The sequence below is a fragment of the Bacteroides sp. CACC 737 genome (assembly GCF_013874375.1).
GTDB classification, from domain to species: domain Bacteria; phylum Bacteroidota; class Bacteroidia; order Bacteroidales; family Bacteroidaceae; genus Bacteroides; species Bacteroides uniformis.
Genome location: NZ_CP059408.1, coordinates 4,265,075 through 4,322,745 on the forward strand (window position 1 = coordinate 4,265,075; position 57,671 = coordinate 4,322,745).

General features: G+C 39.0%; 49 protein-coding genes and 2 pseudogenes (2 of these 51 running past the window's edge). 37 read left to right on the forward strand and 14 right to left on the reverse strand.

Features of this window, described 5'->3' with window-relative positions; translation table 11 throughout:
• Nucleotides 1-107 carry the 5' portion of an AAA family ATPase gene (locus H1A11_RS17665; protein WP_181757531.1) on the reverse strand. 1,126 nt of this gene lie to the left of the window's left edge, so only the first 107 of its 1,233 coding nucleotides appear in the window; its start codon is at nucleotides 105-107; the stop codon falls past the left edge of the window.
• A 411-nt stretch (nucleotides 108-518) separates the two neighbouring features.
• Between H1A11_RS17665 and H1A11_RS17670 the strand changes: the two genes are divergently transcribed.
• From H1A11_RS17670 to H1A11_RS17695, 7 genes are all read left to right on the forward strand, one after another.
• A complete protein-coding gene (locus tag H1A11_RS17670) occupies nucleotides 519-872 on the forward strand; it encodes a hypothetical protein (RefSeq protein WP_370528677.1) in 354 nt (117 codons plus the stop codon).
• Nucleotides 869-1,303 (forward strand): hypothetical protein, encoded by a 435-nt coding sequence (locus H1A11_RS17675; RefSeq protein WP_181757532.1) that lies wholly within the window; start codon nucleotides 869-871, stop codon nucleotides 1,301-1,303. The genes H1A11_RS17670 and H1A11_RS17675 overlap by 4 nt, the downstream gene beginning before the upstream one ends.
• Nucleotides 1,304-1,308: 5 nt before the next feature.
• Nucleotides 1,309-2,022 carry a hypothetical protein gene (locus H1A11_RS17680; RefSeq protein ID WP_181757533.1) on the forward strand — a complete coding sequence of 238 codons (714 nt, stop codon included), beginning with the start codon at nucleotides 1,309-1,311 and terminating at the stop codon, nucleotides 2,020-2,022.
• Between the two features lie 42 nt (nucleotides 2,023-2,064).
• The gene (locus H1A11_RS19800; RefSeq protein ID WP_181757534.1) at nucleotides 2,065-4,671 is read left to right on the forward strand and encodes a BACON domain-containing protein; all 2,607 of its coding nucleotides are present in this window, start codon (nucleotides 2,065-2,067) and stop codon (nucleotides 4,669-4,671) included.
• Between the two features lie 125 nt (nucleotides 4,672-4,796).
• A complete protein-coding gene (locus tag H1A11_RS17690) occupies nucleotides 4,797-5,201 on the forward strand; it encodes a hypothetical protein (RefSeq protein ID WP_227187394.1) in 405 nt (134 codons plus the stop codon).
• On the forward strand, nucleotides 5,140-5,376 hold the full coding sequence (locus tag H1A11_RS19325; RefSeq protein ID WP_227187393.1) for a hypothetical protein: 237 nt from the start codon (nucleotides 5,140-5,142) through the stop codon (nucleotides 5,374-5,376). The genes H1A11_RS17690 and H1A11_RS19325 overlap by 62 nt, the downstream gene beginning before the upstream one ends.
• 117 nt (nucleotides 5,377-5,493) lie before the next feature.
• Nucleotides 5,494-5,970 (forward strand): hypothetical protein, encoded by a 477-nt coding sequence (locus tag H1A11_RS17695; protein WP_181757535.1) that lies wholly within the window; start codon nucleotides 5,494-5,496, stop codon nucleotides 5,968-5,970.
• A 191-nt stretch (nucleotides 5,971-6,161) separates the two neighbouring features.
• Here H1A11_RS17695 and H1A11_RS17700 read toward each other — a convergent pair.
• Nucleotides 6,162-6,398, reverse strand: a pseudogene (locus tag H1A11_RS17700) (integrase); the annotation flags it as partial.
• Nucleotides 6,399-6,729: 331 nt separating this feature from the next.
• Here H1A11_RS17700 and H1A11_RS17705 point away from each other — a divergent pair.
• From H1A11_RS17705 to H1A11_RS17725, 5 genes are all read left to right on the forward strand, one after another.
• Nucleotides 6,730-9,885: a TonB-dependent receptor gene (locus H1A11_RS17705; RefSeq protein WP_181757536.1), complete on the forward strand. Its 3,156-nt coding sequence runs from the start codon at nucleotides 6,730-6,732 to the stop codon at nucleotides 9,883-9,885.
• A gap of 55 nt (nucleotides 9,886-9,940) precedes the next feature.
• Complete coding sequence (locus H1A11_RS17710) at nucleotides 9,941-11,902, forward strand: RagB/SusD family nutrient uptake outer membrane protein (RefSeq protein WP_181757537.1); 1,962 nt, start codon at nucleotides 9,941-9,943, stop codon at nucleotides 11,900-11,902.
• Between the two features lie 84 nt (nucleotides 11,903-11,986).
• Nucleotides 11,987-13,348, forward strand: coding sequence for a BT_3987 domain-containing protein (locus tag H1A11_RS17715; RefSeq protein ID WP_181757538.1), 1,362 nt, complete (start codon nucleotides 11,987-11,989; stop codon nucleotides 13,346-13,348).
• Between the two features lie 156 nt (nucleotides 13,349-13,504).
• Entirely contained in the window at nucleotides 13,505-14,566 is a 1,062-nt protein-coding gene (locus H1A11_RS17720; RefSeq protein WP_181757539.1) for a family 43 glycosylhydrolase, read from the forward strand.
• 15 nt (nucleotides 14,567-14,581) lie between these two features.
• The gene (locus H1A11_RS17725; protein ID WP_181757540.1) at nucleotides 14,582-15,586 is read left to right on the forward strand and encodes a family 43 glycosylhydrolase; all 1,005 of its coding nucleotides are present in this window, start codon (nucleotides 14,582-14,584) and stop codon (nucleotides 15,584-15,586) included.
• 1,132 nt (nucleotides 15,587-16,718) lie between these two features.
• Here H1A11_RS17725 and H1A11_RS17730 read toward each other — a convergent pair.
• Complete coding sequence (locus H1A11_RS17730) at nucleotides 16,719-20,666, reverse strand: hybrid sensor histidine kinase/response regulator transcription factor (RefSeq protein ID WP_181757541.1); 3,948 nt, start codon at nucleotides 20,664-20,666, stop codon at nucleotides 16,719-16,721.
• Between the two features lie 910 nt (nucleotides 20,667-21,576).
• A complete protein-coding gene (locus H1A11_RS17735; RefSeq protein ID WP_227187387.1) occupies nucleotides 21,577-22,212 on the reverse strand; it encodes a hypothetical protein in 636 nt (211 codons plus the stop codon).
• Nucleotides 22,213-24,697: 2,485 nt separating this feature from the next.
• Here H1A11_RS17735 and H1A11_RS19805 point away from each other — a divergent pair.
• From H1A11_RS19805 to H1A11_RS17845, 21 genes and pseudogenes are all read left to right on the forward strand, one after another.
• Nucleotides 24,698-24,919: a transposase gene (locus H1A11_RS19805; protein WP_227201756.1), complete on the forward strand. Its 222-nt coding sequence runs from the start codon at nucleotides 24,698-24,700 to the stop codon at nucleotides 24,917-24,919.
• A gap of 501 nt (nucleotides 24,920-25,420) precedes the next feature.
• The gene (locus H1A11_RS19335) at nucleotides 25,421-26,905 is read left to right on the forward strand and encodes an energy transducer TonB (RefSeq protein WP_255461479.1); all 1,485 of its coding nucleotides are present in this window, start codon (nucleotides 25,421-25,423) and stop codon (nucleotides 26,903-26,905) included.
• Nucleotides 26,906-26,922: 17 nt separating this feature from the next.
• Nucleotides 26,923-28,194: an energy transducer TonB gene (locus H1A11_RS17755; protein ID WP_131225480.1), complete on the forward strand. Its 1,272-nt coding sequence runs from the start codon at nucleotides 26,923-26,925 to the stop codon at nucleotides 28,192-28,194.
• 53 nt (nucleotides 28,195-28,247) lie between these two features.
• On the forward strand, nucleotides 28,248-29,603 hold the full coding sequence (locus H1A11_RS19340; RefSeq protein ID WP_255461480.1) for an immunoglobulin-like domain-containing protein: 1,356 nt from the start codon (nucleotides 28,248-28,250) through the stop codon (nucleotides 29,601-29,603).
• An 84-nt stretch (nucleotides 29,604-29,687) separates the two neighbouring features.
• Nucleotides 29,688-29,954, forward strand: a complete 267-nt coding sequence (locus H1A11_RS17765; RefSeq protein WP_131225478.1) for an HU family DNA-binding protein — start codon at nucleotides 29,688-29,690, stop codon at nucleotides 29,952-29,954.
• A 100-nt stretch (nucleotides 29,955-30,054) separates the two neighbouring features.
• Nucleotides 30,055-30,839 (forward strand): annotated as a pseudogene (locus H1A11_RS17770) (urea transporter).
• Nucleotides 30,840-31,319: 480 nt separating this feature from the next.
• Complete coding sequence (locus H1A11_RS17775) at nucleotides 31,320-31,841, forward strand: UpxY family transcription antiterminator (protein WP_181757542.1); 522 nt, start codon at nucleotides 31,320-31,322, stop codon at nucleotides 31,839-31,841.
• 27 nt (nucleotides 31,842-31,868) lie between these two features.
• Nucleotides 31,869-32,354 carry a UpxZ family transcription anti-terminator antagonist gene (locus H1A11_RS17780; RefSeq protein WP_181757543.1) on the forward strand — a complete coding sequence of 162 codons (486 nt, stop codon included), beginning with the start codon at nucleotides 31,869-31,871 and terminating at the stop codon, nucleotides 32,352-32,354.
• Between the two features lie 223 nt (nucleotides 32,355-32,577).
• Nucleotides 32,578-33,912 carry a lipopolysaccharide biosynthesis protein gene (locus H1A11_RS17785; protein WP_181757544.1) on the forward strand — a complete coding sequence of 445 codons (1,335 nt, stop codon included), beginning with the start codon at nucleotides 32,578-32,580 and terminating at the stop codon, nucleotides 33,910-33,912.
• Complete coding sequence (locus H1A11_RS17790) at nucleotides 33,912-35,090, forward strand: EpsG family protein (protein WP_255461481.1); 1,179 nt, start codon at nucleotides 33,912-33,914, stop codon at nucleotides 35,088-35,090. Before H1A11_RS17785 ends, H1A11_RS17790 begins: the two co-directional genes overlap by 1 nt.
• A gap of 21 nt (nucleotides 35,091-35,111) precedes the next feature.
• The gene (locus tag H1A11_RS17795; protein WP_181757546.1) at nucleotides 35,112-35,975 is read left to right on the forward strand and encodes a glycosyltransferase family 2 protein; all 864 of its coding nucleotides are present in this window, start codon (nucleotides 35,112-35,114) and stop codon (nucleotides 35,973-35,975) included.
• A 42-nt stretch (nucleotides 35,976-36,017) separates the two neighbouring features.
• On the forward strand, nucleotides 36,018-36,752 hold the full coding sequence (locus tag H1A11_RS17800; RefSeq protein ID WP_181757547.1) for a glycosyltransferase: 735 nt from the start codon (nucleotides 36,018-36,020) through the stop codon (nucleotides 36,750-36,752).
• Nucleotides 36,749-37,855 (forward strand): UDP-galactopyranose mutase, encoded by a 1,107-nt coding sequence (glf, locus tag H1A11_RS17805; RefSeq protein ID WP_181757548.1) that lies wholly within the window; start codon nucleotides 36,749-36,751, stop codon nucleotides 37,853-37,855. The genes H1A11_RS17800 and glf overlap by 4 nt, the downstream gene beginning before the upstream one ends.
• A 32-nt stretch (nucleotides 37,856-37,887) precedes the next feature.
• Entirely contained in the window at nucleotides 37,888-38,658 is a 771-nt protein-coding gene (locus H1A11_RS17810) for a glycosyltransferase family 2 protein (RefSeq protein WP_181757549.1), read from the forward strand.
• 8 nt (nucleotides 38,659-38,666) lie between these two features.
• The gene (locus H1A11_RS17815) at nucleotides 38,667-38,897 is read left to right on the forward strand and encodes an acyl carrier protein (protein ID WP_181757550.1); all 231 of its coding nucleotides are present in this window, start codon (nucleotides 38,667-38,669) and stop codon (nucleotides 38,895-38,897) included.
• Between the two features lie 2 nt (nucleotides 38,898-38,899).
• Nucleotides 38,900-39,958, forward strand: a complete 1,059-nt coding sequence (locus H1A11_RS17820) for a 3-oxoacyl-ACP synthase III family protein (protein ID WP_181757551.1) — start codon at nucleotides 38,900-38,902, stop codon at nucleotides 39,956-39,958.
• A gap of 2 nt (nucleotides 39,959-39,960) precedes the next feature.
• The gene (locus H1A11_RS17825) at nucleotides 39,961-40,722 is read left to right on the forward strand and encodes an SDR family NAD(P)-dependent oxidoreductase (protein ID WP_181757552.1); all 762 of its coding nucleotides are present in this window, start codon (nucleotides 39,961-39,963) and stop codon (nucleotides 40,720-40,722) included.
• A 21-nt stretch (nucleotides 40,723-40,743) separates the two neighbouring features.
• Nucleotides 40,744-41,700, forward strand: coding sequence for a GNAT family N-acetyltransferase (locus H1A11_RS17830; protein ID WP_181757553.1), 957 nt, complete (start codon nucleotides 40,744-40,746; stop codon nucleotides 41,698-41,700).
• Between the two features lie 5 nt (nucleotides 41,701-41,705).
• Entirely contained in the window at nucleotides 41,706-42,560 is an 855-nt protein-coding gene (locus H1A11_RS17835) for a polysaccharide deacetylase family protein (RefSeq protein ID WP_181757554.1), read from the forward strand.
• Nucleotides 42,561-42,567: 7 nt separating this feature from the next.
• Nucleotides 42,568-43,518 (forward strand): NAD-dependent epimerase/dehydratase family protein, encoded by a 951-nt coding sequence (locus H1A11_RS17840; RefSeq protein ID WP_181757555.1) that lies wholly within the window; start codon nucleotides 42,568-42,570, stop codon nucleotides 43,516-43,518.
• A 65-nt stretch (nucleotides 43,519-43,583) separates the two neighbouring features.
• Nucleotides 43,584-44,531, forward strand: a complete 948-nt coding sequence (locus H1A11_RS17845; RefSeq protein ID WP_181757556.1) for a glycosyltransferase family 4 protein — start codon at nucleotides 43,584-43,586, stop codon at nucleotides 44,529-44,531.
• A 98-nt stretch (nucleotides 44,532-44,629) separates the two neighbouring features.
• On the opposite strand, the gene H1A11_RS17850 is transcribed toward H1A11_RS17845, so the two are convergent.
• Complete coding sequence (locus H1A11_RS17850) at nucleotides 44,630-45,091, reverse strand: hypothetical protein (RefSeq protein WP_255461482.1); 462 nt, start codon at nucleotides 45,089-45,091, stop codon at nucleotides 44,630-44,632.
• Nucleotides 45,092-45,277: 186 nt separating this feature from the next.
• On the opposite strand from H1A11_RS17850, the gene H1A11_RS17855 reads away from it, so the two are divergent.
• Entirely contained in the window at nucleotides 45,278-46,417 is a 1,140-nt protein-coding gene (locus tag H1A11_RS17855; protein WP_094582489.1) for an IS481 family transposase, read from the forward strand.
• Nucleotides 46,418-46,447: 30 nt separating this feature from the next.
• On the opposite strand, the gene H1A11_RS17860 is transcribed toward H1A11_RS17855, so the two are convergent.
• A complete protein-coding gene (locus tag H1A11_RS17860; RefSeq protein ID WP_181757557.1) occupies nucleotides 46,448-48,736 on the reverse strand; it encodes a BT4734/BF3469 family protein in 2,289 nt (762 codons plus the stop codon).
• A gap of 593 nt (nucleotides 48,737-49,329) precedes the next feature.
• Between H1A11_RS17860 and H1A11_RS17865 the strand changes: the two genes are divergently transcribed.
• Complete coding sequence (locus H1A11_RS17865) at nucleotides 49,330-49,584, forward strand: hypothetical protein (RefSeq protein WP_181758111.1); 255 nt, start codon at nucleotides 49,330-49,332, stop codon at nucleotides 49,582-49,584.
• A 155-nt stretch (nucleotides 49,585-49,739) separates the two neighbouring features.
• On the forward strand, nucleotides 49,740-50,108 hold the full coding sequence (locus tag H1A11_RS17870; RefSeq protein ID WP_181757558.1) for a hypothetical protein: 369 nt from the start codon (nucleotides 49,740-49,742) through the stop codon (nucleotides 50,106-50,108).
• 196 nt (nucleotides 50,109-50,304) lie between these two features.
• Here the strand turns inward: H1A11_RS17870 and H1A11_RS17875 are convergent, their stop codons facing one another.
• The 8 genes from H1A11_RS17875 to H1A11_RS17910 form a co-directional block, all read right to left on the reverse strand.
• Nucleotides 50,305-50,538: a hypothetical protein gene (locus H1A11_RS17875; RefSeq protein ID WP_181757559.1), complete on the reverse strand. Its 234-nt coding sequence runs from the start codon at nucleotides 50,536-50,538 to the stop codon at nucleotides 50,305-50,307.
• The gene (locus tag H1A11_RS17880) at nucleotides 50,528-51,229 is read right to left on the reverse strand and encodes a recombinase family protein (RefSeq protein ID WP_181757560.1); all 702 of its coding nucleotides are present in this window, start codon (nucleotides 51,227-51,229) and stop codon (nucleotides 50,528-50,530) included. The genes H1A11_RS17875 and H1A11_RS17880 overlap by 11 nt, the downstream gene beginning before the upstream one ends.
• Nucleotides 51,230-51,402: 173 nt before the next feature.
• Nucleotides 51,403-51,756: a hypothetical protein gene (locus H1A11_RS17885; RefSeq protein WP_181757561.1), complete on the reverse strand. Its 354-nt coding sequence runs from the start codon at nucleotides 51,754-51,756 to the stop codon at nucleotides 51,403-51,405.
• Entirely contained in the window at nucleotides 51,741-52,733 is a 993-nt protein-coding gene (locus H1A11_RS17890; RefSeq protein ID WP_181757562.1) for a hypothetical protein, read from the reverse strand. The genes H1A11_RS17885 and H1A11_RS17890 overlap by 16 nt, the downstream gene beginning before the upstream one ends.
• On the reverse strand, nucleotides 52,702-54,315 hold the full coding sequence (locus tag H1A11_RS17895; RefSeq protein ID WP_181757563.1) for a hypothetical protein: 1,614 nt from the start codon (nucleotides 54,313-54,315) through the stop codon (nucleotides 52,702-52,704). The genes H1A11_RS17890 and H1A11_RS17895 overlap by 32 nt, the downstream gene beginning before the upstream one ends.
• Before the next feature lie 104 nt (nucleotides 54,316-54,419).
• Nucleotides 54,420-54,701, reverse strand: a complete 282-nt coding sequence (locus tag H1A11_RS17900; protein ID WP_057088615.1) for a hypothetical protein — start codon at nucleotides 54,699-54,701, stop codon at nucleotides 54,420-54,422.
• Between the two features lie 278 nt (nucleotides 54,702-54,979).
• The gene (locus H1A11_RS17905; RefSeq protein ID WP_181757564.1) at nucleotides 54,980-56,017 is read right to left on the reverse strand and encodes a DUF3871 family protein; all 1,038 of its coding nucleotides are present in this window, start codon (nucleotides 56,015-56,017) and stop codon (nucleotides 54,980-54,982) included.
• Between the two features lie 186 nt (nucleotides 56,018-56,203).
• Nucleotides 56,204-56,368, reverse strand: coding sequence for a hypothetical protein (locus H1A11_RS17910; protein WP_181757565.1), 165 nt, complete (start codon nucleotides 56,366-56,368; stop codon nucleotides 56,204-56,206).
• A 462-nt stretch (nucleotides 56,369-56,830) separates the two neighbouring features.
• Between H1A11_RS17910 and H1A11_RS17915 the strand changes: the two genes are divergently transcribed.
• Nucleotides 56,831-57,671: the 5' portion of an Rpn family recombination-promoting nuclease/putative transposase gene (locus tag H1A11_RS17915; RefSeq protein WP_181757566.1), read on the forward strand. 38 nt of this gene lie beyond the right edge of the window; the window shows 841 of its 879 coding nt (coding positions 1-841); it begins with the start codon at nucleotides 56,831-56,833; the stop codon falls past the right edge of the window.

Below are 57,671 nucleotides of genomic sequence, written 5' to 3' on the forward strand. Positions count from 1 at the left end.
ACAAGAGGTATGTACGGCAATGGATTTTCCGCGTCATTCCAGCATTTCTCAAGACTGGCATTGACGGAAGCGATAGTTTTTTCATCTGGTTCTAATTTTTCAGTCATTATTTTATTACAGTTTTTAGTTGTACATTAATTTAACATTCACACGTATAAGAATCTTCCGCTTTCAGACCGCCATTTTTGATACTGATAAAGGAAGGATGACAAAACCGGCCACTGTCCCGCCATCCTTCCCATGACTGAAAACTGAAAATAACTTGTACACAGATTAGGGCATGGCTGGAAATGGCGCGCGTTTTTCATATTTGGAGCGCTATTATATATATAAGGTATAATTGTCCAACGTCCAGCATCCTCCCAAAGCCTTATTACCGAAGAAACAAATACTCACAATGAAGAAGGGTGTCCGAGATCTGAATATGGTCAACGGCGCTCTTCTATTTTTTTCTTCTCCCCTTCCAAATCGCGTTTTTGCTATCCTAACCAGCCCAACGCCTAATAACTGAAACATGAATGGCACACAGCAACATGTTTGAAAATCTGATAAGCAAAATATTGGGACTTGAGCGGGAGCCTATGCCCAATCGTCAGGATACTTTTACCGCACCTGATGTCACCGAAAAAGCGGTATCATCCGGACCTGTTCCTGAAAAATACCAAAGAGACATAGAAGCGCTCCGACAGAAATATGGAGACGCTTTTAAAACCGGTCTCTGCATCAATCTGACCCTACAAGAAGCTTTATCAATCATGCCGAGGGAAAGGAGAAGAATTGATGCCTATTCCGGTCTTGTCTCTTATCTGAAAAAGGAATGGGACATGACATTATCTATTAAATCACAAAAAACTAAATCTAAATCATTATGAAGAATTATTTTATAGCAAACGGTGAGATTCTGAACACCGATATGAGTATTGAGGAAATCGAATCACAGGTACAGGAATCATTGGACGAATACACCTCCGGAATGGCACAATTCAGAATAAAGGAGATCAGCGAGAAAGAAATCAGGATGTTCTTTGTCAGGGATTTTCGTTGCGACCCTAATAAATTAATAGTCTATGACGCTGACATGTCACTCATTACGGGAGTGGGAATAGGAGCCTTCCAGCCACAACAAGTCGGAGGATACCCGATGATTTATCCCTTGAGTTTTGCCGGGAAGAATTTCTACACGGATGTAACGGCTTTCATCAGGTTCTACAAGTCGCTGCTGTTCATGGAGATGGGACAGAAGGTGGAGCATATCGGAATCAGATGCTATTCGGATCGTATCTTAATGCAGATAATCTTCTAGTCCTTATGAATGTATTGGTAGCATGTGAAGAAAGTCAGGCCGTTTGTCTGGCTTTCAGAAAACTGGGCCATAACGCCTATAGTTGTGATCTTCAGGAATGCAGCGGTGGACATCCCGAGTATCATTTCAAGGGGGATATGTTTGATGTAATAGCCAATCGTGGGGGAACTTTAGAGAATGGCACTAAATACTTCCTTGATAGTTGTTGGGATCTGGTCATAGCCCATCCACCTTGTACATTCTTGGCTGTCTCGGGTGCAAGATGGTACTATCATCCCGACGATAAAAGCCTTCCTATAGAACAGAGAGGACCCCATCCGAAGTTCCCCGACAGAGCCAAAGACCGTGAAGAAGCAGTCCAGTCCTTCATGGATGTTTCAAGGATTGGAGTGAGTAGACTGGCTATTGAAAATCCGGTAGGTATAATGAGTAGCCGATGGAGAAAGCATGATCAGATTATAGAGCCTTGGATGTTCGGTCATGAAGCAAGCAAGAAGACTTGTCTATGGCTGAAGAACCTCCCTCTCTTGGTACCTACGGATATAGTGGGGAAAGGTGAGGTGCTGACATTCAAGAATGGGAATCGGATGCAGAAATGGACCTCCGACATATTCTTCTCGGGCGTGTCGGCAGAAGAGAGGAGAAAACTCAGGAGCAAGACCTTCCCCGGGATAGCGGATGCGATGGCTGACCAATGGGGAGGAAAAATGGCGGCATAATTACACTATAATGTATGGATCAAAACAAGAACAAATAATAAAATGGCACAATATTTCAGAATAGCAACAAAGGACTTCTGCAACACACTCAAACCCGGCTCTTTCACGGGAGATACGATGATGTGTCCTACAAGAAGTCAGATTGAATCGGCCGGGTTGCATATAAAGAAAGGTTATACCTATGCGGCCGACCAGCTTGTTCCCGAAGACCATATCGAGCGTCTTGACTGGGAATACACTTTCTCCGTGACTCCTACGACAGTTACCATATCTGCGGCGGGAGGTTCACGGAAATTCACAGTGACCTCGTATAAGAGACAGTACAGTTACAGTAATGCGGGAAACCGTATCTATGTGGAGGGGTCACAGACAGATGTGGCTTATACCTCCAGTAACAATCAAACGGCAGGTTCTGGAATATGGACCGCCGCGAATGATACTATCAGTTATGGAGCAAATACCGGATCAACACAACCAAGTGGTACTATCACATGGACCCAATCCGAATCTTTTGGTTCTGATCCTAAGAAAACAGCTACTGCAACTCACAAACAAAATGCAGACTCTATAAAACCGAATGGGGATGGTTATAGCAATCCAAGAATCAAATCTTTCAACTATCCTACAGTTATCCCGGCCGCCGGAGGTAATTCGACGCCTAGTTACTCCTATGAACAGACTGTATATTGGGTATCAGGAAAAACTACTACACTTACATCTGGCGGAACTCCAACATTTAATAGAACTTCAGGAACAGCAACTGTAAACTCTTCAAGTGGTTTGGCTAATACTAGTTCTAAAGGCACAACTCAATCCGGACAAACTACTGTAGCTGTTGTTTCATTAACTATCACGATGAATGGTAAATCTAGTTCAGCAAGTAGTGCTAATGTTTATCAGGCAGAAAATAAAATTGAAAGTACATCTTGGAATTCTTGGAATGTCTCTGTTAGTGCTGATAGAACAAATTTCCCCAGGGAAGGTGGTACTACAACAGTAAGGGCAAGTGCATCAAGATCCGGTACACATACTTGGAGTTCGGGTTCGACATCTTCAGCAAGTGATTCTGGAACTCCTTCACTAAGTCTATCTAATACTTCTGGATTCTCATTATCTTCAAGTTCTGGAACTTCTGTAACATTAACAGTATCAGTCAACAATGGTGCAGAAAGAAGTACTAGAATTACAGCATCTTATGGAGGATCTAGTGATTGGGTTGAAATTGATCAGGAAGTAGGTGTTCTTAGTCAAAGTGATACTCAGACAGTTTATAGCATTTCTACAACTCCTACATCATTGAATTGGGGTTATGACAGTACATCCGAAAAGTCTTTCTCAGTAACGTCAAGAGCTCAGGATCAAATAAGATATAGATATTCATATGATGGAGGTAATAGCTGGGGAGATTGGGGAAATTGGCAGAATAACGGAAGTTCATATTCTACATCCTATAATTCATCAATAACTTCAGGAAGCTCTTATTTCTCTATCTCAGGTAATACAGTGACTCCTAAAGGAAGCAACACAACATTCAGTACAAATACTGGTACTGTTACAGTTTCCAATGCCGGAGATACAGCTTACGTCTCATTAAGTCAGGATGGTGCACCGGCTGATTATGATTACAGAATCTCAATTTCTCCAAGTTCTTATAATTTCTCATCCAGTGCAGGTTCCCACGATTTTACCGTAACTGTTGAACAAAGGTCCAAACCAGTAACATCTTCTTCTTGGGGTCCTTGGAGTACTATAGGAAATAATTACAGTTCTTCCATTAGTGGAGCAGGATTTTCCAGATCACAAAGTGGAGATACAGTCACTGTCAATGTAACTTCCAATACAAGCACTACATCCGAAAGAAGCGGAACCCTGACAGTTACCTGTGACTATACTTCTGATCTTACCGGAACAAAACCATCAGCATCCGCCAGTTTAACTCAAGATAAGTATGTAAATATAACTACAAAAACAGAATATCAGTATGAATTTTCCGTAAGTCCTACCTCATTGAGTTTCAGCGCAGATGGTGGAACGAAGTCTGTAACAGTTACTTCCAGAAGACGACCAATTACATTAACTTATACTAATGGAAATCTAACTAATGAAAGTGCAGGTTCCTGGTCTACTTGGTCAAGTTATTCCGGAAGAATAAGTAGTGGAGCAGGATTTTCTGTTTCAGGAACTTCTGTAACAGCAGGTGCAAATAGCAGTACGTCAAGTCGAGAGGGTAATTTGGAATTGACTCAAACACAGACATCTGATTATAGTGGCTCTACTAGTAGTTATAAGTCAGATTCCTCCAGTTTAAACGTCCCCTTGGATCAGATGGGTGCAGATATCAAGTCCGTCAACTTCATACATCTGAGTTACAGCTGGCAAAGCAGGGATGGTGCCTATGACATTTACAGCGTATATGCCTCCGCCAGTTATAAAGTCACCTCCACTGTCATCGTGGAATGCAGGCTCAACTACGGTTCCTCCCTCGGGGCGGGTGCGGAGAACTACGCTTTCACGATATCCTCCGGAAGCACGACATCGTCAGCCCGGAAGTGCTATACCTTCACCGGGGATTATCCGGGAGTCATGCCGGGAACCGGCAGTGTCAGACCTTCAGAGGATGAAACCTACCGCTACTCCTTCCTGGAGTAGACTCTGTAGGAATCCGGCAGCAATACCGTCTCCTGATGTCGGGTAATAGCGGAGACGATGGCTGAACAATGGGGAGGTAAAATTATAGCAGCGTAGATAATAACAACAAACACAATGGGTTAACTATGAAAAGTACAATATATACCACTATCGGAGCGTCCAACCACCCTGATACAACAAGGGAAGAATATGATTTTTATGCTACATACCCCGAAGCCATAGACAGGTTATTCGAGGTTGAGAAGTTTCCTGATACCATATGGGAGCCGGCTTGTGGGATGGGGCACCTGTCTAAAAGGATGATGGAACTTGGCAAGAAGGTTTATTCCACTGACCTGATAAACCGGGATTATGGTACCGGTGGCGTTGATTTCCTGAAAGCCACCGAAAACCCTTATGGAGCTGTCATTACCAACCCTCCTTATAAGATAGCCCTGGAATTTATAGAGAAAGCCCTGGATATATCGGATGAAGGAACCAAAGACAGCCATGTTCCTGAAGCTGACATTCCTGGAGGGAAAAAGACGTAAGCCGTTCTTCCGGGACAATCCCCCACTGAAAGTCCACGTCTTTTCCTCCCGTGCCGTTATAGCCAAAGGTGGAGATTTTACAGTAGCCCAGGCAAACGGGAATGCTATCGCCTATGCCTGGTTTGTCTGGGAAAAAGGTTATAAGGGAGAGACTGTAGTGGATTGGATCAACTGAAATACGGCGTAGGGAAACGATATATTCCGGAACTGGCAAATATAACGGTTTTATGACGGAATGGTGTGTTCCCGCTGGATAATATAAACTTATTAATTCATTAAATAACAGGATTCTATGAAAAAGAAAAGTGTGAATACTACCCAACAATTGGGTAAGAAAATATTTATAGCAGGCAAAGTGTATGACCTGCAAGCAATGGACAAGGATACGGTTGAGGCGTCAGTTCAGGAGTATCTGGACAATGTGATCGGTAAGGACAGGGTCAGGTTCGAGCTGTGCACAATTGGAAATATGACTGCCATGTTCTTCCACCGTGGATTTGACTACAGTGCCTATGATGCTGACCCGGTGAAGGATATCATGGATGCCGATGCCTTCATGATGACCGCCCACGAATATGACGGTTTTGAGATGCCCCGGCCTTTTCCTGCACTTCCAGTCCCTGGTTTCGGCTATCCCTACCGGATAAAGCAGACCGATTTTCTGGACGCATACCGGAAGAGTGCCAAGATTCTCGGGGCAAGCAGGATAAGGAATACATGGCTGGATATAAGTCCCCGGTCCATTGTGCTGAGGGTGCAGGTTGGATAAATGCCGGATGTAAAAAAAGGACATAAAAACGGATAATACAACGAGGGTGAAATTGGGTGTTAGCCCTAATTAATATTAGAGTTTTTTCTTATAATTAAAGGAAGTCGCTGTACAGAAGTATGGCGACTCCTTTTGTTTTTTGCAGAGGAGCCGGATAGTGTTAACTAAATCTTTTTTGCTATTTATATACCAATCTTTTCGTTGACGATGGTATTATTCTCGTTGTCCAGCTCAGTCAACCGACAACTGATATACGCCTCCTGTTTCTTTACATTCCACTGGTCCGGATATACCCTTACACCCGTGGAAAGTTTTATCTGCTTGTTCCTGACGCGGGTCACAAAATAAATGTTCGTCGGCTTTTCGGACTTGGGTTTTCTCAGGTTAAAATTGCATCCGATCTCGTTGATGAAAAACTGTGCATTTATAAAGCGTTTTGGGGGATTCGTCCTTTTTGATATTCTTTAATCCAGTCCTTTTAAAGTACAAAATGATGAATCAAATTAATATATAGTTCTTTGAAAATATACCAAAACAAATCTTTTTGCTTCTAAATAATACAAGAATTCTTTCAAAAAATGTTTTATTACTGTCAGGAATACGCTTATGATAGTTTTTTGATAGGATTCTAACTTGTTTTGGCAAAAAAAAATCAATCTATAATAAATCTCCTTCCTATATTTACTTCAAATTTCGTTCAAGTTCTTCTAGACTTGAGAAATTAAAAAATAACTGTTAACTTAAAATTTATGCTAATGTATGAAATGTAGATTTATTCAAAAAAGCTTATTGGCATTATCCATACTTCCGTTTCCGCTAACGGGAGTTTATGCCACAGCAGATGGGTATGATATCGCTTTTTTATCCAATGAAGAGAAGTTTGTAATAGATTCGGTGAAACGTTCCCTGCAAGGAAATGTTGTGGATGCAAGTGATAATACGCCGTTAATAGGCGCTACGATTAAGGTAAAAGGTACTCAATATGGAGGCGTCACAGATGTAGACGGAAATTTTTCTATCTCTATTCCCAACTCTTATTGTACACTTGAGATCAGCTATATAGGATATAAAACTCAAGAAATATATATCACGGATCAGGGGATTGTCAATATAAGACTGATGCCTGATAATGAAGTGTTGAGTGAAGTGATAATAGTGGGTGCCGGCACCCAGAAAAAAGTGTCAGTAACTGGAGCCATAACCGCAGTAAAAGGTGCCTCACTAAAAGTTCCCAGTTCTTCATTAACCAATAATTTAGCAGGCCAATTGGCAGGTGTGATAGCTACAACCGGCAGTGGTGAACCAGGTAGTGCATCTTCGTTCTACATCCGTGGTATCAGTACTTTCGGCGGCCGTACCACTCCACTGATTCTGTTAGATGGTGTAGAGATTTCATCAGGTGATTTAAATAATATCCCCCCAGAAACCATTGAGAGCTTCTCCATCCTAAAAGATGCTTCGGCAACGGCCATTTATGGTACACGTGGAGCCAATGGTGTGATGCTGATCACTACAAAAGCTGGAATGGAAAACACAAAAGCCAAAATCAATGTGACATATGAACATTCTTTCCTAAAACCGACCAAAATGGTGAAGTATGCGGATGGCACTACCTATATGAAACTCTACAATGAGGCCCAATTGAGCCGCAACCCAAATGAAACACCATCTTATTCGGATGACAAAATCAATTATACAGCAAGTGGTATCAATCCATATGTTTACCCTGACATAGATTGGCAGGATTTGATGTTCAATAAAATGTCACAAAATCAGCGTGCCAATATTAACATCCAAGGCGGTGGATCACGAGTTACCTATTATATCAGTTTGCAGGCTAACCACGATAACGGAATTCTAAATGTACCGCAGAATTATTCGATGAATAACAATTACAATCGATGGATGTACACATTTCAAAATAATATTGACTATAAGGTAACCTCTACTACAACATTGGGATTGAGAATGAATGCACAGATAACCAACTCCAAATCACCCAATACAAGTTCAGCAGATATTTTCGGTTCACTCTATTTAAACAATCCGGTACAGTTCCCGGCCTACTATCCTACAGATGACAAATCCCGTATCTATTTCGGTAGCGGGTTTTTACAAGGACAGGATTTATATCCTAATCCTTATGCTAATATGCTCAACTCGTTCAAGGAAGACAATCAGAATATGATGCACGTCACTTTGAATCTTGAACAACAGTTGGACTTCATTACCGAAGGACTCTCTCTGACGGGACTGGTGAACTTTAAGAATTGGTCAAAAAGTTACTACACACGTTCCATGTCTCCTTATTATTATCAGGTAGTGGACGGAAGCTGGTCACCAGACAATCCAGACTACTATGAGTTGCAACGTTTAAAAGAAGGTTCGGACTATCTTAACGAATCGGGTATTTCGAAAGAGAGTGACCAGACATTCTATTTTGATACACGCCTGAACTACAGTCGTACATTTGGTAAACATGGAGTGACCGGTATGTTGATGTACATGATGCGTGAGTTCCGAAATAATGTGTTGCCTAACCGCAATCAAACATTTTCCGGCCGTTTCACCTACGATTATGACCATAAGTATTTGGTTGAGTTCAACTTTGGTTACAACGGTACTGAACGTATGGCTAAAGGTGAACGTTTTGAGTTCTTTCCGGCCGTTTCATTGGGATGGGTTATTAGCGGTGAGAAGTTTTGGGAGCCGATACGAAAATATCTGAACCATTTTAAAGTGAGGGCTTCCTATGGCTTGGTAGGTAGCGATGAAACTGGATTGGCTAGTGGCGCCCCACACTTCCTCTACAAATATGACATTGACCTATCCGGAGGATGGGGATTCAAATCCGGCACGAATAACTCCAATAGCCAAAGTTACACAGGATTACGCATAAAAGATTATCCCATAACCAATGCTTCGTGGGAACGCTCCAAACAGTTTGATATTGGTGTGGATATGCAATTTTTCAATCAAGTGGACGTGATCTTCGATTATTATAAGTATAAAAGAGACCGCATTTTGCTGAACCGTGCGTCTTTCCCACGGATTCTGGGTTATGAAGTAGCCACTCCGTGGGCCAACATGGGGCGCGTGGATAATGAAGGTGTGGAGCTGAGTGTGAACTGGAGAAAACAGCTTAACCGCGATTTGGCAGTAGACCTCCGTGTCAACTATACATATTCAAAGAATAAGTACGTATATAAGGACGAACCAGACTATCCTTATGTATGGCAAACAGAAACCGGAAAACCGTTGGACTGTGTACGAGGCTATATTGCCGAAGGGCTGTTTGTAGATCAAGCCGACATTGACTCACATGCTGTCCAAAACAACTTTGGTAGCGACGTGATGCCTGGAGACATCAAGTACCGTGATGTAAACGGTGACGGTAAAATTAGCGAGGAAGATAAAGTGGTCTTGTCTCCTTATGGCTGGCCCCCCCGTATCCAGTATGGCCTTGGAGTCAGTGTGATGTGGAAGAAGTTTGATGCCAATATTTTCTTCAATGGTTCGGCCAAAAGAAGTATCCGTCTTATGGATGGTGGAGATAGGATTTACCCGTTCGTACAAACACAACATCATGGACGTACAAACCTGATGCAGTGGATTGCCGACAGTCACTGGACAGCTGATGGAGACAATACTAATGTTGTATGGCCACGTATGGGTATCTCGCAAGCGCAAATAGCTAATAACTTACAGCCCAGTAGTTGGTGGATGAGGAACGGCAATTTCTTGCGCTTTAAAACGCTGGAAATAGGTTATCGGCCAATTTCGTATTGCCGTATTTATTTTAGCGGAGACAACCTGGCCGTATGGTCACCTTTCAAGTACTGGGATCCTGAACTGGACTACAACATGTATCCGTTAAGCAGAACCTTCAACATTGGCGTACAACTGAACTTCTAAAACTTGAGTCATGGAAAAACAATTAAGAACAAAACAGAATCAACCGATATTTAATATGAAACTGAATAGATTTAAATCTAAAATGTATGTAGCCATTGCTTCCGCTCTCCTGATGCCCGTAATAGTTTCGTGTAGCTATTTGGATGTATCTCCAGCGGAAACAGTAGATAAAGATGACATGCTCGTGACACAAGTAGATGCCTTGAAGTATCTGTATAGCTGCTATGGTCCTATACAATATGATAATTTAATAAGGGTTTTTCGCCCGTTCAACTTGCGGCAGGGAAGTGATGAATTTGTTGCATTGGCCCCTCAAAACACAGATTGGCAGCGCTATCAGTGGGATCAACCTTCAGGTGCCAACACCTATTACGGGGCCTTTATAAATTATTATGACGCTATCGGCTATTGTAACCAATTCATTCGAGATTTGAGTGAGGCGGAAATAGTTGAGCTAAATCCATCCGATGCCGCACAGTATATTGCTGAAGCTAAATTTCTCAAGGCTTATTTTCATTACAAAGCTATGGAAGAATATGGCCCTATTCCCATTATGGATGTGATGTTGCCAATGGACATTTCAAAAGAAGATTTGCCTGGACGTTCACATATTGATTATTGTGCCAAGTATATTGCGGACTTGTGCGACGAAGCTTATGCCAACTTACCGATTGCCCACAGTAATCCACAATATTATGGACGTGCAACAAAAGCAATGGCTAAGTTCTTGAAAGCAAGGGCCTATTGGCTGACTGCTTCACCACTTTATAACGGAGAGTTCCCACATCCGACATGGAGCAACGAAGAGTATGAAACTCCGGGCTATGGAACAGAGCTGGTAAGTCGTACTTATGACGCTCAAAAATGGGAAACAGCACGAGTAGCATGTTTGGAGGCTATACGTGAAGCTGATGCTGCCGGACATAAACTGTATGATTTGGAAGCTTCAGAGGCTCGGCGTCTTGCTGATAATATCCCATTGCCGCAAATACCTGGTCTGGATACCACTACTCCAGAAGGTGAAGAGTTTGCCAAACGAGTGATGTTGATGCGCTATGTGCCAGTGGCAGGTCCCAATGAAGGGAGTTCTGAGTTTATCTGGGGAATGTTAGATATTGCTCCCGATGTGGATAATGCTTCCATGCCACACTATGTTATCACTGATCAAAATGGTATCTTGCGCGGGGGATGGGGATGGATAAGCCCTACGCTCTATACTGTAGAGCACTTTCTCACGGCCAATGGGAAAGTGCCTTCCGAAGATGAGAACTTTCCTTCTGAAGAAAACTGGTTTAAGTCTGCCGGACTCAATAATCCGGACATTGTCAATCTCTATGTAAACCGCGAGCCCCGTTTTTATGCCTATATTGGTTTTGATGGCGATGAATATTCTCCGGTTATCAAAAACGGTGCTCCGCTTATTTTGGATATGAAAAACAGTCAAGAGAATGGTTACAATCCGAATTTTGGGGCTAACAATCAGTCGCAGACGGGATTTTTAAACAAGAAAATGGTACATCCCAATGCACGTTATACAGGTATTGATGGCAACAACAATCTGGCGCTGGGATATGATCATCCCTTCCCTTTATTTCGTGTGGCCGACTTGTATTTGATGTATGCTGAGTGCTGTGCCCGGCAGAACAACCATTTGGATGAAGGATTAAGCTACCTGAATAAAGTACATACCCGTGCGGGTCTGAAGGCTTTCTGTGAAAGTGAAATGAGTGGAAATGGACAGTTGCTGGAAGCCGTACGCAACGAGATCTTCTCCGAATTCTATTTTGAAGCTCGTCGCCAATTAGAAATTCGCCGCAACGTAGAGGGGGACAAATATATGAGCAAAAGCCATTATCGCAAGTTGAACTGTATGGTAACTAATCCTACGTTTGAAGAATTCAACCAAATTGAAGTTATCGACCAGCCATTCAAGTGGAACGACCGCATGTACTTATATCCGGTTGTTAATTCTGAAGTCTACGCTAATCCACAACTGGTACAAGCTCCTTACTATTAATAAATCAAAGAATGGATAGGAAGTATGGTAATCCTTTCTAACTTGATTTGCCCAATAAAATGTAATTAATATTATAAAAAGACTATGAAGAAAGTTGTAAAAATAACATTGATTTTGCCCTTCTTGCTGTCGGCTTGCAATGACAATATAGACATACAAGATTGGTTTCCTACTGAATATCATAAAATTCTTTACATACAGGAAAGTGGAGAACAAGAGGTTACACTTTACAATACAGGTGAAGATAATGTTTATACATTTACAGTATGCAAGGCTGGCAGTGACCCATCACTTGAGGCTCATGTCCGTATTGATGTAATGTCACAAAGTGATGTTGATGTAAAATATTCCAATAATCAAGGGGTTCCTTATAAAATCATTCCATCTGAAACATTTACTTATGAACCATCTGAACTGACATTTGCTTCCTCTGATATTTCTAAAAAAGTTACTGTCGCAATCAATCCGGAGAAACTAAAAGAGATAATGGAACTCCCTTCCGAAGTAAATACTCGCTGGCTCCTTCCGCTTGTTGCTGTAAGTGAGAACGATTCGATCAACATTGATAAAAGAGACTATACTTTACTGATAAACGATGTTATGACATTGCTGGCTGGCTTTAAAAAAACTGGAACGCAAATCATCAATCATGATTATACATCTGGCACATTTGTCACTTCAGTACCTTTTGGCTTATTGGAAGTAACCAACAAGTGGGACATCAATGCCACCATTAAAGTGGATAAAAATTACGTAAAGGAATATAATAACAACAACAACACAAACTACCAGATACCTGCCGATGGTTCATATAGTATTGATGAAAACGTGACTTTGTCTTCGAATATGCAGAATGTTTCTATAAACATTTCTATTTCTGATTTTGGAAATCGAAAATCCGGCTGTTTTATGCTTCCTATCCGTATTGCCAATATTTCGAGGTTTGAGCTATCCGCTGAGGCAAATCTCTATGCTCCAATAGTAAGGCTACTGGGCAAACGGCTTGACCGTTCGGGATGGACTGCCGAAGCTTGTTCTGAAGAAATGACGGGTGAAGGTACGACTGGTCGCATCATGGATGTGCTGGATGGTAACCACGATAATTTCTGGCATACGAGCTGGCAAAGCGGTCCATTCTGTAATCATCCGAATGAAAGCCATTATGCTGTTTTCGATACAAAAAGCGAACATATGTTTACACAAGTCGGAATCATTCAACGGAATAATAGCGATTGGGGACTGTGTGTGCAAAATTATGAAGTATTCATCAGTTCAGACAAAAAAAATTGGGTATCAGCAGGTAGATGTTTTGCAGAACGTAGTACCGACGAATTAATTGCAGATATTACACCGATGAAGGGACGGTACGTGAAGTTGTGCTTTCTAGACTCCAGACGTTCTGACGGACAGATAAATCTTTCCGAGGTCTATTTCTATGGTGAATAATGTCATTGCAGAAAGATGTGGCAAAGCCGATTGCTTTGCTATCTGGTCAGTTTATCATGGTTTTGTCACATCATTACGGATTTTGTCTGTGTAATGAACATTTTCAGGTTGGTCAAAAAGTACCCAATTTTACTTTTAATACTTGTTTTTAAAATTATGAAATCAGAAATCAATCAAATTATCTTGATGCTACTAGTATCCCTATGTGGGATATCCTGTAAAAGTCACAATTTATCTTCAAAAGAAGAACAAAGCGAAATAAAGGAAGAACGTTATTGGAACCCCATTATTAATATTTCTGTTCCCGATCCTACAGCCATTCGTGCAGTTGATGGAACTTTCTATCTGTATGGAACGGAAGATACACGTAATATACCTATATATCATTCCCAAGATATGGTGAACTGGAAGTTCGTCGGTACCGCTTTCACGGATATTACTCGCCCTCAATTTCCTGCGCAAGTTTCTGCCTCAGAGGCCAGCCTTTGGGCACCAGAAATTCGTTATATTAAAGGGAAATATGTTCTATTCTATTCGTTGGCACGGTGGGGGGAACATTGGGTTAGTACAGTTGGATATGCCTTGTCTGACAAGCCAGAAGGACCTTTTGTTCCCAAAGGTTATGTATTGACCAGCAAAGAAATGGGAGTAGAAAATTCTATTGATCAATTCTATTATGAAGAGGATGGCAAACATTATATGTTATGGGGAAGTTTCTTCGGTCTATATATCGTAGAATTGAGTGTGGCAGATGATATGACTATCACGGCAAAGAAAGAAACCATGAAACTTATTGCTGGTAATGCCTATGAAGGTGTTAATGTATGGAAACGGGACGGGTACTATTATCTGTTTGCTTCTATTGGCTCTTGCTGTGAAGGAATCAAGAGTACATATCAAACGGTGGTGGGGCGTTCGAAAAGTCTATTCGGTCCTTATCAAAATAAGGCTGGAGAACAAATGCTAAACAATCGGCATGAAGTGGTACTTCGAAGTAGTGTGGATAATGTTTTTAAAGGTACTGGGCATAATTCTATATTGCTGGAAGACGATGCCGGGCAGACATGGATGATTTATCATGCTTATTATAAACCTTGGGCTACTGGGGACAATGGCCGAAGTGTCAGCATGGACATGGTAAAATGGGTGGACGAATGGCCTTATGTCAATGATGGTACTCCATCTGTTAGTGCCAAGGCTCCAATAGTTGATAAATAAAGATAACGAGAAGATATGAAAAATTTGTTGTTGCTATTTATTATGGTTTCCTTTGTGTGTACGTCTTGTACAACAAAAACAAGTTCTCAGGAAAAACGAAATATCTCTATAAAGTCGGTAACAGCTACTTACAAGAATCCAGTCTATGCTGAAAATTCTCCAGATCCGTCGGTGGTACGGGGAGACAATGGTATGTTCTACGTATTTTCTGGTTCTATGGTTTTAGAATCACCGGATTTGGTCAATTGGGAGCGTCGTAATCGTTGGGCATTTGATATTACTCCCAAGTGGACGAAAGGTGATATTTGGGCTACTGATGTGACAAAGTGTGGTAATCATTATGTGATGTACTATGCACTCTCTGAATGGGGTGAGCACTGGAAAAATGGAGTGGGAGTGGCAATAGCCGATCAACCGGAAGGACCTTACACTGACAAAGGTAAGCTTTTCACTTCAGAAGAAATCAAAGTAGGTAACAGCATTGATCCTCATTATTTTGAAGAAGATGGAGTGAAATATCTTTCTTGGGGAAGTTTCTATGGGCTGTATGCAGTGGAGTTGAGTAATAACGGTCTTAGTGTGAAAGCAGGATGTAAAACAGTAAAACTTGCAGGAGATGCTTATGAAGGCATAATGATACACAAACATAATGCTCATTATTACTTGTTTGCTTCTACGGGGAGCTGTTGCGATGAACTGAATTCTTCCTATACTACTGTAGTGGGGCGTTCGGATAGTTACTGGGGTCCTTATGTAAATCGGAAAGGTGAACGTATGTTGGATAATAAGCACGAAGTGCTAATTTCCAATAACGATTATTTTGTGGGAACAGGACACAATTCAGAGATTGTGAACGATGATAGTGGAAACGAATGGATTATGTATCATGCTTATAATGTTGCCAGACCGGAGGATGGGCGAGTGTTATTGTTGGACCGTATTTATTGGAAGGATGGATGGCCTATGGTGCAGGGCAATCATCCTTCCCATAACCCCCAGAAGGCGCCAACCATTAAATAATGTAAATACGATATAAGTAAATAAATAGTTTATTGAAAATTAAGGACATAGTGGTAAAAGTGACAAATTTATAGTGACTAATTATAACTTTAACACGATTATCACTATGTTCTTAGACTCTAAAGTTACAGAGACTTATTGTATGGTTGATGATTTTTGTAAGGAATTTGTGTTGTAGTAATAGGAAAAATATATGATTGAAGATAAGAAAACTATGTATCGTAACAAGTCCAACCATATGAGTGATGTCGAAATAATGGTGATTCTTATCCTATTCCATTCCGTTTTTTTGCTACTTCAAGCATTATTAAAAGAAGCATGCTTGCAAACACTTGAAGGGCTTGTTTCCACGATGTGTATCCTATAATCGTGTTGTGGGATAGAAAAGGGAAGACTTGCTTCCTCTGACCTTTTTCATTAAGAAAGTTTTATTGGGAATCTGTACCGAAATTGGCTTTATCAACTCCACTCTCCTGTATGTCTCCGTAACTAACGGATATTGATTCACAAAACTCTCGAAGGACTTGCCCTACGTGGAAAATGTTTTATGGAACGGTTCTTCGGATTCAAGTTGCATACTTATCAATGACAAAGAAGAAATACTTAATTTATATTCACCTCGAAGAATGTAAATAATTGGGAGACATTGAAATAAGCTAAGTTCTTGAAAATATTAGAAAGAAAAAATTGTGTATACAAAGGATATGTCGGTTAGACCATATGTAAAAGCTTATTTTTTCAACGGCATACAGTTTGTTACTAAAGCTAAAAACAATAGGAACTCCTTGATGAATATAAGTCGGTAAGATTTTGCTCAGAAAAGGAGCATTAATGGAAACCGTCAATGATAAACTGAAGAACATTGCATAAATTGAACACCTCATATACCATTTTTTAGTAGTTTCATTGTAAATCCCTTGTGGCTATTGTTGCCTACTGTTCTTTAAAAACAGCTATTGATATCAAATTTATTAATGACAGGTAACTGGTTATTTTCTGATTTTATATCACACTAACACATGAAATTTACTGTAAGAACAAAAAGTCGTTTTAAATTTATCCCTATTTTGCGAAAAAGTAACTTCTTGCCATAGCATATGTATGAAATATACTGTTGATATTATGAAAGACCTTACAAATGGTCGACGAATTCTTTAGGCGACATACCGAACTGCTTCTGAAAACATTGAGCAAAATATGAAGAAGAGTTGAATCCTACCATCTGGCTTACTTCGTTAATTCGATGATTTCCTTCTCTGAACAAATAGGCTGCTTTTTTCAGGCGTTCTAATTGTATATAATTATTAGGAGTTATATTAAGTGTGCTTTTAACTTTACGATGCAAAGTGGAATTACTGACATGCATTAGCTCTGCCATTTGTTCCAAATTGAAATCTGGGTCTTGCATATGTTCTTCCACTATTTGCGCAAGCTTGTGTAAGAATTCCCGTTGGTCACTATTCAATCCTATGGATTTGGCTGATACGAAAGGAGATTGTAGAAAGTTGTTTCGCAGTTTTTCACGGTTTTCCAATAGATTATTGATGGTGGCATGTAATAGTTTTATGGAAAAAGGCTTTTCCATATAGGCATCAGCTCCGCATTTCAAGCCATCAATTTTATCTTGTAAATCAACTTTGGCGGTGAGCAATATTAGCGGAATATGACTAAATTTTAAATTAGATTTGAGTAGATGACATAATTTCAGTCCATCTATATCGGGCATCATAACATCCGATATGATGAGGTCTATATTTTCATTTTCAAGTAAATAGATTGCTTCCCTACCATCTGCAACTACTAATACATGATAAGTGGCAGATAATTGATGAGCAATGAATGTACACATTTCTTTATTGTCTTCTACTACCATGATGGTGTACTGTGGCAGAGAAGAGGTTCCAGTCTTTCCTTGTTCAATAATATTGTATTCTTTTGTTATCTGAGATGAAGTGGGGCATGTTGAGATGATAGGAATAGAAAGGATAAATCGAGTTTGTGCAGTATTGGGATCTAATGTTAAAGCGCCATGATGCAATTCTGCCAATAAACGTGCCAGCGGAAGTCCGATTCCAGTACCGGATGCTTTTTCCCTGCATTGTACGAAGGGTTTAAATATCTCCTCTCTCATTTCAGGGGAGATTTCTGGTCCGTCATTACACATGGATAACAAAAAGTGACCATCTTCAGTCCACAGACGAATGTGTAGATAGGTTTCTGCATATTTAATAGCATTGCTGAAAAGATTACTGATAATTTTGGTGATAGCCTCATTGTCGGCATATGTGGTAATATCTTCTTGTCGTTCAATGATATATTCTATATTTTGTGACTCAGCCAATGGGAGAAATTGTTTATAGAGATTTTCCAGAATAATATCTATTCTGCATTCTGCCAATTGTAGTTTTACACCCAATGTCTCTGCTTTTTGGAAATCAAGCAGTTGATTTACCAAATTGAGCAATCTATTGGTGTTCATATCTATGATTTGCAGATTCTCATGCATTTGTACCGGGATATTTTTCGGAGTAGCAAGTATGTTTTCCAAAGGTACTTTAATGAGAGTTAGCGGAGTACGTATCTCATGAGTAATATGAGTAAAGAATTCTATTTTGGCATTATATAAATCATGTTCCTTTTTGCGCTCAATTTTTTCAACCAGAGTTTGTCGTTTCTTTATATATTTTTTACGGATTATTATTAAACTGATAATAATGACAACTATTGTAAAAAAAATGTACAGCAAGTATGCCCAAACCGAAAGGTAGAATGGAGGATGAATACAAATCTGTAATTTTTTATGAATGTATTCTCCTGATTTCGGTTTATAGGTATTCTTCAGATGCAAAGTGTAGGTACCGTAGGGTAGATGTGAGTAGTTGATGATATGTGTAGATTCCACTTCATACCATTCTTCATTGAAACCTTCTAAACAATAAACCAGTTGGTGTAAACTGGGGGATTGATAGCCCAAAACTGCTACGTGTAATGAGAACGAATTTTGGTTTGCTTGTAACTCAATCTTATCAGATAAACAGATGCTTTTCTTAAGGGGAGATTGTCTTGAGTTGACATTTACCGGCTTATTAAGGATGGATAAGTCAGTAATGACAATAGGTGGATTGAAGTTATTATCTGTGAAAGTACTCGGCTTAAATCGTATGAATCCATTGATACAGCCAAAATAGATTTGTCCTTCAGTGTCCTTGTAACTGGCTTGATAATTAAACTGGTTGGTTAGGATTCCATCATCTACAGTATAAATTCGCTTGTAATTCTTGTTAGGATTGAAACACACTAATCCGTTGTTAGTAGTGAGCCATAAATTTTTTTGATCATCCTCTTGCATGCAGTAGAAGGTGTTGCCTGGAAATCCATCTTCGCTATTATAGCAAACAAAACTATCGTTTTGAGGTACGTATCGACAAAAACCTCCTCCTTGTGTCAAGAACCAAAGCTGCCGGTTACTGTCCTCATAGATATCAGTTACTTTATTATAAGGAAGTGAAGAAGGATCGTTTGGGTCATTTCTGAAAAACTTCCAGGTATCATTATGGATATCATAACGATAGACTCCATTGGCATAAGTGGCCACCCAGATATTGTTTTGGTAATCTTCAAGGATATCGTATATACAACACCCTTCTAATTGTGGCACGGATCTGAAGTCATCTGTATCATAGCTATATTGTAGCAACCCATGTATAGTACCTATCCATAATGTATTTCTAGTCGTTTTTTTTATAGCAAATATATCATTAGTGTTCAGCCCATTTAGTACATTGCTTTTACTATAATGTTTCACTCTTCCTGTACACAAGTCTATTCGGCTTAGCCCGCCGGAAAAGTTTCCTACCCATAACCAGTTTTTATCTAGGCATAATCCGTGTACATTACTTGATAGATATGTATGTTTGAAAGGGATGATGCTATCTTTGGTTTGATCAAAATAAAATAGCCCCTTGTCCTCAGTACCGATCCATAGATTACCATCACTGGCCTCACAAAATTTGCTTACCCTTTTTCCGAATCCGTGGTATCTTTCAGGATAGAACTTCTCAAAATGGTTGTAGGGGTAAGGATAATAGTTGACTCCTCCGAAGTAAGTTCCTAGCCACATTCCTCCTTCTCGGTCATGGCAGATAGCATAAATGACATTGTCACTCATGGCGTAAGAAGTATTGTTTTCCGGTGCAGTAATGTGTAAACAAGTATCTTTTTCTGTATTATAGATATACAATCCATTTTCAGTTCCTATCCATAATTCATTGTCTGACCTATAACATAATGTACGTACATATCCGTTGATTAATCTACGGGTCTTATGAGTAGTTAAATTTACTTCTGTGAGTCCGTTGACAGAACCTATATATCGGTAGTGGTGTTTTCCCTTGATTTGTACTGTTATATTATCATTTTTGAATGGCTCATTTCCATTGACATCTTTAAATGGTGACAATGTTCGGAAGTTGTCTTCGGAATAATAGAGATTATTGTCATACAACCCTAACCAATACTTTTTTCCTGTTTTCCAAAAATGATTGATGTTTGGAAGGGGAATATTTTTTCCTCTCTTATGTATGGGCAGTTGGTTGGTGAGTGTATGTTTATGTATATTGTAACAGAACAAGCCTTGGAAGTCCGCTGCAATCCAGACGTCTCCTCCTTCCTCTATTGATATCTGAGTAATGGTGGACCGAATACTTTCCTTTTGAGGGGTAGTTACTCGAAATGGACTGAATGTTTCCGTTTCTGTATTATAGATGTACACTCCCACATCAGTTCCTATCCATATATTACCTTGAGAATCTTCGGTGAGAGTAGTGATGTAGTTGTTTCCAAGAGTAGAATTCTCCTTTTTAAAAATCTTGAACTTTATTCCATCATAACGATTCAGTCCATCTTTGGTTCCGAACCATATAAATCCTTGTCGGTCTTGCATAATAGCTAATACACTATTGTGAGAAAGGCCATTATATATATCCAATGTTTTGAAATAAAGCTTTGATGTGTGTTGTGCATATAAATTGCCACAATATATAAAAAGATAAATTATACAGCATATAGTGGATAACTTCATTGTTATTCTCTTGTTTTTATTTGTCTGTTTATTTAGATTCATGATAATATATTGACCAATGATATTTGCAATAGACTTACGATGCATAATTGCAAAATTACCTAATTTATTGTTATATCTTTATTTAAAGGTAAATGTATAATTTGAAATATTTATTTTTATAACATATATTAATAATTTAAAAAATGTGCGATAATCGTTTTTACCTAAAAATACTTATTTTTCCGAGAAATGTAAGCGACTGCTCAACTACATCTTGTGTATTCGATTTATCTGTAAGATGCACTCCATTGTAAGTGCATCTTAATTTTTATATACCAACTTGTCTCAGGGTTGTTTTTGAGTGGCAGTCTCGTTTTTTCCTGCATTTTCCCGGAACTGTCCCGATTATTTCTTCCATACATCCGGCAGCAGCTCCTTCAGGTCTCTATCTGATTTGAGAGCCGGATAATAAGGAGGTTTACCTATCATTGACATCACGTTCCTTACATGAACTCAGTAAGGAGCAGGTTATAGCCGTTTTCTCAGCCGCTTTGCGGTTTCCACAGAGCGCGTGTTCTTTCTTGATATGACTAGTGATTATAGGGAACTACAGCGGTCAAAGACAAGCGCATCAAAGGGAAAGGGATACTTGGGAAAGCTGAAAGTTTAGGGTATCCTTGAAAAGCCATGTCTTCAATCCTCGTGATTCCCTGCGGTATGGTTACTTCCTCCGGTTCATTGTTGAATGACGCATCTGCATTTTCCGAGAAGTAGCATCCAAAGCCAGCCTTCCAAAGTGGTCATAGGATATAGGATAATGAACGGAGGCACATTTCCGGAGGATCATTCTTAAAAATATACTGTTTCACAACCAAAAAAAATAAGAGAAACCGGGCATTAAACCCAATTTCTCTTGTATTTATCGATTCTATGTCACTATCCTGATTTCATGGAAGGAATATGACATATCCTGATTACTCGGCAATCTCATATATCCCTTCAGGGCATTGTTTATAGCCTTCATCTTAGAGGGCACCCTTTTCCTCACTATCCCGGAGACATGTCGGGCGGCCTCTCCGATAGTCATGAAAAACTCCGGTTGGTTGTCAAAGGAGGCCAAGCAGTAAGGTTCCGGAAAATACATGCCGGTCGTATCATTGGTAGAACAGACACAATTTGCGGGCTCACAGTCACGGTAATACACCTTGACGGACGGAAATGCCCGTTCAATGTTTTCTCTGAGTCCGGACTGCTCGCACCATGCCGTATAATGATTGATCGTGAGCACGTTGCCGTCCAGCCTATAACCGGTTATCTCCCCACGGCAGTTGAACGTCGTCCAGTCCCCGTCAAGCCTGTCAACCAGATTCCCCAGCCACCATTTTCCAAAATCGTTCTCTATGATTGAAGTCTTACGGTCGTCCATATACTTCAACACCTTATGCAGCGACCTTACTTCCTTCGGGTCACCGACACACTTGTATTCCACATCAGCCCAATTCGGCATGGCGTACCTCCTTTCTCTTTTGACCATATAGAACTCCGGTATCTTTGCTGACATCATTTGTCAGCTCTGTAAAATTTGGGTGCAGTGGAATAATCTTCCCGGCACCTCTCTGATTTTTAGTATTCTCTTTCATTTTCAAATTATTAATTAAGTTATTGTTCCCAAGAAAGCACACCTTCAGGAAGTGGTGAAATTCTTCATGTCCAGCACAGTATCCAGTAGGGTGTGTCTCTCCTATTATAAGAATATGAAGCTTTGCAACCTCCCTTTTTATTGTCCGGATTGTTATCTGTTTATATCCGATATGGTATTCAAGGTACAATTCTATTATTGCAGCAATACTATCTGAACATAGTATATTCTATTATGAAAAATGTTGCATGGCAGTGGTTGGACAGTTGACCGGAGGCAGATTGTATGATAGGATTCACTATTGTTTATATCTTAATAATACCCACTCAGGCGGCGTGAGCCTACAACTGACGAAAGAAGAAAATATATTATATTCCAAAATCAACTTTTTTCTTAAAATTGGGTTTATCACTTAAATAGAATAGGTTTTATAGAGAAAAAAAGTGATGCGTTCCGTTAACCCCCAAAGCATGAGAAGGAGATATAAAAATATTGCAGGCTTGACTTGTTATATCCAATTAAACGGTAAACAGACAAAACGACCTCCTCATCTTCTCCACTGTAGAAGGGGACGAAGTACCCTAAAACCTTTATCTCTCCAATTGATATTTACTCCTACCCTCAATAGTTTCTGTCTAAAAGTAATGTCCCATGCCTTCTTGTCCTCAGCCGGTAGAATGCAATGATATTCTGCTGTCCTATCCAATATTTGCAGCAGGTCAGGATTTATGGTTTCTACGGCTGGTCATAAAAAAGGCTATGAAAATATGAACTATAGTACACTTCCTGATTATGGACTTTTAACCGGACTCTCTATTGTAACTGTTCATCGTGGAGCGGAACGGATACATAGTGAATTGTTGAATATTTTATTAGCCTTTCCATGCCGTATGTATCCGATGGATTATGAAAGAACCGGCTTCTCTATGTCATATATGGTGTGTATGCGTTTTACACACTCTAAGGATAGACAGTTTTTATTACGTAAATCATTGACGTATAATCTAATAATCGTATTGTACTGAATTCTGAGCCAATCGATACTTTGAACGTTTTACACCCCTGAAAGCTATATCTACCCCCTTGGAGTTGGCATTTACACACCCAAAACAGAATATCCCTGGTCTTATCTGTAAACATTGGCAGCTTCTTCGTGTAAGAGTAAACTGAAAGCCAATTGTATAATAACTATACTATAAGATATCTATTATACTACTCACTCAGGCGGCGTGAGCCTACATCTGACGAAAGAGAGAAAATATCAACTTTTTTTCTTAATATTGGGTTTATCACTTAAAAAGAATAGGTTTTAAAGGAAAAAAAATTGATTGCGTCCCGTTTACTTTTCATTGGTCAAATTGAATACCCGGAAATGTTGCATATGTAAAATCAATAATAGACCGGTATGACACAATTTATTCTACATTACCATTCATTTGAATGCTTAACGGAATTTAAATAGGTGAAACTTTACAAACATTAATAACAATTTGTTTTTAACGATTATACTTTCGCCAAGCATTTACAAATTGACTTTAAAATTTTATGAGTATAAAGAAAAACATATTGGTTGAAACTGCAATTTTCTTTGTAATATATCTTTGTTTCAGTCTCTATTTTGAAGGATTAAGCATTGGTACCATTGCAACATCATTTATAGCATCTATCATTTTCTACTTGTAATATACTCACTTAATTGACTTCAAAGAAGAAAAGTAAGACTACTCTAACAAGAAAGCGGAGAATGCCACTGTTAAAAACTATAACGAAAATCATCCCAATGAAAAAAATATATTTAATTATAGCATACGTTTTATTCATATGCTTATTTGGCTCTGCCACATGGGAACATAACAGTTTTATAATTGCTGCATTACCTCTTTTTATTTTTGCGACATGGGGCTTTTTATACTTATGGAAAAAGGCATCCTAATCTAAACTTTTGATAAATCATCATATAAGACTAAGTGGAGGAAAACTATTTACTTCTTAGCAATATTCATTCAATACCTCTCTTATCTCTATCTCGGCTTTTTCAAGTTCCGACATATCCACTTATACCTTTCTTTCCGTTACGTCCTCTATTCGCATTGTACAGGCTTCCGCACGCTTCAATTCTTGAAACACCAGTTTTACTGCAAGCTGTGGATTTACTCTGGGTGTGGTGTCCTCTCTTTTTCGGAGATTGTATCGCCCCTGCTTATAAGTGCAGTCCTCCATCTTTGGATTTGAAGGGGACCATAATTCCTGCTGATTGAGTCATACTTCAAGTTTTTCTGTGTCTTTTCGATGTGGGAAAGCTGGCTGGTGTTCAAAATACCGGAGAAAGATATTGTCTGGCGAAGTGGAAACCCAGTTGAAGCAGCTTTTGTCAGAGAGTAGCGCAAAGAACGGATGGTAATTGGAAAAGATGGAAGTCATGCCCGATCGTGTATGCCTCTTCATCAAGGCTACTTCGTCCGATTCTCCGGCGCATATTGTCTCCCGACAGAAAGGATATACATCCTTCAAAGTCTGGGAAGAGTCTATTCACTTGAAGAACCATATACCTGCTTTGTGGAGCCGATTCTATTCAGAAAGTGCTATCATCCGATATATTGAAAGTCAAAAAAAGTGTAATATAAGGGAATGATTCATTCCCATTCCTTTAGGGATGGGCTTTCTCCCACATATTAGATTAGGTACAAGAACTTATCCGGTTAAGAATATGGTGATAAATAAACACTCTCATTTGCCTTACCCGTTTCATGGAAATATTTTATCAACCATCATAGTAATATAATCAGGGGTAAGTCAGAGACAGAAGTACAGACGAAGTATGAGTATGATACATAGCCGTAGGATGGAATAAATTATTTACATAAATGCTTACTATTTAAGCTTTTGTACATCATTTGCACACTTATTTATTCCACCTTGTCTTCCAGTTATGTATAACATTTCACTACGTTCCATACTTCCGGCTCTGCCAACCCCCTGATTATATCTTATACCTATACCTGCCTCCAAAAGAACTGTTTTAAAGCAGGGTATCGAAAAATAGGAATCAAATGCTATTCAAAATCCGGATAATATCTCTATCTTTAAGGAAGTTTCATGAATCAATGGGAGGTACCATTAATACTATAGACATATGAAAACAGAGATGCTATATATTCTAGTATGTTGTCTTTTTCTGACCGGTTGTAATGGAAAAAGTAATAAAGAGAGCCACGCTGATGTTACTGACACGGTCTTTGAGGAAATATCTCCTGTAGATAATGAAACGGACAGTCTGATAAAACTTGAGAGAGAGAATTTATGGAAAGAGGCGAACAGGTATAAGTCTTCTATAACCGATACCACTTTCCTTAGAGCAAGAGGGACAATGTCCTATGCTGCAATAGATATGTATACAGGAGAAGGTTTCAACAAGAACTACGCCTTTAACCAGATTGTTTACCTGAAAGCGTTGGATAGAGCCAGGAAGTTTCTTTCTGTGGAGAATGACAGACTGAAATTCAATATCAAATCCGGTAAAGAAATCCATATTTCAGAAGATTTGTACCTGTTCATATCCGATTTGTTCAATGAATGGAATAAATGGTTGGAATCGGGCAGTCATAAAATATTGAAAGATGAACAGGGACTCTATACTGTATTGCCTAAAGAATACAATCGGACTCAACCCATAATAGTTGAAGAGGGTCCCAAACAAGATCCGAAAGATACAGGAGCCATCGAAATTGAATATATTCCTCCCGTGGATACCGCTCCTCCTGCAAAGAATGCGAGGCTTGTAAAATGGGGACATTTGATAGATGATACAGAAGGAGTGGTCAAAGTTTCTTTGGGCAAGCATAAAAACCGGATAAACCATGAAAGAAGTGAGGATATCATAGTAAATGGTACAAGCATTTCCGGAGGCAAGGTTTATATTTCCATTGTCAGTCCTAAATATAATCTGATATATAAAGGTGAAGCTGATTTCTATCTGGAGGATAAACAGAAGAATTTACATAAGATTCCCGATAAGGACGTGGATAAGGAGTCGGTTGCCCTTTGTCTTGAAAAAGGGGAAATAGCCGAGATAGGTGTTGATTTCCCTGATAACTGTCAACCGGGTGATTATCTTTTGAAAATCAGGGCCTATAATGAGAATGAGGAATGTTATTATACAATCCATCAATGGTTTGAAGCCTATACCTCTCATCAGGTTTCGTCCAGGGACAAACCTATTCCAGTAGGCCCCGCACGGTCTTCGGATTATAAGGCACCTTCAGGCGAGGATGATATATTTGATGTTGTTCAGAATATGCCTGAGTTTCCTGGTGGTATGCCTGGACTGATGGAGTTTATAAGACAGAATATCCGGTATCCACAAGCTGCAAGACAAAGCAGACTGGAAGGCAGGATTATTGTACAGGTTGTTATAGACAAGGATGGAAGTGTGATACAGCCCAGAATTTTCCGTAGCGTCAATCCTGTACTGAGTGCTGATGCCGCTTTATGTGAGGAAGCATTACGTATCGTTTCGATAATGCCAAAATGGAAACCCGGCAATCAGCATGGAGTGAATCTGAAAGTAAGGTTCACGTTCCCGATAAGATTTGAATCTCCCACTAGTCAAATTACCTGAAATAATGAAAGTATGCCATGAAAATGATATTTGTAACCATACTGCTCTGTGTTTTGATGGTCGGATGTACAAGCAAACCTAAACATAATCCGATTGTGGATACCATAAACAATAGCATAGGAATAAATGATACCCTCGGATTGTCTTTGCATCCCGAATACCCTGTATATTCCACCAGACAGAAACAAGTGACTTTTGTATTACATAACAATAGTGGAACTGAGATTAACTTTGGGGGATATTACGACTACACTTATGAGGATGAAAAAGGTATATGGAGAGAAGTTCCTATGCAGCTTGTTGTATTTGATGTAGAAACTGTACTTTTTCAAGGCAATACACATTATTATAATGCGGATTTGTTCAGGCATATTCCCGGCCGTTATCGTTTTTTTCTTACAATAAGAAGATATAACAGAAAATATACTTTAATGGCTGAATTCCAATTACAAAATAATACTATTGAACTTTTGGGAAGGCATTCCGATAACCGGCAGAAAGATACTTTACCGCCGGAAGAGGAAATTGTTGGGCAACCAATCTATAATGTAGTCGACCAAATGCCAGAATTTCCCGGTGGTATGGATAAACTGTTGCAATTCATCAACGGCAATATGCAATATCCGGCAGAAGCACGGAAGAAGGGAATACAAGGAAGGGTTACTGTTCAATTTATTGTAGATGAAGACGGTCACATAACAGAACCTAACATAGTGAGAAGTGTTGACCCTTTTTTAGATAAAGAGGCATTACGTATCATAAAAACGCTTCCCCAATGGAAACCCGGAACATTGAAAGGGAAAGCTGTAAAGGTGAAATATACAGTTCCGGTAACTTTCAGGCTGGATAAAACAAAAGAGATCCCCCAAGCCCCACAATCAATGAGACAGACATTGCATCCGGTACCCTGTAATATTCCAATCGGGAAAAACATGAATCCCGATTCGCTTTCCATGAAAACTGAATATGCCTGCTATCCGCCGCCAACTACGGAAGTGAGAATATTTGTCACCAATCACTCCCGGCAAAAGTACACATGTGGAAATGACTACAGCCTTGCTTTTTATAATGGCAGCAAACGACAATGGGAAACAATATCTGCCAATCCAACTATTGAGGATATTGGTTGGGTATTGCTGCCCCAATATCCCCCTCATCGGCAGACAATCAAACTCTGTACTTCTGAAATATCCAATCGTCCGGGGAAATACCGAATTTATAAAACATTCTATAATAGAGATGCCAAAGAAGTAGCCTATGCGGAGTTTGAAATAACTTCATCCGAGTGACATCAGAAATAACTTGATAAGGCGATGTGATATTAACCCAATGGAAGATAACGATGAAATATTTACTCTTTATATCGTTGATACTATTTTGCTCTTGCCATTCCGATTCTTCCAGGAAAGGACAGGGAGAGAAAACAGACAGCATTCGTTTACAAAAGGAACTATACGCTTTACATCGGTATGTGGACAGCATTATTAAATCCGATGCCATCCTGCAACAACGCTTTCATTGTTCAGGGGCAGGTCTGACCAAAGACAAAGTGTCCATTGACTTTCTGGATATACCGGAAGATTCTTTTGAGGCCTTTAAATCGGCATTCAAGAAAGATGTTTTTGATTCTCCGTTGTTGGAATTCAATATAATGTCGGATATCACATTTGGTCCTGAGATCATTCCGATAAAAGAGGATTCTCTCGGACAGTCTGTAAATATAGTGCTGAGTCCTATACCACGGGATATTCATCAAGGAGAAGCCATAAACCCTGATTCCCTTTCAATGCGTGCTGAATATGACTATTATCCGTTATCGACAACGGAAGTAAAAGTAATCATAACCAACCACTCCCGTTATGAATATGATTGTGGTGAAGGTTACAGTCTTACCTATTACAATGAAAGGCAAAAAAAATGGGAAGCGCTACCGACCAATCCGATCAGGAATGATGTTTTATGGATATTTCCACCGGACTGTCCCACCCATGAGCAGACAATCAGACTTTATACTTCTGAAGTGCCCAATCGTCCAGGGAAATATCGTGTTTACAAATCCTTCAATAGGAATACGAAAGTGGCTTATGCTGAATTTGAAATGGTGGATACGAAAGGAGTTGAACAAATCAGAAAACGGATTGATGATTATTGGATGGACAGAATGGATGATGAAAAAGATACTACAGCACAAAACATTCAAAGTACAGGTATTTATGACAATGATACTATTGGAGTATCATTAATGAACAATTCACTGTATTTTCAGGAAATGTTCAGGCGAAAAGTTGTTAGTTATTCGGCTATCAATCATGGAAGAATTCAATCAGCAACACCTTTTACAGCACCTGCATTCTTGGATACTCTGCAAATATCTATGAAAACAGATAGCGCTGTTTATCCGGTAGGCACGAAAAGTGTGTCGGTGGATCTGAATAATAATAATTCCGAAGTCCTGTTCTTTGGAGAGGATTATATGGTGGCACGTAAAGAAGGCAACCAATGGCTGTTACTGAATGGCGACAATGCTTGGACTGATATAGGCATTAGAGTTGGACAAGGGGAAAAATATCAATTTACAGCAAATCTTTATCCTCTTTTTAATGATAACAGACCTGGAAACTATAGGGTATATAAGGAAATAGGTTTTTATGATTCTAAAGAAAAATGGTTTATGGTGGCAGAATTCAGAATAGAGTAGGCAAACCCCTTATCATATCCGGATATTTTCTGGTATTGGATGAATTTCCGTATCTTTGCAACCCTTTAAAAAACGGATAAGATTATGACAAAAGCAGAAATTGTAAATGAGATCTCCCTGAAAACGGGAGCAGGTAGAAAAGAAGTACTTCAGATAGTGGAAGGATTCATGGAGAGTGTGAAAGCGTCCTTGGCAAGCGGAGAAAATGTGTATCTGAGAGGATTTGGCAGCTTCATCTTGAAACACCGTGCAGAGAAAGTGGCCCGGAATATCACTAAGAATACTACCATGATTGTTCCGGCCCATGATGTTCCCCACTTCAAACCGTCCAAAGACTTTTCTTTAGATTAATTGATCTATGAAAATAGTTTCGGTGGATGACTCATTGCTTGTTTTGGGTCGTGGAATAGGGCAAGTGATGTTCCAGAATAATGCGTTTTCCGGTCTGTTGATGCTGATTGGAATATTCCTAAATTCATGGGAAATGGGAATATTGGCTTTGAGTGGTAATATGATAAGTACATTGACAGCTTATTTTTCCGGCTATGGACGTGATGATATAAAGGACGGACTGTATGGTTTTAACGGTACATTGGTGGGAATAGCAGTCGGAGTTTTCATGGAACTGTCTTTGGGTTCCCTGTTATTGATGGCTGTAGCTTCATGTATGTCAACCTGGATAGTACGACTTTTTAGCTTCCAACGTTCACTTCCTGGATTTACAGCACCTTTCATCCTTTCTGTGTGGATATTATTGGGATTTTGCACCTGGATAGTTCCTGATATTCTGTTGGTTTCTGATACGGTTACTAATACTACACAAGGAATCAACTACTTTCAGACCTTCAGTTTTTGTATCGGTCAGGTAATGTTTCAAGGAAATATATGGACTGGCCTATTCTTTCTTGTTGGTATTCTTATCAATTCACGGACTGCTACCTTCTATACTGTATTAGGGGCACTTCTTCCTATTCCTTTGGCTGTCTTGCTGGGATAGATACTGAAACGTTGAATATGGGCCTGATGGGCTATAACGGTGTATTGTGTGCCATAGCTTTAGGAGATAAAAGTTGGGAAGGTCTTGTATGGGCTTCATGTTCCGTCTTGCTGTCTGTTGTATTGCAGATTATAGGAATGAGCTTGGGGATTACCACTCTGACCGCACCTTTTGTCGTATCTGTATGGATGATAATGGGAATACAGAAGTTGGCGATTCCTAGAACTGAAAAGTGTTGATTTAGGTAATGATAGAATAAGGAGACCGGGCAATTAAGTTCACTCTCCTCTTTTTGTTTTCGTCGAATCATCCCCAATCAGTATACTAATTTAATATCTGGCACTGGCTTTGATTTCCATCTTTGTAACTTTTCCAAGTTCAGCAATCAATATACACAGCACTAATTTTGAGGAAGCATATAAAACCGCGATTTAATTGCTATTTTCCTTCTGTTTTTTAATCTCTTCTTTTAGTTTTTCATCATTTTAGTTGCCAGTGTTGGATTAATAATATACTTTTGCAGCCGTTACGGAATTCTACTCCTTTAATTTGTGAGATATTCCATGTATGTCTCTTGTACAATGTAGGTTTGGTAAGACTGTATCCTTATTGTTTTTTATATTACGGCTGTTGATTACAATAGACCGGAGGTAAGGTTATATTCTTAAACAAATTTTGCATTGTCGCCTTTTTAATAAAATAATAAAGTCTTTTTATTCTTGTTACCAGTCTGGTACATACTTTATACTTTCAATTGTCAGGAATTGAAGGTTGGCGATTATTTGGCCTCAAAAGGCAAGACCTATTTTATTCCCATGATGTACAAGGAGAAGGTCACCAGAGAAGGTAAACATAAACGGGTACTATTACCGGTTGTACACAATCTGGTCTTTCTCCAAAAGGATGACAATGAGAAAAAAATATTGGAGTTCCTTTCTGAAAGTCCGGTACCTATATATATTCTCCGCAAAGAAAAAACACAGGACTGTTATGAGGTTTCTGATAAGGAAATGCTTGAATTCCGGACCCTTTGTGACCCCAATTTTTCCGATACATGTTTTATCAGTAATGACGAGGCTGAAACAAAACCGGGAAAAATGGTAGAGGTCGTTCATGGTCCGTTTAAGGGAATGAGAGGCAAGCTACATCGGATAAGAAATCAGTTTTATTTCATAAAGAGCCTTGCCGGACTTGGAGTGATGATCCGTATTTCACGTTGGTATTGCAAGACATTGGATTGATACATTAACTATATATCTATAATTTTTATGCTGTCTGAGAAGATTCAAAATCTTTATTCTCTATCCTGGAAGCTGATCCATCTGGGGTTGGACGGTACTCCCATTTATTCTTGTGAGTTTTCTCGTTTGAATGGCGAAGTCTTCCGTCTTTGTAATGAATTGTATGCTGGAGGATGCGAAGATGCTGCTGTTGAAGAGCGGGCATTCTTTTATTTGTCTCTATTGAAGGGGTATGTTGCCACTTTCTGTGATGATGGAGATAAACAAGACCGTATACAGTCTATTCTTGATCATTGCTGGGAGATACTTGAGCAACTTCCAGCTTCTTTATTGAAGGTCCGTTTATTGGTTTGGTGCTACAGTGAGACTTATGATGAGGAATTAGCTTGCCAAGCCCATGCGATAATTAATACATGGAATCTTTCTGAGTTAACAGATGAACAGAAGGAAGTTGTGGAAGAATTGAAAAACTTTGAGGAAAATCAGTATCTGTGGAAATATGCCAATGAATAGTATGTATTATATTTCCACTTTTGAAATAATATGGAAGTTGTAAAACATTGATAGGGGGGGACAGGATAATGAATCCCAGTTTTATGTTGTAATCTTTCATTTACACTTTTGTACCTCCTTGTCCAAAGTAAATTGGCATGTGTACTAAAAGGTGCTAAGTGATAAAGTAATATTTTAAGTGTGACGCTCTGAATTGGTTTAATAGATATTGAGAACTAGAGATTTGAAAAATATATTTTCCGGAGATAGACGTACTGTAAGGGTGAAACAGAATGTTGTGGCTTCTATCCTTCTCAAAGGCGTTGATGTTGTTATTTATCTGTTGTTGGTTCCTTTGACATTAGGCTATTTGAATAGTTATGAATATGGTATTTGGCTAACATTAAATTCTGTTCTACTGTGGATAAATTCATTTGATATAGGTTTAGGAAATGGTTTAAGAAATAAGTTGGCGATTGCAATGGCACGTGGAAATAAAGCATTGGGGCGTGCTTATGTGAGTACGACATTTTATGCATTAATCATTATTGTTTCTTTGCTGTTATCTGTATTTTATATCTTCAATTCATTCATAGATTGGTATTCATTGTTGAATGTAGATAGACAATTGGTTACTCATTTAAGTGATATCGTGCTTGTGTCATTTGTTTGCTTCTGTTTGAATTTTGTATTCAAATTTGTAGGAAACATATATTTGGCACTTCAATTACCGGCAGTCACTAATTTATTAAACCTGCTGGGACACGGACTCGCATTAATAATTATTATTATTTTAACGCATTTGATGGAGGGTAATCTTTTTTATGTTGCCATAGCATATTCCATTTCTCCTGTAATTGTTTATGTATTAGCCTATCCAATTACTTTTGTTTTCTTTTATCGTTATTTGTCGCCATCGATAAAAAATGTGAGATTAACTTATTTGAAAGAAGTGATGGGAATAGGTATTCAATTTTTCTTTTTGCAAATAGCGGGTATCATTCTGTTTGCTTCGTCAAATATTATAATTTCAAATATATTGGGACCAGAAGAAGTGACCCCATATAATATAGCATATCGGTATTTTAGTGTAGTTCCCCTCGGTTTCAATGTTCTAATAACTCCAATGTGGTCTGCTGTAACAGAAGCGTATACAAAGGGCGATATGGAGTGGATAAGAAAGAGTATGTTGCGTATTCGAAAAATGTTGTTTTATACAGCGATTCTCATTTTAATAATGATTCTATGTTCTCATTTTGTATATAATATTTGGATTGGCAACGAAGTACTTATCCCATGGGGGATGACTATTATAATGGGAGTTTACTCATATATTATAGTTTGGAGTTTGAGTTATTCCAGCTTTCTTAATGGCATTGGTATTTTACGGATGCAGATCATAAATATAGTTATTGTAGCCGTTGCTTTTTTTCCAATGGCCTTGTTTTTGATCGACTTATTTGGAGTATTGGGAATAGCACTGACTATGTGTTTGACTAATATTTCAGGTGCTATATTAAATACTATTCAAATTCGAAAGATTCTATCTTTGAATGTGAGGGGAATATGGTGTAAATAATGATATATTTGTTTGTTGTAGTATTTTCATTCTTCTTAGTCCTATTGGATTCTATTAACAGAAAAAGTAAAACTATTTGTATTGCAAATTTCTATTGCTTATTTCTGTTGTTCTTACTGCTGGTTTGTGTAACAGGATTTAGATATCGTGTTGGAATTGACACACTTAATTACATGGAGAATTATTCACAAGTTCCTTCGCTTGCCGATTTTTCATGGGAGTATTTTTTCGAAGGGGACTATGAATTTTTATATGTTTTATTGGTTAATATATCGCGTGTTTTTTCTGATAGTTTTTTTTCTTTTCAGTTTTTACAAGTAGCAATAGTTAACACGGTAATATTTCGTTTTGCAATTAAATATTCTGCCAATGTATATATATATATATTCCTTTATATAATGATGGGGTATTTGTATTTTAATACAGAAATATTGAGAGAGTCAATAGCTATTTGCTGTTTTATTCTTTCTTGGGAATATTTGCAGAATGGTGATTACAAGAAATATTATGCATGGGTTGTGATAGCTTTGTTAGGACATTATTCTGCTTCCTTTTGCTTATTCTTGCCTTGCATTAAGAAGATGAAATTGAGAATCAATTTCTTATTTGTTCTTTTGGGAGTATTATTAATTTCCATATTAGGAGTTGGGTTATTGGTGAATAATATTGATTTACTGGCGTCTATTTTACCTAAAAATCTTTTAGGAAAGATATATGCATATTTTGTAAATGACTATAACCGATTGGGGCCAATGGGAATATTGTTTGGGCTGATATTTAATGTATGTACCCCTTTAATGCTAATTTATTTGAGTAACAAGAAAAATGTTGTCCGAAATAAAGAAATAGAAGCGTTTATATGTTTATATGTGATAGTGTCTATATTGGGAATTTTCTTTATAATATTCTCTCGTTTTAACAATTATTTGCTTCCAATATATATACTATATCTATGCAACTTTATAAGCGAAAGAAGAGAGCGTTTCAAAAAACAATCCATTTTTAATATGGTATTTACAGGATGGATTTTATTAGCTTTCATATATCCTTATCTGAAGTCTACAGAAGATGTTGCTTCGGGGACTCATTTCTATAATAGGTGGGTACCTTATCATTCAGTATTTGACCCTCTTCAAGTTCCAGAGCGAGAAAGATTATGGAGGAATTGGGATTTTTGATAATTTACTAAGAGTATAATAATGGGAAATTTTGTAATAGGGAGTGTCGTTGTTTTGTTTTATCCAAATGAAAATGGCCTGAGGAATTTATTGCAGATATTGATGAATTCCGAAAATACGATTTCTATAGTAGTGGATAATACTCCTGAAGGGTATGGATTGAATTTAGATAAAATAAAGAATATGATTTATATTCCTTTAGGAAGGAACGAAGGCATTGCCAAAGCTCAAAATATTGGTATAAAGAAAGCTGCTTCCTTAGGCTGTAAATATGTCTGTTTCTTTGACCAGGATAGTATGATTTCCAATAATTATGTGAATAATTTACTTCTCGGATATAAAGAGACTTTGAATTTTGTTGATTTCAATATTTCTACGATAGGACCACGTATTTTTGATAAGTCAAATGGAAGAGAATACAAATCTCATACTCATAGAAGAAAAGAGATGGGAATATTTATCTTTCAAAGACAAATCATAAGTTCAGGTTCATTAATTCCGATAGCTGTAATCAATGAAGTGGGATTAATGGATGAAAGTCTTTTTATTGATTATGTTGACCATGAATGGTGTTGGAGGGCTGCTGCAAAAGGATATCAATGTGGGCTGTTAAAGAATTTGTATATGGAGCATAAGATTGGTTACTCACTCAATGTAGGTGGATATTCTATTAATGTATCGGCTCCAACTCGCTATTATTATCAATATCGTAATTATTTTTATCTGCTAAGAAGAAAATATGTTCCAATTCGTTGGAAATTCTTCCATGGAGTAAAGCTTTTGCTAATACTTATTTTTATTCCTTTCTTTTTATCAGGGAAAAAGACTGTTTGGGAAAATATATTCAGAGGAATAAAAGATGGGATTAAAGATAGAAGAATATGAATAAATGTCATTTATTTTTTCTTATTTAAATAGTCAGTTACTATGATTTCTGTTTGTTTGGCATCCTATAATGGGGAGAGTTATATAAGAGAACAAATTGATAGTATATTATCCCAGTTATCAAGAGATGATGAGTTGATTATTTCTGATGATTCTTCATTAGACAATACAGTAGATATTGTAAAATCTTATAATGATGACCGTATAAAGTTAATATCTTTTGTTCGTGATAAGTCTATTTATAAGAAGAGTTCTCGTCTTATAACTACGAACTTTGAGAACGCGTTGATGTATGCAAAGGGAGAACATATATTTTTGTCTGATCAGGATGATATTTGGTTGCCAGGTAAAGTACAAATGTGTCTTGCTGCTTTAAAACAAGCTGATCTGGTTGTACATGATTGTATTGTAGTTAATTCAATTAAAGAAAGACTCTATGACTCTTATTTTGATTTGATAAAGATTCATGGCGGATTTTATTCAAACTTTTTAAAAATTAAATATTTAGGCTGTTGTATGGCTTTTAATCGTAATATTCTTGACGCTGTGTTACCGATGAAACCATATATTGCCCATGATACTTGGTTCTGTCTATTGTCTGAACTGCTGTTCAAAACAGCACGTTTGCCTCAACAGTTGGTATTGTACCGTCGTCATGAAAACAACATGAGTACAGCTACGGAAACGAGTTGTAATCCTTTATGGTTTAAAATCTACTATCGTATTCCTATTTTATTGGCTGTTTTTACTAGATATTTTAAATATAAGTTAGGATGAAAGATTATGATTATTTGCTTGTTGGAGCTGGACTTTTTGGTGCGGTGACGGCTCATGCACTTGTGAAATCGGGAAAAAAATGTTTGGTAATCGATAAGCGCTCTCACATTGGAGGTAACGTTTATACAGAGTCTATTCATGGTATTAATATCCATAAATATGGTGCCCATATCTTCCATACTAATAACAAGCAGGTATGGGACTTCGTAAATTCATTGGTTGAATTCAACCGTTATACCAATTCACCGGTAGCCAACTACAAGGGAAGACTTTATAATCTCCCTTTCAATATGAATACTTTCTATCAGATATGGGGCGTGACAACGCCAGTACAAGCAGCTGCTAAAATAGAGGAGCAACGGAAAGCATCGGGTATTGTGCAGCCGCGTAATCTGGAGGAGCAGGCCATCTCTTTGATAGGACAGGATATCTATAACATCCTTATTAAAGATTATACAGAAAAGCAATGGGGCAGAAAAGCTACGGAACTTCCTGCTTTCATCATCCGTCGTCTTCCGGTACGTTTCACCTTCGACAACAATTATTTCAATGACCGTTATCAAGGCATTCCCATAGGTGGATATACAAAATTGATGGAAAAGTTGTTGAATGAAGTAGAGGTGAGGCTCAATGCGGATTATTTTGACAATAAAGAATATTTTGATTCCATAGCGGATAAAATAATCTACACTGGAGAGATTGATCGCTATTTTAATTATTGTTTCGGACATTTGGAATACAGAACTGTTAGTTTTGAGACAGAATTGTTGGAAGGTATTTCTAATTATCAAGGCAATGCCGTTGTGAATTATACGGATGCTGATATTCCTTATACTCGCATCATAGAGCATAAACATTTTGAATTCGGTCAACAACCAGATACTGTGATTTCTAAAGAATATTCAAAAGAATGGAAAGTGGGAGATGAACCTTATTATCCTGTTAATGATGAGAGGAATAGCAAGTTATACACTCAATACAAGGATTTAGCCGGTAAACAGCAAAAAGTGATATTTGGAGGACGTTTGGCAGAATACAAGTATTATGACATGCATCAGGTGATAGAGAAAGCATTAGAGACTGCAAAGATGCTATTGAGATAGGTATAATAAATATGATAATGTATGAATAAACCATGGAAAAAGGATTAGTATCTATTATTACCCCGATGTATAAGGGGGCGAGTTTTATAGGCGAGACGATTGAGTCCGTCTTAAAACAAACGTATCAGAATTGGGAAATGATAATTGTTGATGATTGTTCTCCAGATGGAGGAGCTAGCATTAATGTGGTTAAACAGTATAAGGATTCTCGTATAAAATTAATTGAGAGTAAAATAAACAAGGGCTCTTCCGGAGCAAGAAATATAGCAATAGAGCATGCTGTGGGACAATATATCGCATTTTTGGACTCTGATGATATGTGGCCCGAAAAATACCTTGAGTCACAAATCGCTTTTTTGGAGCGAAAAGAAGTTGTCATTGCTTATGGGAGTGTACAACGAATAGATGAAAATACAAAAAAGAAAATCAGTTCACCTTTTCCTCGTCCTAAAAGAGTTAATTATAACGATGTGTTGAAAGTTTGTCCTATATGTCCATCGGCTACGGTGTATGATGTGTCAAAGTGTAAGAAGTATTTTTTTAATGAAGCATTGGGGAGTATGCGTGATGATTATGTTTATTGGCTTGAGATGCTGAAAGAGATACCTTACGCGCATTATAATCCGGAAGTCTCAATTCTGTATAGAGTCCGTCAAGCAGCTGTCACTGCCAATAAGAAAAAGATTGTCTTATCGCATTGGAAAGTTCTTCGTGATGTGCAACACATTTCTTTTCTAAAAAGTATTTACTGTGTTTTCTGTTGGGGGATGAATGGTCTTATTAAGTTTAAACTTTATAAATAATTAGAATTATGGATATGCAAGATTTTATAGAAAAATTTGCTGAAGCAATTGAAATGGAATCAGTAAATGATTTGAAAGAGGATACAAAATTCAGGGAGCTGGATGAGTGGAATTCATTGGCAGTTCTTTCTGTCATAGCTATGCTGGATGAAGAATATGATATTCAGATAGAAAATGCCGATTTTAAGAAATTGGAAATGATAGGTGATATAGCTCAATTTATTGAAAATCAGAGATAATTATGGCATTATTAGAATATGATGGAGTGGGAATTTCCGCACTGTCAGCAGCGGTACCCCATACCGTTATTAATAATTATAAATATACTCAGTATTTTCCGGAAGAGCAAGTGAAAGAAGTCGTTGATAAAGTAGGCATTTATGAACGTCGGTTCGCAGATGAAAAAACGTGCTCTTCTGATTTATGTTTTGCTGCTGCTGAAAGACTGATAGCGGATAATAATATCAGTCGTGAAGAAATAGATTTGCTGGTATTTCTGTCACAGACACCTGACTATAGAATGCCTGCCACGTCTATACTATTGCAAGAGCGATTGGGCTTGTCTCACTCTACTATTGCTTTTGATATAACGTTAGGATGCTCGGGCTTTATATATGGATTGAGTGTTGTCTATGCTCTAATGCAGCAGAAGGGGCTCCGAAAGGCCCTGCTTTTGGATGGTGAGACTCGCTCGAAAGTGTATTCTCCTAAAGATAGACGTTCTGCTTTCCTGTTTGGTGACGGTGGTGTCGCCGCTTTAATTGAACGGGATGAAAAATTCGGTAAAAGTTATTTTTCATTGAATTCGGACGGCAGCCGCGGAGATTTGATTATGATTAAGGGGGGAGGGTACCGTCATCCAAGTTCTATTGAAACACTGAAGGAAAGAGTGGTAGATGAATATGGTAATATTCGTAATGATGAACAGGGATATATGCAGGGGGCAGATGTTTTTAATTTTGTAATTCGCGAAATACCTAAGGATATTAAAAAAGTTCTTGAATACACAGGGCTTAAGGCAGCTTCTTTGGATTACTATATATTTCATCAGGCCAATAACTTTATTAATTCTTATCTCGCTAAAAAGTTAAAGCTAGACATTTCAAAAATCCCTTCAACAATATCTAAGTATGGTAACACTTCTTCTGTGAGTGTCCCTTTGACTATTGTGAGTGAATTACAAGGACAGTTTAATACTCCCAAGAAATTACTCCTAAGTGCATTTGGCGTTGGCATGACATGGGCTACAGGGGTAATCACATTAGATGGTTGTAAAATCAGTGATATAACAGAAATCTAATTATGTATAATCCGTTTTCATTATCTGGAAAGACGATAATTATTACTGGTGCTTCATCCGGTATTGGTCGGCAGTGTTCGATAGATTGTAGCAAAATGGGAGCTACAGTGGTTCTTATTGCTCGCAATGAAGATCGGCTGAAAGAAACGATAGGAAAAATGGAACGCCCTGAGGAACATTTTTATTATTCGTTTGACTTGGCTCAACCGGAGAAGATAATGGAACTAATGGAGGGCATTGTCATCAGTCATGGCAGGATAGATGGATTTGTTCATGCTGCAGGGATAGAGAAAACGCTCCCTATTAGGTTTCTGTCTACGGAAGATTACGAAACTGTGTTTCGTGTAAACGCTTTAAGTGCCTTTGAGTTTATTCACTGTTTCAGTAATAAGAAATTCTTTAATAATAATGGGCATATAGTCTTGATATCTTCTATCACTTCTATAATTGGACGTGGAGGGGTAGCTGCTTATGCAGCTTCAAAAGGGGCTATGAACAGTGCTGTTCGCTCTATGGCGCTGGAGCTTGCCAGAAAAGGTATTTGCATTAATTGTATCTCGCCGGGTACGATTCTTACCCCTATGATGCAGGACTTCCTATCAACTCTTTCAGAGGAAGAGTACAAGAAGCGTATTGGCGGTTTTCCATTGGGATTAGGTGAAGTAACTGACGTCTCGCAACTTTGCCTCTTTCTCCTTTCAAATGCATCGCGTTGGATCACAGGACAGAATATAGTGATAGACGGAGGGTACACTTCTCAATAATTGATTAAGCTCGGTATTAGTATGGAAATATTAGTAAAGAAGACTTTTGAGTTACAGGATGAAGAGATTGTGGCAATTTACGCTCTTTTTGATGAGGTGTTCGGACAGAAACGGGATGTAGCTACATTCCGTGAGAATTATTCGAATACCCCTTTGGGATATTCCTATCACAGTATATTGCTGAGTGATGACGGTGAAACGATAGGATTTCATTCGTGTATGCCTTTCTATTATAGAAAGAATGGTGAGCAATTTATGGCGGCTTTGGGGATTGACTCTATGGTAAAGAAGGAACATCGTGATTTCTTCAATTTTCATGATATGATTGTACAATGTCAGAAACGTTTAAAAGAAGATGGATGTGTTTTGCGGATTGGATTTCCTAATGATAATTCCTATCCGGTTCTGAAAAAAGGGCTAAAGCATCACGATATCGGCAGACTTACTACGTATTGCATGATTCGCAATATAAGTGCCGTAAAGCATGGCCTATCTGGATTGAATTTTCTGAGCCGTGGCTTGTCAAGGTTACAGTATTTGTGCTCTTTTCTGTCTGTTGGCAATAAGCCGTATAATTTTAAGTATCATAAAGATAGGCTGACTTTTGATAAGGTCCGTTATAAATGGTTTGGTGGACATTATAAAAGGGTAAGCGTGAAAGATTTGACTTTTGTCTACAAAATAGAACTTTATAATGGGGTGGAAGCGGCTTTTCTGCTGGATGTTTACCCATTGTCAAAGTCTGCTTTTGAATCTGCTGTAAGATATATCTATCGTAAGGAACGGAAGAAGGTGGATGTAATTATCTATGTAGGTGCATTACCTTTCACTCCGATAGGTCTAATAACTGTTCCTCATCGTTATGAACCCAAACATTTCAATTTCACTTGTAAGCCTTTAGTAAAAGATTATTTTGATAATTCGCTGTACGATATCCGTAATTGGGAAGTGAATTTGTCATCTTATGATTTACTGTAGTTTTAATGAATATACTGAGCTTCGACATTGAAGACTGGTATAATTGCGACTTTATCTCAGGCGACTTTGACTGGGATAAGCATGAAGTGCGCATATACCAAGGTGTAGACCGTATTCTCGAGGAATTGGAGAAACGGCATCAGAAAGGTACTTTTTTCTGCCTTGGCTGGATTGCGGAAAGACATCCGGACGTGATTCGTTCTATTCAAAAGCAAGGTCATCATATAGGTTGTCACTCCTATCAGCATGAGTTGTCTTTCCGTTTTGATGAGGAGGCATTTAAAGCAGATACATCAAAAGCAAAACACTTGATAGAGGACATAACGGGAGAGGAGGTGAATGCTTTTCGTGCTCCGGGTTTTTCTATTACCAAGAATAATGTTTGGGCACTTCGTTATTTAGCTGAAATGGGATTCATATATGATTGCTCGATGTTTCCTGCTCCTCATGATTATGGTGGTATGCCGAGTTATGGAGAAGGTGTTCCGAAACGTATTGATACTGGCGATGGAAGGATTATCAAAGAGTTCCCTATAAATATCCAGCAGATAATGGGTAAGCATATTGTTTTTTCCGGTGGTGGTTTCTTCCGTTTATTTCCCTACTGGCTGATTAATCACTGGGGAAAACATAGTGATTATATGATGACTTATTTTCATCCAAGAGATTTTGATGTTGGCCAACCTGTTATGAAAAGTTTGCCTATTATGCGTCGTTTTAAAAGTTATGTTGGTATAAAAGGGGCGTTTGCTAAGTTTCAACGGCTATTAGATTACTATGAATTTTGTAATTTGGAGCAAGCAGACAAATTGATTAATTGGGATGATATTCCTATAATACAATTAGATGATTTAAAGTGAGAGGATTATGAATATATTAATCACAGGTATTCACGGTTTTGTGGGTTCTAATCTTGTTGTTGCTCTAAAGGAATGTCACAACCTTTATGGGCTGGATATAGTCGCTTCTGAAAAGGCGGGGGTGATAAAGACTTTTTCCTGGTTTCCGATGCGGAATCTTCCTGAATTCGATGCCATTATTCATCTGGCGGGTAAAGCCCATGATACGAAGAATCAGTCTGCAGCTCAAGTGTATTTTGATATCAATACGGGATTGACTCAAAAGATATTTGATTTCTTTCTGGAATCGTCTGCAAAGAAGTTTGTATTCTTCAGTTCGGTGAAAGCTGCTGCTGACAGTGTGTTTGGAGATATACTGACGGAGGACGTAATACCGGCTCCGGTAGGGCCTTATGGAGAAAGCAAGATAAGGGCAGAAGAATACATTCTCTCGAAATTAAAAAGGAGGGAAGAATTGAAGGTAGCTGATGGCAAGCAGGTGTACATCTTGCGTCCTTGTATGATTCATGGTCCCGGCAATAAAGGCAATCTGAATCTTCTTTATAATGTGGTGAGGAAAGGCATTCCCTGGCCTTTGGGGGCTTTTGAGAACAGAAGGTCTTTTACCTCGATAGACAATCTCTGCTACGTGGTGGAAGGGCTGTTGACCAAGGAGGTAGCGAGTGGTATCTACCACATGGGGGATGATGAAGCCTTGTCCACGAATGAGCTGATAGCTTTGATGTGTCGGACTTTGGAGCGTAAGCCATATATCTGGAAAATAAACAGAGGACTGATGGAGTTCTGTGCCCGTGTTGGGACTCTGTTCCATTTGCCTTTGAATGAAGAGCGTCTGCGTAAGTTAACTGAGAATTATGTGGTGAGTAATGCGAAGATAAAGGCTGCCCTTGGTATTGACAGAATGCCGGTGAGGGCAGAGGAGGGGATAGTGAGAACGATAAAATCGTTCTCAAATTAAAAGTTAAGAATTAAAAGTTAAGAATTAAAAATTGATAATTAAAAATTAAAGAGGAAAATACTGTTATGTATTATCTGTTAATATTGGTTCTGCTGTTTTTGGCAGAACTTTTTTATTTTAAGGTGGCTGATAGGTGCAATATCATCGACAAGCCCAATGAGCGGAGTTCCCATACGAAAGTGACTTTACGCGGTGGTGGGATTATTTTCTATTTCGGAGCGTTGGCCTATTTCCTGACGAGTGGCTTTGAATATCCTTGTTTCCTGCTTGCCTTGACACTGGTGACGTTCATCAGCTTCGTGGACGATATAAAATCCACCGGACAGATGACAAGGCTGCTTTTTCATTTCTCTGCCATGGCCTTGATGTTTTATCAGTGGGGACTGTTCTCCTTGTCCTGGTGGTGGATAGTCATAGCCTTGATAGTCTGTACGGGTATCATCAATGCCTACAACTTTATGGATGGCATTAACGGCATAACCGGCGGTTATTCTCTGGTTATTCTTGCTGCGTTGGCCTATATCAATAAGGAGGTGGTGACTTTTGTGGAAGCGGATTTCATCTATACCGTTATCTGTTCCGTTCTAGTCTTCTGTTTCTTCAATTTCCGCAAGCGTGCCAAATGCTTTGCCGGTGATGTGGGTTCGGTGAGCATTGCCTTTATCCTTCTTTTCCTGATAGGCAGGCTCATCATTGAAACGGAAGATTTCAGTTGGATAGTCCTTTTATCCGTTTATGGTGTGGATAGTGTACTGACTATCATTCACCGCCTGATGCTTCATGAGAATATCGGTTTGCCGCATCGCAAGCATCTGTATCAGATTATGGCGAATGAACTGAAGATTCCTCATGTAATGGTTTCTTCTATTTACATGGTAGTACAAGCAATCATAGTCGTAGGATATATAATGTATATGGATTATGGATATTGGTATCTGATAGGTACAGTTATTCTTCTTAGTCTTATATACATATGTTTCATGAAAAAGTTTTTTAGGCTACATCAATTTTAGTATTTTTCATCTCCAATCAAATCTGGAACAATCTTTCAAAGATTATTTGTTTGAGAATAAGATAAAAGGAGAGCTATACGGCATCTCCTTTCTAATTATTATTTCTTTCTTGATTTATATCTCCTACGTTCACATCCGAAAGTATTATGGGAGTAGGCGTATTCAATTATTTCAGTAATATCATAATCCGGAATAAGCTCTTCGATGAATGATTTGGCTCTGTCTTTTTCTACTCCTGCCTTACATAGAACTCCTGCATAGGACATCGCCGTATTGTTCCTTCCGTTAGCTATTGATTTTCCAGTCCAGATTGTTCCAAGAATACGGATTATACTATCATCAGAAACAACTTGTCTGCTCAGAGTATTCAGGAACTTGGCTACATAAGAATCATCCTCGGTTATCATTTCATTTCCGGCTTCATCTTTTATTACGGTTTCTGCAACAGTTTCTGGTATAATTGGTTCAGGGGTGGATGGAACAAAGTGGAAAGGTTGAGGTTTCGGATTTTTCCATAGGTTCGGATCATAACTCAGAAAATTACCTCTAGCCAAATCCACCGTACTCGTATCTTTTTCTGGGCAATCAAACAACTTCAAGAGCTGATTATACAAGTCATAATGGTAAAGCGGCTCATAGTTGTCATGGAGAATAACCGCTTTATAACCCTTACCTGAATTAGTCAAGACTTAATCTGACAGTTACGTATAAAAAGAATAAATTTGTAACAGAAAACAGATTAAGTTATGACAACATCAGAAAAGGTCATCAAGAACAAACTGGGATTGCTTGAACTCTCCCAACAGTTAGGAAACGTATCACGTGCTTGTAAGGTTATGGGCTACAGTCGTGACAGTTTTTATCGTTTCAAAGAGTTGTATGAACAAGGCGGTGAAGTCGCCTTGCAGGAGATTTCTCGCCGTAAGCCTGTCATAAAGAACCGTGTGGAAGAACACATCGAGCAGGCAGTCGTACAGATGGCGATAGACAATCCTGCATTGGGGCAAGTCCGTGTATCCAATGAGCTACGTAAGAAAGGTATTCTTATTTCGCCGGGCGGAGTGCGTTCCATTTGGCTACGGCACGATATGGAGACCTTCCAGAAACGCCTGAAAGCATTGTCAGCCAAAGTGGAACAAGAGGGCATTATCCTTGATGAGAACCAAGTGGCGGCATTGGAAAAAGCAAAAGAAGAAAAGCAGGCTCATGGAGAGATAGAAACTTATTATCCCGGTTTTCTACTTGCCCAAGACACTTATTATGTAGGATATATCAAAGGTGTGGGACACATTTATCAGCAGACCGTCATTGATACTTACTCCAAAATCGGATTTGCCAAGTTGTATGACAGAAAGAATGCGCTTGTTGCTGCCGATATGCTTAACGATAGGGTTATTCCTTTTTTCGAGCAGCATGACTTGAAACTGATGCGTATGCTAACAGATAGAGGAACAGAATACTGCGGAAACAGAGAAAATCATGAGTATGAATTGTATTTGGCTGTGGAAGACATTGATCATTCTAAGATTAAGGCGAAAAGCCCTCAGACAAACGGTATATGTGAGCGATTTAACAGAACCGTGCAGAATGAGTTCTATGCTATTGCATTCAGAAAGAAAATCTATACCTCTATCGAACAGCTGCAAGCAGACCTTGATATGTGGATGAACTCCTACAATACCCAAAGAACACACTCTGGAAAGTACTGTTTCGGGAAAACGCCCATGCAAACTTTTATCGAAGGAATCGCTGTGGCAAGAAAGTATCAACTGCAAAATCAGGAAATGATAAAACCGAATGAGCAGGATAAAATCTCATTCGGTTGTGAGGATGATGAAACTTGTGTAACTTCGCAACAAACATCTGACAGTTTTTTTGTCCGATAGTAAAACAAATGTCAGAACAAGTCTTGACTATTACACCTTACCGCTTGGAGTAACGTAATAGGCATAGACACATGAGAATCCTTGTAACCATTTTCCGAACTCATCCATCTTCTCCGGCTGAATATGGTCGAAATCCAGAGCGGTGAATGAAGAATAGTGAATCAAATCGCTTCTGTTCTTCGTCTTGAAAGTTCCGTTCCATGTTACAGCCGGAAGTTTCATCTTGGCTTTCTCTTTTTCTTCCTTGGTCTTGGCTTTCCTCACCGCATCAACTTTCCCGGCTACATGATAATAGCTGTCGGTCTTGATTATATCCAGTACCTTGTCTATCTCATATTCTTCAGGGTGATTGATATCTGTAATCCTGCCGAACAATGATATTTTTTTTCGGATATGGGATGCTATCTTTAATACAGCTACCTTTTTACCTTCCATTCGGTTGGTCCTGTCCTCACAAGTCAAGTAATCGGAAATATCAGAAGCACTTGGATTACCGGGAATATCGAGTTTGGAATATATGTTTTGAAGCAATTCCTTGACCTCCGCTTTCGTATAGTCCTTTCCAACCCTCAGCACTTTTATCAGTTCCTCCGCTATTTTATCTTTAGGAAGTCTATCAAAAGGAGCAGGTTCAATGGCTTGTCTGATATAGTCCTCTCTCCAATGCAATGCTTCAAATCCTTCCTTTCCGAGAGCATCATAATAGGTCTTGAATTTCTTCTCTATAAAGGTACATCCGTCCAACAAATCGGGGAGAGTTTCATGGAGTTCACAATACATTTTTGCTTTTCTGGAGAATTGATTGTTCTTGTTCCACTCGCTGAATAATTTCTGTATCTCAGGATTGTCACTGTCTGAGCTTCTTATAACATTTACACCGGAACTTAAAGCCCTGTACATGGAAAAGTCACTCCGATAAATCCGGTCTGAAACTTCCCAGGCTCTTCGTTCCGCTATTTCAAGGATTTCATTTTTGCCTATTCTTATGTTATTGTCCTTATCCTTCACGATACAGCAATAATGATCCTTATGCCCTTGTTGTCTGATTGTATTCTCCATTACCTCCAACTGTTCGTTCTTGTTGGGGACAGCTTCATAATTTTCGATTTGTCGGTTGGTCCTGTCGTTCTTCTCCCTGATTGATTTCTCCAGATCCTCTTTCGTTACCTTTGCTTCCCGTGTATTATAATATAAGGTGGCCGAGTTACGGAAAGGGTTCTCTTCCAGTCTCTGCCTTCCTATGATTTGTTGAAGATCCACAGAGACATCTATCGTCATGCTGCTTACTTTAGGATTGGCGAAAATATAGGAATAGGCATTGGTTGAATAGAAGTCGGCTCCTACATAGACGGTTGAGGTGCAGAAGGTAAACATCTTATGTGGCTCTCCCTTACCCGGAATCTCTTCTATCCTGAACTTCATTCCGGTCTGCCTTGATAATTCATCCAGTTTCTTTATATTGTCACTCTTGGAAGAACAGATGATAGTGGTCTCTTCCGGTTTCAATCCGGACTTCTTGATAATCTTCTTAATCTCGGAAACAGAATTGATATAGAAAACGACTTCCTTCGCTATAAACTTTTCGCCGTTTACCATCGTACTCCTGCCATTTCCTGAACGATATTTCTCTATCAGTCCCATACATAGTTCCAATACTGATTTTCTGGACTTTATTACCTCTACATCGGGTAACTTTGTCATATTCTCCGGCCAAAGTAATTCATAGACGGGCAGAGACTTGAACTGTTCCGTCATATCCAGATAAGATTCAAGAAAAGGAGTAGCGGAGAGATAGGTTACTTGGGTAAACCTTTGTAATACTTCCGACAATTCATACTCGGTCGTAGGTTTGAAATGGCAGTCGTAGAAGATAACCTGGAACTCATCAACCACGACGATCCATTCACTCAGATTCTCCCCTAAGCCAACCAATACTTCCACGATTTTCCCAAGCGAGTCATAGGTCGTAAGTATCTTGTTCCCTCCATGTTTGATATATTCAGCAAGATCACCATTAAAAGTCAGAATCTCTTTTTCACTACTTGCCTTACTTTCAAAATACTTCTTTTTGTCTCCCTGGAAACGGTAAAGGTGAAGGTTTCCGGAAGGATGCTGGGAATACTTGTTATACAGCAGATGTTTCCTTGGACCGGCCAGGATTACTTTTTTGTCGGAACGGATATACATTTCAGTGGCACCACAACCACAAATCCGTTTATTGAGGATGAAAGGCTGGTCATCGGGTAGTAAATTCTCTAGTTCATCCCAATCCGATAAATACTTGATACCGGACGGAACATCTAATTTTATTTTCTTCATTATTCTATAGGTTTTGATTAGTGGGTTGGTCAGAGACAGAAGCCTATATGAAATATGAATATAGTACATAACCCCGAAGGGATGGAATAATTTATCTACATAAATGCTTACTCTTTAAGCTTTTGTACATGATTTGCAACATTTTTTATTCCACCTTGTCTTTCAGTTATGTATTACATTCCACTTACGTTCCATGCTCTTGTCTCCGACTAACGCCTTAAATGTTAGTTCACCAAACAGAGAAAATAGAACTATCTTTAGATTTTCAACAGCTTGGTACAACATATTGAGGAATAGATATTTAGCATGGTATTCGAGAAATGAAAGTAGCGATTTGGCAACTGTCGAATTTCAACGATTTACGGTGCTATGCTGTTAAATAACTCATCTTGAAGTGAAGGTAATAATTTTTTTCATATGATAAATCAAGATAAAGAATTTATGTTTGCCTTTTTATTCTTCACTATTATAATATACAAAAATGCCACAACATTTATGAGAAGCTTATCATAAACGTTGCTCTATATGGATTTACAACGTCTCGAGCGAACCCGAAATTTACTACAACATGGCTCATTAAATTGATATTCATTATGAAAAGAACAAGTTACAGGAAAGATTTTCAGAGTTGGAAAGGTATGGTGGCTCTAAAATTACTCTGTTGCAATATAGTCGCAGGCCGTTTTGATTGGAAGAAGTACGCTGCTATGACAGAGGGCGGGTTGGCAATGAAATTATTCAAGGAGTGGTGTATAGTGTTTAATATTCTTACTTTTAGTTATATGTCTTTTCCTGATTTTTTGCAAATTCTTTGCAAAAACCAACCGCCATACAATAAATCTTCGTAACTTTAACCTCTGAAAACATAATGATAATCGCTTAGAATGTCAGTTGAATACTACAAACATATTGCTTTTATTATTATATTGCTGATTTTCAAATGAATAAATTTAATATTTATTACCGACTCACATTATATTTACAGAATTAGAAGCAACGGAATATGGCACAGACTTTTTATACCAAATGGCAATCTTCTGTCCTTGCAGACGCAGGAGCTTATGTTTCAGAGGAATACAGCAATTTTCAAACGGCATTGTTGCGTGAAATATCCAAATATGCAGAAGCCGTGGGTGCGGCGGTCGTATCCGAGAATAAGGGGCATTACTATACAAGTTGCTTTATTGAACGTAACGGTAAGTTCGTATACCTGAATCATTCCGCAGATATGCGGATGGATGCTGGGATAAAGATAGAACTCGGTTCGTTCCTGATACGGACTGCCCGGCACGCAAAGGATTATGTCGGCGGAAGCAATCAATATTGCGATATGCCGCAGTTACAGTCAATGATTGACAAACTGTTGTCGTAATGATAACATATAGCCCGTAGCGTAATGAAAACCGGTAGGGACTATAAGAATGTGGAGCGGTTTCACTCACTCGACTATGACACTTTTGTCTTCCAGTTATGTCATACATTCCACTTACGTTCCACGCTCTTGTCTCCGACCAAACCGAAGAAAAAAAAGAAACCAAGTATTACCCCGGTTTCTCTTCCTTATTTGGCTATAACAGATTGGGTTCTGCCTCTTCCCCGTTCTGATAGCAATGGATGTCCAGATTTTCTGTAACTATCCATTGGCAACTGTTAAGTCTGAATCCGTATCTCTCCTCGATGGTTGAGAGGAAATCTTCAAAGTCCTCATATTCCTCTGATTCTCTCAGTTCTTCGTCCGTCAGCTTTATGATATTCAGACAGCCGACAAAAAAGTCTAGAATCAATACATACTTAGGTTCCATAATTCCAATCCTCTTTTAAGTTATACCTTTTAATCAGTTTATATACAGTTGATTTGGAGAAGCAGCATCCTTGGGAAGTAACGAATCCCTCCCTGTTCAGAATATCCGCTATCTCCTTCAGGGTATGGTTCTCCTTGATTAATGTACGGAGCATTGCGACAGCTCTCGTATTATTAGGGTTATTGTCCGCTTTCCGCTTACAAGTCCTGATACTGTTTTGGATAGCCTGTTCATGTCTCTTCATCAAGTGTTCCGGATTGCCAAGTCTGAATCCTCTTGCTTTCTTGGCCTGCAATGATGCTTTCGTCCTGGCTGCTATCAATTCAGCTTCGTATTGAGATATTGCGGACAGGATATGCAGCATCATCTTGTTTGCTTGTGGGAAATCGCAAAATACTATATCCACATCACTTTCTAACAGGTTGGACAGAAATGAAACCGACCTTGCCAGTCTATCCAGTTTTGCTACAATCAACGTTGCTCCATCTTTTCTACATAGGGTCAACGCTTCCTTAAGTTTGGGTCTGTCCTTTTTCCGGCCCGATTCAATTTCGATATATTCAGCAACCGGAGTTTTTCCACAGAGGTATTTCTGTATTATCTCCCTCTGTGCGTCAAGTCCCAGTCCTGAGTATTCTTGTTTTTGTGTGCTTACCCGAAGATAAGCCACATATTGGTTTTCATTCTTCATCGTCTTTTTTTTAATAGTTTTAACAGTGGTTCCACAAGTTAGATGTTCGTCTAATCTATGGAACCATTCACGTTGGTTCATAAAAAAGGCTTTCCATGAGATTTCGAGTTCTTATAAAATCTACTCCCTCACAGAAAGCCCGTTATCACATTTCCCGATTTCTCAGAGAACCGCTAATACCTTATAATATTATATGTTTCAGCAATCCTCTTTTCATAATCATCGGTTTTCTCTACAAGTTCATCCACCTCGGAAACAAGCATATCAAAGTAAATGTCTTCCCTCTTATCCCTGATTTCTCCATCTTCACCAAGCAGACAGACTTCAAACAGGTCAGCACCCTCATTCAAGACTATCTGAACTTTTCCGGTGTGCTTGAATCCATTGACCTTGAATTCAATACCACACTTTATCACTTTCACCGTCTCAATCTCAACTCCCCAGGACATAAGGACGGGGAGATCGGATTTCAGGATTGACCAGATATACCTGGCCAGTTCCAAATCGTAATTCATGTCTCTTTCCATACTTCCAAAGTTTTTAAGTCCATACTTTTTTCTTCATATATATCTTCTTCATCATCATACCAGAACATCCGGTAATCCTCACATATCTTTCTATAATCCTCCAGCCCGAAGTGTGGAAAATTGGTGGAATACATGTCATAAAGGTCTTCAGGGGTTAATGTCGGGTCATGGTTCAGCATATCGTAAACCTCGTCCTCAAACTCATAGGGGCTGAAATATGAACCATCCTGAACATGGGGATAGACACCGGCACAATCCTCTATGATATGCTCTACAAACAGCAGGCATTTCAGCAGGTCTTTCTTCATTGTTATCTCCTCGTCAGAATGGGCATTGTAGTAACCGCATGAGACATTGATGCATGAGACCCCAAGTCCGTTTTCTTTCAATGCCAGAACATCGGTCATCAAGCCGTTCTCCTCCCTGTAACCCCATTTTTCAGGTTCTATCGCTTCAATGAACTCGTCTGAACACAAGTCAGAATATCCGATACTTGTAATCAGATCCGAATTACCCTTTCTGTCAGGCTGGATAACGAACCTCACGTCATCGAAGAAGGACATCGCCGCTTCAGAACTTCCCCTGCATCCGGTCTCCTCCTCTCTAAAAAAGGCCACTTTAACAGCATCATACTTCTTCAGGCATTCAAGGCAGATGAATATCCCGTTCTTGTCATCGGCTCCCAAGTTCTCAAACCTCCTGTTCTTTGGCGAATAACCGAATATGATGTCTCTGGTCTCCACCGCCTTGAAATCCTTTGAGTGGTTGCAGTGTGAAACCTGGTCGATATGGCTCACCAGGCAGGGATAACTTTCTGATTCTCCCTTTACTACATACAGGTTCCCGAATTTATCCTTTGACACGGATATGTTTCCGGGAAGTTGTCTTATGTAGGAACAGAGGAACTTCACCATCTTCTGTTCCTTTCCGCTCGGGCTGTAGATACTATACAGCCTCTTCAACAATTGCATATTCATGACTCATCTCTTTTTTAAGTTTATAACCGTATGGAAGGTTGGTGCTCGGATTTACTTTATCAAATACATCCTCACCGAACTCCCATACATCTTCATTCTCAATCAATCCATCCAATGTGTCTATACTAATGGACTTCTCCTCATAGATACCTTCCGATTCATTCCAAATATGAATACAGGTTATATCATCAAGGCTTTCATACCATTCATCATCATACTCGGAATAATACCAGTTCTTCCGCTTGAATTCATCCTCCGCTCTCTCCATACACTTCTTGCAGCAATAGTATTTCTCCGTCACTTCCGAACACATGGCGTCATCTTCCAGAATATCCGTCCCGCACTCATCACAGCAGACACAATCGTTTTCATGGTGATATTCCTGTTTTGATTCTATCCATACAAAATCATCCAGGTTTTCAGAATCCACCCGGATTTCCCTTCCGTTCCGGTAACAGAGCCTTGTATCATCACAATAGTATTGGTGGTAATCGTCCCACTCTCCATCATCTTCATCATCATCGGTATCACCACAAAGGTTCAGGTCTGTGGTATCAAGAGTATATGAAAAATTACAGTTCTCGTAGTTATAGGCTTTATTCCGACTGTAACTATACCATTTGAAAGAATCCTGATAGGAAAGCGTGTCTTCTTCATCCAGGTCACAGTCTATCTCGAACATCTTGTCAGACAAAGAATTACCTTCTGTATCAACGAATGCGTTCGCCTCATGGCAGGATGCACCGACTATTTTATAACCGTCTATATGCTTCTCCTGAATAAGTTTGTCAATCAGTAACCGTTTCAACACGTCATCACCACCTGAGGAGTATTGCCTTTCAAGCAGCCTCCATTTCTTGCCGTCCTGGTCTGTAACATCGGTAAAAAGAATGGCTCTGGCTACAATAAGTCCGGTTTTGTCCGTTATATAAGCAGCTTTGGCTTTTACTGAATCACGATAGAATGCAGTACGGTCTCTATCCACCATGCAGGAATCGAAGTTACCTTTGCAGTGGCTGCTTTTATAGATTCTCCAAAATCCATCGTTGACATGCAGTTCTATATCAGGAGTATAACCATAGGTATAAGTACACCATTGCTGGGTGAAAACATCTCCTGCAATCCAGTTTACTACACAGGGAGAAATAAGTTTCCCTATCCCTGTTTCAAGTATAAGCTCCCTCATGAACTTTCCGGCCCTCATCTTGAAAACCCGGTTACGTTCAATGTTGACATAGCGGACTGAGCTTTTATCCAGATCCTCACACAGGCCTTTGGCTTCGTCAGTCCTATATTTGGAAGAGTAGTATGTCCTGCCTATCAGTTCCACTTCATAAGGCAGCTTTTCATCATCCTCTCCTGATTTCAAGACGGCTTCAACCACTTTCTTCTGCAGGTCAGCCATATCATATATATGTAGCAGGGTATAGTCGTCATGTTCCCTGCAATATCTGAGCAATGCAGGATTTTTCAGGTGGCTCAGCAGTATCCTGTTCTTTCTTGCCACCGTGCCATTGTCTCTCTTCTCAAGTCCGAAACGGGCCTTGAATTCTTCATAACCATAAAAATTATAGTATAACATAGTCGTTTGATTTTTTAATTGTCGGTAAATAAAAAAGGAGGGATACTTCCTTTTGATCGGAAATATCCCTCCCCGGAATATTATCTCGGTATGTCTCAACCGTTTCAGATGAATGGTATCGTCTCGTCTTCCAGAACTCCCGATTCCACTATCTTCTTACAAATCTCATGCGAAGCTTTGTTCCTCAGGTCATATCTGTAACCTTCACTTCCCATAATCTTAATCACTTCAACCATACTTCTGAACAAAGTCTGTTGTAGGGTCCTGTGGAATGTGGTAACTGCCGAAGCGAACCTTTTCTCATTCCACCCATAGTCGTTCAGGGCATGTTCAAGTTCTTTTGCAGCCTTGAATTCCCTGCTGTTTTCCAGTTCATGTCTTTCCATAATATTCATTATTGTTCATATATTATTCCTATTGCAATGATTTGGAATAAGCACCTTTCCTACATTCATCTATACGTGACTGACATTCCTCCGTCACTTCCTTTAGAATCTCGGCACATCTTTTATCAGAACAGCCTTGCAGCAATCTGTCTATGTATGTCATAATATCATTCACTTCCATATCATATATCTGTCAAAGGGTTCAACAAAAAAGGGAGAAAGAACCGGTTTGTTATATTTTAGTTCTTTCTCCCTTGTGAGTTAATTTCTTTTCAGGTCTAACTCAAAAACCAACTGTAATTCTCTGTATCCTCACCGTTCAATGCTTTCTGGATACCAACTGCAAAATCAGTGCAATTCTGATTTCTCTCCAGGAACTTGTCTATGTAGGATTGTTTGGCGGCGTCATTAAGAAGCTGCATCAGATCCCAGCATGAAATATTATCCCTGCCGCGTAACCCGAAATTAGGATTCTCTATGTAGCCTTTCGTAGCCGCATTGACATTGGAATCACCCAGAATCACCTTCGGCAGTTCTCTGAGTTGTGAAGCAGGCAAGGCTTGATATAATCTGAGCCTGCCTATTATCTGACAGAACTGCTCTTGTGAAATCTTTGTTCTTCCCAGGTTTTCAAGTAATCTCAAATTTTGCTCCGGTTTGAAATCCTGGAATAGTCTGAGTGCTGAACTATAAATATCTGCATCACTCATCACTTCCAGTCGTCCGGTCAAGCCATCATTGGTCAGCATCAGATTTGAACACACACGAACCCTCCACCCGATAAAGATCTTGAATTTCTCGGGTGATTTTCGGGCGTATAAGTTTTCCTCGTTCAGGCTTCTTACACCTCCGATACATAAATGTACTTCCTCGCCGTTCATCATTCTGCTCATGGAACGGATATGAAAACAGAAGGCCATACGTTGATAATAGATGGTCTCGTCCTCCGGTCTAAGCTCTTCTTTCCTTTTGGTCAATGCACTTGGCACTCTGCCCAGGATTTTATGTGATACTCTGATTTCCGTGTTACCAAAGTTCTCTCCGGTAAAATATACTCTCGCAGCATCTTCTACCTGGTGGATAAATTTCTGGTGGCTGATTGTTAGCTGGTTGTCTCCGAAGCTGGGTACAATACAGTTCCTTTCAAGTTCTTCAAGTGTAATGCCCGAAGTGTTACTCTCAATAAAATTAGGATGCTCTTTCTGTTCTTCTTCAGATACGATTACAGCATCTTCGATATTAACTGCATCCATCATTCTTGTTACCATTCCGATTGTTCTTGGAATGACAGTAAGTTCATTAGTCATTGTTTCCATACTCTTGTTATTTTTTAGTCGGTTAATAAAATGCGGTGAAAAAACAAAAAGCCAAGAGGTGTCATTTCTTTGCTTTTATGAATATACCTCTTAGCTTCTTTATCCCTTTGAGTATTGAAGTTGCTACCTCCAATACCGTTATTATCACGTCCGCTTTCTTGTCATAATCCATTCACAGACGTACTATCAGTTTTCAGTCGCAGCATCAACGGCCTTGACTTCACCCGTGGCAATCTTCTTTTTTCCGAATTTGCCACCATACTTTTCTGCAAGTTCGATTACTACTGAACCTGCCACGATAATCTCGGCCACATAAGCTGCGACCTTCAATCCTTTAATTAAATTTCCCATGTCTCTTAGTTGTTTTAAATTGTTAGTTATTATTTCTCTTATATACTTTTCTCATATATAAGGCTTTGAGGGGAAATCAAGGAAGGGGAAGAAAAAAAATAAACCGGTCTTTCGACTGGTTATGATAGTTGAACCGTTATAAATAGCTCCTCGCATTTACTTGGCCTGTCATGCGGCATACATTCTTTCGTGGGGATCTTTATGTCTTGTCCACATACTGGAATTGCTACGCATCATCGAATCGCCATCTTATCCATCGTCTGAAAATAAGCGTGACCCGGTAAGTTATTTTTTTATATATGCTTGAAGCTACGCACCTTATCTTAATGGTGCTGTATTATACTCCAAGCTATTTTATCATATATAAGAGTTTGAGGGCTTTGGAAATGGATAGATTTTTTGTAAATTTGGTACTCTGAATCTTTTTGTTTACCTTTGTAGTAACCAATATATTAGACAATTATGAATAGCAACAATAAGAATCAGATAATCCGTTTTGACTGGGCTATGAAACGTCTGCTCAGGAACAAGGCTAACTTCAGTGTCCTTGAAGGTCTGCTTACTACGTTATTGGGTGAGAAGATTATTATCCAGCGACTCCTAGAAAGTGAAAGCAATCAGGAGGATGAGTATGACAAGTATAACCGTGTCGATATGCTTGCCGAGAACTCCAAGGGTGAACTGGTGCTGATAGAGGTGCAGAACAATAATGAGTATGCCTACTTCCAGCGTATGTTGTTCGGTACTTCCAAGCTGGTGACTGAGTATATCAACAGAGGGGAGAGCTATGATAAAGTTCGTAAGGTGTATAGCGTCAATATAGTCTACTTCTCTCTAGGACATGGAACTGATTTTGTTTATCATGGGAAGACAGAATTCAGAGGCATCCACACCAACGATCTTCTGGAACTCACTCCATTCCAGAAGCAGACATTCAAGGTGGATACGGTAAGCCAGCTATATCCTGAATATTATATCCTGAAGGTGAACGGCTTCAATCAAGTAGCGAAAAGTCCCTTGGAAGAATGGATCTATTATCTTAACACCGGAGAGATACCTTCCACTGCCACAGCTCCCGGTCTTGAAGAGGCGCGTGAAAGGCTGAAACTGGATAGCATGACCAAGGATGAGCTTGCTGCCTATTATCGTCATCTGGATAATATTGTAATCCTTCGTGATAATATCAATACTGAACGTGAGGAGGGTAGGGCAGAAGGTAGAGAAGAAGGATTAAAAGAAGCCAATCTAAACAATGCTCGTAATCTAAAGAAATTAGGAGTAGCTATTGATGTTATTTCTCAAG

Coding starts and splice junctions, on each gene's coding strand:
- H1A11_RS17670 (WP_370528677.1), top strand. CDS start 519: ATGGCACACAGCAACATGTTTGAAAATCTGATAAGCAAAATATTGGGA.
- H1A11_RS17675 (WP_181757532.1), top strand. CDS start 869: ATGAAGAATTATTTTATAGCAAACGGTGAGATTCTGAACACCGATATG.
- H1A11_RS17680 (WP_181757533.1), top strand. CDS start 1,309: ATGAATGTATTGGTAGCATGTGAAGAAAGTCAGGCCGTTTGTCTGGCT.
- H1A11_RS19800 (WP_181757534.1), top strand. CDS start 2,065: ATGGCACAATATTTCAGAATAGCAACAAAGGACTTCTGCAACACACTC.
- H1A11_RS17690 (WP_227187394.1), top strand. CDS start 4,797: ATGAAAAGTACAATATATACCACTATCGGAGCGTCCAACCACCCTGAT.
- H1A11_RS19325 (WP_227187393.1), top strand. CDS start 5,140: ATGAAGGAACCAAAGACAGCCATGTTCCTGAAGCTGACATTCCTGGAG.
- H1A11_RS17695 (WP_181757535.1), top strand. CDS start 5,494: ATGAAAAAGAAAAGTGTGAATACTACCCAACAATTGGGTAAGAAAATA.
- H1A11_RS17705 (WP_181757536.1), top strand. CDS start 6,730: ATGAAATGTAGATTTATTCAAAAAAGCTTATTGGCATTATCCATACTT.
- H1A11_RS17710 (WP_181757537.1), top strand. CDS start 9,941: ATGAAACTGAATAGATTTAAATCTAAAATGTATGTAGCCATTGCTTCC.
- H1A11_RS17715 (WP_181757538.1), top strand. CDS start 11,987: ATGAAGAAAGTTGTAAAAATAACATTGATTTTGCCCTTCTTGCTGTCG.
- H1A11_RS17720 (WP_181757539.1), top strand. CDS start 13,505: ATGAAATCAGAAATCAATCAAATTATCTTGATGCTACTAGTATCCCTA.
- H1A11_RS17725 (WP_181757540.1), top strand. CDS start 14,582: ATGAAAAATTTGTTGTTGCTATTTATTATGGTTTCCTTTGTGTGTACG.
- H1A11_RS17730 (WP_181757541.1), bottom strand. CDS start 20,666: ATGAAGTTATCCACTATATGCTGTATAATTTATCTTTTTATATATTGT.
- H1A11_RS17735 (WP_227187387.1), bottom strand. CDS start 22,212: ATGATGTCAGCAAAGATACCGGAGTTCTATATGGTCAAAAGAGAAAGG.
- H1A11_RS19805 (WP_227201756.1), top strand. CDS start 24,698: ATGGAAGTCATGCCCGATCGTGTATGCCTCTTCATCAAGGCTACTTCG.
- H1A11_RS19335 (WP_255461479.1), top strand. CDS start 25,421: ATGAAAACAGAGATGCTATATATTCTAGTATGTTGTCTTTTTCTGACC.
- H1A11_RS17755 (WP_131225480.1), top strand. CDS start 26,923: ATGAAAATGATATTTGTAACCATACTGCTCTGTGTTTTGATGGTCGGA.
- H1A11_RS19340 (WP_255461480.1), top strand. CDS start 28,248: ATGAAATATTTACTCTTTATATCGTTGATACTATTTTGCTCTTGCCAT.
- H1A11_RS17765 (WP_131225478.1), top strand. CDS start 29,688: ATGACAAAAGCAGAAATTGTAAATGAGATCTCCCTGAAAACGGGAGCA.
- H1A11_RS17780 (WP_181757543.1), top strand. CDS start 31,869: ATGCTGTCTGAGAAGATTCAAAATCTTTATTCTCTATCCTGGAAGCTG.
- H1A11_RS17790 (WP_255461481.1), top strand. CDS start 33,912: ATGATATATTTGTTTGTTGTAGTATTTTCATTCTTCTTAGTCCTATTG.
- H1A11_RS17795 (WP_181757546.1), top strand. CDS start 35,112: ATGGGAAATTTTGTAATAGGGAGTGTCGTTGTTTTGTTTTATCCAAAT.
- H1A11_RS17800 (WP_181757547.1), top strand. CDS start 36,018: ATGATTTCTGTTTGTTTGGCATCCTATAATGGGGAGAGTTATATAAGA.
- glf (WP_181757548.1), top strand. CDS start 36,749: ATGAAAGATTATGATTATTTGCTTGTTGGAGCTGGACTTTTTGGTGCG.
- H1A11_RS17810 (WP_181757549.1), top strand. CDS start 37,888: ATGGAAAAAGGATTAGTATCTATTATTACCCCGATGTATAAGGGGGCG.
- H1A11_RS17815 (WP_181757550.1), top strand. CDS start 38,667: ATGGATATGCAAGATTTTATAGAAAAATTTGCTGAAGCAATTGAAATG.
- H1A11_RS17820 (WP_181757551.1), top strand. CDS start 38,900: ATGGCATTATTAGAATATGATGGAGTGGGAATTTCCGCACTGTCAGCA.
- H1A11_RS17825 (WP_181757552.1), top strand. CDS start 39,961: ATGTATAATCCGTTTTCATTATCTGGAAAGACGATAATTATTACTGGT.
- H1A11_RS17830 (WP_181757553.1), top strand. CDS start 40,744: ATGGAAATATTAGTAAAGAAGACTTTTGAGTTACAGGATGAAGAGATT.
- H1A11_RS17835 (WP_181757554.1), top strand. CDS start 41,706: ATGAATATACTGAGCTTCGACATTGAAGACTGGTATAATTGCGACTTT.
- H1A11_RS17840 (WP_181757555.1), top strand. CDS start 42,568: ATGAATATATTAATCACAGGTATTCACGGTTTTGTGGGTTCTAATCTT.
- H1A11_RS17845 (WP_181757556.1), top strand. CDS start 43,584: ATGTATTATCTGTTAATATTGGTTCTGCTGTTTTTGGCAGAACTTTTT.
- H1A11_RS17855 (WP_094582489.1), top strand. CDS start 45,278: ATGACAACATCAGAAAAGGTCATCAAGAACAAACTGGGATTGCTTGAA.
- H1A11_RS17860 (WP_181757557.1), bottom strand. CDS start 48,736: ATGAAGAAAATAAAATTAGATGTTCCGTCCGGTATCAAGTATTTATCG.
- H1A11_RS17865 (WP_181758111.1), top strand. CDS start 49,330: ATGAAAAGAACAAGTTACAGGAAAGATTTTCAGAGTTGGAAAGGTATG.
- H1A11_RS17870 (WP_181757558.1), top strand. CDS start 49,740: ATGGCACAGACTTTTTATACCAAATGGCAATCTTCTGTCCTTGCAGAC.
- H1A11_RS17875 (WP_181757559.1), bottom strand. CDS start 50,538: ATGGAACCTAAGTATGTATTGATTCTAGACTTTTTTGTCGGCTGTCTG.
- H1A11_RS17880 (WP_181757560.1), bottom strand. CDS start 51,229: ATGAAGAATGAAAACCAATATGTGGCTTATCTTCGGGTAAGCACACAA.
- H1A11_RS17885 (WP_181757561.1), bottom strand. CDS start 51,756: ATGGAAAGAGACATGAATTACGATTTGGAACTGGCCAGGTATATCTGG.
- H1A11_RS17890 (WP_181757562.1), bottom strand. CDS start 52,733: ATGAATATGCAATTGTTGAAGAGGCTGTATAGTATCTACAGCCCGAGC.
- H1A11_RS17895 (WP_181757563.1), bottom strand. CDS start 54,315: ATGTTATACTATAATTTTTATGGTTATGAAGAATTCAAGGCCCGTTTC.
- H1A11_RS17900 (WP_057088615.1), bottom strand. CDS start 54,701: ATGGAAAGACATGAACTGGAAAACAGCAGGGAATTCAAGGCTGCAAAA.
- H1A11_RS17905 (WP_181757564.1), bottom strand. CDS start 56,017: ATGGAAACAATGACTAATGAACTTACTGTCATTCCAAGAACAATCGGA.
- H1A11_RS17910 (WP_181757565.1), bottom strand. CDS start 56,368: ATGGGAAATTTAATTAAAGGATTGAAGGTCGCAGCTTATGTGGCCGAG.